Source organism: Kocuria sp. CPCC 205261 (assembly GCF_040981025.1).
GTDB classification, from domain to species: domain Bacteria; phylum Actinomycetota; class Actinomycetes; order Actinomycetales; family Micrococcaceae; genus Kocuria; species Kocuria marina.
Map to the genome: position 1 here is coordinate 1 of NZ_JAVKPU010000007.1, position 57,553 is coordinate 57,553.

General features: G+C 69.3%; 49 protein-coding genes, 2 tRNA genes and 1 riboswitch (1 of these 52 cut by a window edge). Of the genes, 31 read left to right on the top strand and 20 right to left on the bottom strand.

Going from position 1 to position 57,553, the window contains the following annotated elements; all coding sequences use genetic code 11:
* Positions 1-389: 389 nt before the first annotated feature.
* Entirely contained in the window at positions 390-2,405 is a 2,016-nt protein-coding gene (locus RF646_RS08095; protein WP_368835687.1) for an acetoacetate--CoA ligase, read from the top strand.
* A gap of 59 nt (positions 2,406-2,464) precedes the next feature.
* On the opposite strand, the gene RF646_RS08100 is transcribed toward RF646_RS08095, so the two are convergent.
* The 3 genes from RF646_RS08100 to RF646_RS08110 are packed head-to-tail and all read right to left on the bottom strand — an operon-like array spanning position 2,465 to position 5,820.
* Positions 2,465-4,141 (bottom strand): FAD-binding oxidoreductase, encoded by a 1,677-nt coding sequence (locus RF646_RS08100; RefSeq protein ID WP_368835688.1) that lies wholly within the window; start codon positions 4,139-4,141, stop codon positions 2,465-2,467.
* 28 nt (positions 4,142-4,169) lie between these two features.
* Positions 4,170-5,033, bottom strand: coding sequence for a 1-acyl-sn-glycerol-3-phosphate acyltransferase (locus RF646_RS08105; RefSeq protein WP_240505691.1), 864 nt, complete (start codon positions 5,031-5,033; stop codon positions 4,170-4,172).
* Positions 5,034-5,037: 4 nt separating this feature from the next.
* A complete protein-coding gene (locus RF646_RS08110) occupies positions 5,038-5,820 on the bottom strand; it encodes an SDR family NAD(P)-dependent oxidoreductase (protein ID WP_368835689.1) in 783 nt (260 codons plus the stop codon).
* A 97-nt stretch (positions 5,821-5,917) separates the two neighbouring features.
* Between RF646_RS08110 and RF646_RS08115 the strand changes: the two genes are divergently transcribed.
* The 4 genes from RF646_RS08115 to RF646_RS08130 are packed head-to-tail and all read left to right on the top strand — an operon-like array spanning position 5,918 to position 10,598.
* Positions 5,918-6,901: a hypothetical protein gene (locus RF646_RS08115; RefSeq protein WP_144931140.1), complete on the top strand. Its 984-nt coding sequence runs from the start codon at positions 5,918-5,920 to the stop codon at positions 6,899-6,901.
* Positions 6,898-9,156 carry an HAD-IB family hydrolase gene (locus tag RF646_RS08120; RefSeq protein WP_144931142.1) on the top strand — a complete coding sequence of 753 codons (2,259 nt, stop codon included), beginning with the start codon at positions 6,898-6,900 and terminating at the stop codon, positions 9,154-9,156. The genes RF646_RS08115 and RF646_RS08120 overlap by 4 nt, the downstream gene beginning before the upstream one ends.
* Positions 9,157-9,159: 3 nt before the next feature.
* Complete coding sequence (locus tag RF646_RS08125) at positions 9,160-9,975, top strand: hypothetical protein (RefSeq protein ID WP_064846613.1); 816 nt, start codon at positions 9,160-9,162, stop codon at positions 9,973-9,975.
* Positions 9,976-9,977: 2 nt separating this feature from the next.
* Positions 9,978-10,598 carry a TetR/AcrR family transcriptional regulator gene (locus tag RF646_RS08130; protein WP_064846614.1) on the top strand — a complete coding sequence of 207 codons (621 nt, stop codon included), beginning with the start codon at positions 9,978-9,980 and terminating at the stop codon, positions 10,596-10,598.
* On the opposite strand, the gene RF646_RS08135 is transcribed toward RF646_RS08130, so the two are convergent.
* Genes RF646_RS08135 through RF646_RS08145 form a run of 3 tightly spaced genes read right to left on the bottom strand, consistent with a single transcriptional unit; the run spans position 10,595 to position 14,211 of the window.
* Entirely contained in the window at positions 10,595-11,875 is a 1,281-nt protein-coding gene (locus tag RF646_RS08135; RefSeq protein WP_312797053.1) for a DUF4032 domain-containing protein, read from the bottom strand. The genes RF646_RS08130 and RF646_RS08135 overlap by 4 nt on opposite strands.
* Position 11,876: 1 nt before the next feature.
* Complete coding sequence (otsB, locus tag RF646_RS08140) at positions 11,877-12,674, bottom strand: trehalose-phosphatase (RefSeq protein WP_368835690.1); 798 nt, start codon at positions 12,672-12,674, stop codon at positions 11,877-11,879.
* The gene (locus RF646_RS08145; RefSeq protein WP_368835691.1) at positions 12,667-14,211 is read right to left on the bottom strand and encodes a trehalose-6-phosphate synthase; all 1,545 of its coding nucleotides are present in this window, start codon (positions 14,209-14,211) and stop codon (positions 12,667-12,669) included. The genes otsB and RF646_RS08145 overlap by 8 nt, the downstream gene beginning before the upstream one ends.
* Positions 14,212-14,457: 246 nt before the next feature.
* On the opposite strand from RF646_RS08145, the gene RF646_RS08150 reads away from it, so the two are divergent.
* A complete protein-coding gene (locus RF646_RS08150) occupies positions 14,458-15,333 on the top strand; it encodes a thioredoxin domain-containing protein (RefSeq protein WP_064846617.1) in 876 nt (291 codons plus the stop codon).
* Between the two features lie 98 nt (positions 15,334-15,431).
* On the opposite strand, the gene RF646_RS08155 is transcribed toward RF646_RS08150, so the two are convergent.
* Positions 15,432-15,505: transfer RNA gene (locus tag RF646_RS08155), tRNA-Thr, on the bottom strand.
* A 173-nt stretch (positions 15,506-15,678) separates the two neighbouring features.
* Between RF646_RS08155 and RF646_RS08160 the strand changes: the two genes are divergently transcribed.
* Entirely contained in the window at positions 15,679-16,164 is a 486-nt protein-coding gene (locus RF646_RS08160) for a ferritin (protein ID WP_167318787.1), read from the top strand.
* A gap of 105 nt (positions 16,165-16,269) precedes the next feature.
* Here RF646_RS08160 and RF646_RS08165 read toward each other — a convergent pair whose 3' ends face one another.
* The 3 genes from RF646_RS08165 to RF646_RS08175 form a co-directional block, all read right to left on the bottom strand.
* Positions 16,270-16,872 carry a TIGR03085 family metal-binding protein gene (locus tag RF646_RS08165; RefSeq protein WP_240918952.1) on the bottom strand — a complete coding sequence of 201 codons (603 nt, stop codon included), beginning with the start codon at positions 16,870-16,872 and terminating at the stop codon, positions 16,270-16,272.
* Positions 16,873-16,950: 78 nt separating this feature from the next.
* The gene (locus RF646_RS08170; protein WP_144998635.1) at positions 16,951-18,870 is read right to left on the bottom strand and encodes an ABC transporter ATP-binding protein; all 1,920 of its coding nucleotides are present in this window, start codon (positions 18,868-18,870) and stop codon (positions 16,951-16,953) included.
* Positions 18,867-20,612, bottom strand: a complete 1,746-nt coding sequence (locus RF646_RS08175; RefSeq protein ID WP_368835692.1) for an ABC transporter ATP-binding protein — start codon at positions 20,610-20,612, stop codon at positions 18,867-18,869. Before RF646_RS08175 ends, RF646_RS08170 begins: the two co-directional genes overlap by 4 nt.
* A 186-nt stretch (positions 20,613-20,798) precedes the next feature.
* On the opposite strand from RF646_RS08175, the gene RF646_RS08180 reads away from it, so the two are divergent.
* The 9 genes from RF646_RS08180 to RF646_RS08220 all read left to right on the top strand — a co-directional run bounded on the left by RF646_RS08180 (position 20,799) and on the right by RF646_RS08220 (position 33,808).
* Positions 20,799-22,073, top strand: a complete 1,275-nt coding sequence (locus tag RF646_RS08180; protein WP_368835693.1) for an Nramp family divalent metal transporter — start codon at positions 20,799-20,801, stop codon at positions 22,071-22,073.
* Positions 22,074-22,154: 81 nt separating this feature from the next.
* On the top strand, positions 22,155-22,946 hold the full coding sequence (locus tag RF646_RS08185; RefSeq protein ID WP_085107057.1) for a DeoR/GlpR family DNA-binding transcription regulator: 792 nt from the start codon (positions 22,155-22,157) through the stop codon (positions 22,944-22,946).
* Positions 22,943-23,989, top strand: coding sequence for a 1-phosphofructokinase family hexose kinase (locus RF646_RS08190; RefSeq protein WP_167318784.1), 1,047 nt, complete (start codon positions 22,943-22,945; stop codon positions 23,987-23,989). Before RF646_RS08185 ends, RF646_RS08190 begins: the two co-directional genes overlap by 4 nt.
* A 34-nt stretch (positions 23,990-24,023) precedes the next feature.
* The gene (locus RF646_RS08195) at positions 24,024-26,267 is read left to right on the top strand and encodes a fructose-specific PTS transporter subunit EIIC (protein WP_368835694.1); all 2,244 of its coding nucleotides are present in this window, start codon (positions 24,024-24,026) and stop codon (positions 26,265-26,267) included.
* Positions 26,268-26,273: 6 nt separating this feature from the next.
* Positions 26,274-28,007 carry a phosphoenolpyruvate--protein phosphotransferase gene (gene ptsP / locus RF646_RS08200; protein ID WP_064847220.1) on the top strand — a complete coding sequence of 578 codons (1,734 nt, stop codon included), beginning with the start codon at positions 26,274-26,276 and terminating at the stop codon, positions 28,005-28,007.
* 47 nt (positions 28,008-28,054) lie between these two features.
* Positions 28,055-28,336: an HPr family phosphocarrier protein gene (locus RF646_RS08205; RefSeq protein WP_035963817.1), complete on the top strand. Its 282-nt coding sequence runs from the start codon at positions 28,055-28,057 to the stop codon at positions 28,334-28,336.
* Between the two features lie 124 nt (positions 28,337-28,460).
* A complete protein-coding gene (locus RF646_RS08210) occupies positions 28,461-30,368 on the top strand; it encodes an FMN-binding glutamate synthase family protein (RefSeq protein WP_064847219.1) in 1,908 nt (635 codons plus the stop codon).
* Positions 30,369-30,456: 88 nt separating this feature from the next.
* A complete protein-coding gene (locus RF646_RS08215; protein WP_368835695.1) occupies positions 30,457-31,539 on the top strand; it encodes a lipid II:glycine glycyltransferase FemX in 1,083 nt (360 codons plus the stop codon).
* A 157-nt stretch (positions 31,540-31,696) separates the two neighbouring features.
* Positions 31,697-33,808, top strand: a complete 2,112-nt coding sequence (locus RF646_RS08220; protein ID WP_368835696.1) for a threonine/serine exporter family protein — start codon at positions 31,697-31,699, stop codon at positions 33,806-33,808.
* Positions 33,809-33,812: 4 nt separating this feature from the next.
* Here RF646_RS08220 and RF646_RS08225 read toward each other — a convergent pair whose 3' ends face one another.
* Positions 33,813-34,664: a siderophore-interacting protein gene (locus RF646_RS08225; RefSeq protein ID WP_368835697.1), complete on the bottom strand. Its 852-nt coding sequence runs from the start codon at positions 34,662-34,664 to the stop codon at positions 33,813-33,815.
* 19 nt (positions 34,665-34,683) lie between these two features.
* Positions 34,684-35,367: a uracil-DNA glycosylase gene (locus RF646_RS08230; protein ID WP_368835698.1), complete on the bottom strand. Its 684-nt coding sequence runs from the start codon at positions 35,365-35,367 to the stop codon at positions 34,684-34,686.
* A gap of 59 nt (positions 35,368-35,426) precedes the next feature.
* Between RF646_RS08230 and RF646_RS08235 the strand changes: the two genes are divergently transcribed.
* From RF646_RS08235 to RF646_RS08250, 4 genes are all read left to right on the top strand, one after another.
* Positions 35,427-35,651 carry a DUF3263 domain-containing protein gene (locus RF646_RS08235; RefSeq protein ID WP_035963809.1) on the top strand — a complete coding sequence of 75 codons (225 nt, stop codon included), beginning with the start codon at positions 35,427-35,429 and terminating at the stop codon, positions 35,649-35,651.
* A 151-nt stretch (positions 35,652-35,802) separates the two neighbouring features.
* A complete protein-coding gene (locus RF646_RS08240; RefSeq protein ID WP_240505689.1) occupies positions 35,803-36,129 on the top strand; it encodes a hypothetical protein in 327 nt (108 codons plus the stop codon).
* A 256-nt stretch (positions 36,130-36,385) separates the two neighbouring features.
* Positions 36,386-38,020 carry a chaperonin GroEL gene (gene groL, locus RF646_RS08245; protein ID WP_064847215.1) on the top strand — a complete coding sequence of 545 codons (1,635 nt, stop codon included), beginning with the start codon at positions 36,386-36,388 and terminating at the stop codon, positions 38,018-38,020.
* Between the two features lie 239 nt (positions 38,021-38,259).
* Complete coding sequence (locus RF646_RS08250) at positions 38,260-39,237, top strand: RNase H family protein (protein WP_368835699.1); 978 nt, start codon at positions 38,260-38,262, stop codon at positions 39,235-39,237.
* An 8-nt stretch (positions 39,238-39,245) separates the two neighbouring features.
* Here the strand turns inward: RF646_RS08250 and RF646_RS08255 are convergent, their stop codons facing one another.
* The 4 genes from RF646_RS08255 to RF646_RS08270 all read right to left on the bottom strand — a co-directional run bounded on the left by RF646_RS08255 (position 39,246) and on the right by RF646_RS08270 (position 42,178).
* Positions 39,246-39,536 carry a WXG100 family type VII secretion target gene (locus RF646_RS08255; protein ID WP_064847213.1) on the bottom strand — a complete coding sequence of 97 codons (291 nt, stop codon included), beginning with the start codon at positions 39,534-39,536 and terminating at the stop codon, positions 39,246-39,248.
* A gap of 106 nt (positions 39,537-39,642) precedes the next feature.
* Positions 39,643-41,115, bottom strand: coding sequence for a HAMP domain-containing sensor histidine kinase (locus RF646_RS08260; RefSeq protein ID WP_179861285.1), 1,473 nt, complete (start codon positions 41,113-41,115; stop codon positions 39,643-39,645).
* A 4-nt stretch (positions 41,116-41,119) separates the two neighbouring features.
* Positions 41,120-41,833, bottom strand: a complete 714-nt coding sequence (locus RF646_RS08265; RefSeq protein WP_035963961.1) for a response regulator transcription factor — start codon at positions 41,831-41,833, stop codon at positions 41,120-41,122.
* 87 nt (positions 41,834-41,920) lie between these two features.
* Positions 41,921-42,178 (bottom strand): hypothetical protein, encoded by a 258-nt coding sequence (locus tag RF646_RS08270; protein WP_368835700.1) that lies wholly within the window; start codon positions 42,176-42,178, stop codon positions 41,921-41,923.
* A gap of 149 nt (positions 42,179-42,327) precedes the next feature.
* On the opposite strand from RF646_RS08270, the gene RF646_RS08275 reads away from it, so the two are divergent.
* From RF646_RS08275 to RF646_RS08285, 3 genes are read left to right on the top strand one after another with little or no spacing between them, the layout of a single operon-like run.
* Positions 42,328-42,711, top strand: a complete 384-nt coding sequence (locus tag RF646_RS08275; RefSeq protein WP_368835701.1) for a cold-shock protein — start codon at positions 42,328-42,330, stop codon at positions 42,709-42,711.
* Positions 42,704-43,255: a DUF3027 domain-containing protein gene (locus RF646_RS08280; RefSeq protein ID WP_368835702.1), complete on the top strand. Its 552-nt coding sequence runs from the start codon at positions 42,704-42,706 to the stop codon at positions 43,253-43,255. The genes RF646_RS08275 and RF646_RS08280 overlap by 8 nt, the downstream gene beginning before the upstream one ends.
* Before the next feature lie 56 nt (positions 43,256-43,311).
* Complete coding sequence (locus RF646_RS08285; protein ID WP_085107044.1) at positions 43,312-44,559, top strand: MFS transporter; 1,248 nt, start codon at positions 43,312-43,314, stop codon at positions 44,557-44,559.
* Between the two features lie 6 nt (positions 44,560-44,565).
* Here the strand turns inward: RF646_RS08285 and serC are convergent, their stop codons facing one another.
* Positions 44,566-45,684, bottom strand: coding sequence for a phosphoserine transaminase (gene serC, locus RF646_RS08290; RefSeq protein ID WP_312917415.1), 1,119 nt, complete (start codon positions 45,682-45,684; stop codon positions 44,566-44,568).
* Between the two features lie 206 nt (positions 45,685-45,890).
* On the opposite strand from serC, the gene RF646_RS08295 reads away from it, so the two are divergent.
* The 4 genes from RF646_RS08295 (at position 45,891) to RF646_RS08310 (ending at position 49,662) form a co-directional block, all read left to right on the top strand.
* Entirely contained in the window at positions 45,891-46,601 is a 711-nt protein-coding gene (locus RF646_RS08295) for a metal-dependent transcriptional regulator (RefSeq protein WP_064847209.1), read from the top strand.
* 359 nt (positions 46,602-46,960) lie between these two features.
* Positions 46,961-47,159, top strand: a riboswitch (cyclic di-AMP (ydaO/yuaA leader).
* A gap of 3 nt (positions 47,160-47,162) precedes the next feature.
* Positions 47,163-47,774 (top strand): C40 family peptidase, encoded by a 612-nt coding sequence (locus tag RF646_RS08300; protein WP_144998660.1) that lies wholly within the window; start codon positions 47,163-47,165, stop codon positions 47,772-47,774.
* Between the two features lie 232 nt (positions 47,775-48,006).
* Positions 48,007-49,089 carry an NlpC/P60 family protein gene (locus RF646_RS08305; protein ID WP_368835703.1) on the top strand — a complete coding sequence of 361 codons (1,083 nt, stop codon included), beginning with the start codon at positions 48,007-48,009 and terminating at the stop codon, positions 49,087-49,089.
* Positions 49,090-49,374: 285 nt separating this feature from the next.
* Positions 49,375-49,662, top strand: coding sequence for a hypothetical protein (locus RF646_RS08310; protein WP_064847234.1), 288 nt, complete (start codon positions 49,375-49,377; stop codon positions 49,660-49,662).
* Between the two features lie 186 nt (positions 49,663-49,848).
* On the opposite strand, the gene RF646_RS08315 is transcribed toward RF646_RS08310, so the two are convergent.
* Positions 49,849-50,730, bottom strand: a complete 882-nt coding sequence (locus tag RF646_RS08315) for a DUF4031 domain-containing protein (protein WP_368835704.1) — start codon at positions 50,728-50,730, stop codon at positions 49,849-49,851.
* Between the two features lie 75 nt (positions 50,731-50,805).
* Between RF646_RS08315 and RF646_RS08320 the strand changes: the two genes are divergently transcribed.
* Positions 50,806-50,878: transfer RNA gene (locus RF646_RS08320), tRNA-Arg, on the top strand.
* Positions 50,879-51,101: 223 nt separating this feature from the next.
* Here RF646_RS08320 and RF646_RS08325 read toward each other — a convergent pair.
* Positions 51,102-51,803: a hypothetical protein gene (locus RF646_RS08325; protein WP_368835705.1), complete on the bottom strand. Its 702-nt coding sequence runs from the start codon at positions 51,801-51,803 to the stop codon at positions 51,102-51,104.
* A gap of 107 nt (positions 51,804-51,910) precedes the next feature.
* On the opposite strand from RF646_RS08325, the gene RF646_RS08330 reads away from it, so the two are divergent.
* Together RF646_RS08330 and pcrA are read left to right on the top strand one after the other, a co-directional pair.
* Positions 51,911-52,639, top strand: a complete 729-nt coding sequence (locus tag RF646_RS08330) for an integrase (RefSeq protein ID WP_231885634.1) — start codon at positions 51,911-51,913, stop codon at positions 52,637-52,639.
* 59 nt (positions 52,640-52,698) lie between these two features.
* A complete protein-coding gene (pcrA, locus tag RF646_RS08335) occupies positions 52,699-55,155 on the top strand; it encodes a DNA helicase PcrA (RefSeq protein ID WP_368835706.1) in 2,457 nt (818 codons plus the stop codon).
* A 219-nt stretch (positions 55,156-55,374) separates the two neighbouring features.
* Here the strand turns inward: pcrA and RF646_RS08340 are convergent, their stop codons facing one another.
* Complete coding sequence (locus RF646_RS08340) at positions 55,375-56,175, bottom strand: hypothetical protein (protein ID WP_144998671.1); 801 nt, start codon at positions 56,173-56,175, stop codon at positions 55,375-55,377.
* Positions 56,176-56,396: 221 nt separating this feature from the next.
* Here RF646_RS08340 and sucC point away from each other — a divergent pair, with 221 nt between their 5' ends.
* Positions 56,397-57,553: the 5' portion of an ADP-forming succinate--CoA ligase subunit beta gene (gene sucC / locus RF646_RS08345; RefSeq protein ID WP_085107038.1), read on the top strand. 13 nt of this gene lie beyond the right edge of the window; the window shows 1,157 of its 1,170 coding nt (coding positions 1-1,157); the start codon lies at positions 56,397-56,399; its stop codon lies off the right edge, out of view.

Genomic DNA, 57,553 nt, shown 5'->3' on the forward strand with positions numbered 1-57,553 from the left:
AGCGCTGATGGTACTGCACTCGGAAGGGTGTGGGAGAGTAAGACACCGCCGGGATTAACATGAAAGAAAGAAGTGGTCGAGGCCGCACCCCCTTAGGGGCGCGGCCTCCCACCATTTAACACACCTATTCCTGAGCACCGGCGCGAACACCAAACCCACCCACGAACACCCAGCCCACTCGCGAGCACCGTTGCGCGCACGATCACCAGCACACGCCCTCAGGCTCCCAGCCCGGGGGCTTTTTCCATGTGTCCCATGGGGAGCCTCTCTGAGTCCTTACTCCTTCCTTTCCGGGAATGGGCATTCAATGAATGATTCCCCTTGTCGCCACATCGCATCCCGGTGACGCCTTGCGTGACGCCGCTCACCGAGGATGCAACGATGGGGCCATGAACACCTCATCGAATGACGGCCTGAGAACGCCACTGTGGACTCCCTCGGAGGACTCCATTCGTGGCTCGCGGATGTTCGACTTCGCCCGGTGGGCAGAACGCCGGCACGGGATCGAGCTCCCGGACTATCCCTCGCTGCACGCGTGGTCGGTGGAGCAGATGAACGAGTTCTGGCAGGGTGTCTGGGACTACTTCGACGTCGTGGCTTCCCGGCCGGGGGAACAGGCACTGAGTATTTCCGAGAGCTCGGAGGCGCATACGGGGATGCCCGGCGCTCAGTGGTTCCCCGGTGCACGCCTCAACTACGCTGAGAACTCGCTACGGGCGGCCCGCACCCGGCCGGACGACGTCGCCATCATCGGGGAGCACGAATCACGTGCACCGGACACCTGGACCTGGGGTGAGTTGGAAGCCCGAGTGGCCTCCGTGGCGCAACAATTGCGTGATCTCGGGATCGTCCCGGGGGACCGGGTGGCCGCTGTACTTCCCAACCTTCCGGAAACTGCGATCGCCATGCTGGCCACGGCGTCCGTGGGTGCCGTGTGGTCGGTGGTGAACACCGACTTCGGGCCGTCCGGGGTCGCGGACCGCTTCGCGCAGATCGAACCGCGGGTGCTGTTCGTGGTGGACGGCTACGAGTTCGGCGGGTCGCTGCGGGATATGACGGGGAGCTACGCCGGTTTGCTCGAGGTCCTGCCCACTGTGGAGCAACTGGTCGTGGTTGACCAACAACCGCGGGACAAGGTGGGCGCCCTGCCGGAGGGGTCGCTGCGCTTTTCCGAGATCAGCGGGCGCGACGTGACGCCGCGGTACGAGCAGCTTCCTTTCGACCATCCCCTGTGGATCCTCTACTCCTCGGGAACCACGGGTAAACCGAAGGGGATTGTGCATTCCCACGGCGGGGTGATCCTGGAGTTCCTGAAGGCCTTGGGGCTGCACGCCAGTCTCGGACCGGAGGACATCGCGTACTACGCCGTGGCCACCACGTGGATGGTCTGGAACATGCTCGTGGGCATCCTGCTCACCGGCTCCCGCATCATCACCTACGACGGTTCACCCGTGTACGGGGGACCGGAGAAGTCCCTCGAGCTGGCGGCGCGCAACGGGGCCACGTTCTTCGGGACGGGAGCGGGCGTACTGGCCATGATGCAGCGCGCCGGCGTGGTCCCCAATGTGAGCATGGACCTCTCCGCACTGAAATCGATCCTCGTGACCGGATCACCGCTGCCCGATGCCACGTGGGACTGGGTGTACGAATCCGTGTCCGACACGGTGCGTCTCGGATCCGATTCGGGCGGCACGGACGTCACGAGCGCGTTCATCGGCACGAACCCATATCAACCCGTGTACAAGGGCGAGCTCATGGGCCCGTACCTGGGAGTGGACGCCCAGTCGTGGGACCGCGAGGGACGGCGGGTGTACGACCAGGTGGGGGAACTCGTGATCACCCGACCCATGCCGAGCATGCCCGTGTTCTTCTGGGACGATCCGGACGGCTCCCGGTATCACGCGGCCTACTTCGACATGTTCCCCGGCGTGTGGCGGCAAGGGGACTGGGTCACCCAGCTCTCGGAGGGCCCGTTCGTGGTGCACGGGCGATCCGACGCCACGATCAACCGCGGGGGGATCCGGATGGGCTCGGCCGATCTGACCCATGTGGTGGACCAGGTGGACGGCGTGGCGGCGTCCATGGTGATCGGGGCGGAGCTCGCGGACGGGGACTACTACATGCCCCTGTTCGTGGTCCCGCAACCGGGCACACGGCTCACGCAGGAGCTCGAGGAACGCATCGTGCGGGCCATCCGCGAGAAGATCTCCCCGCGGTACGTCCCGGACGAGATCATCGAGGCCCCGGCCGTTCCCCGCACCCGTACGGGCAAGCTGCTGGAGATCCCCGTCAAAAGGCTCTTCCAGGGCGCGGACCCGAGCAGCGTCAACCGCGCGACCGCGGAGGACGCCGAGGTCCTGGACTGGTACGCCGAAGCGGCCCGAAAGTACACCTCGGGGGCCTGACGGCGCAGGCCCCGTCCCCGGTGAACCGGGAGCGGGGCCTGCGGCATGGGTGGGTCGGATCAGGACACGATCTTGCCCGGGTTGAAGTTCGTTCCCGGATCCGCCGCGTGGAACAGCCCCTTCATGAGGGCCACACCCTCGGGGGAGACGTCCTGCTCCATCCACGGCTGGTGCTCCACGCCCACGCCGTGGTGGTGGGACAGGGTGGCCCCCGAGTCCACGAAGGACTGCTGGATCGCGGACTTGACGATCTCGTACTCCTCGTACGGTTTCTCGTCGTCGAACACGTAGGCGAACGTGAAGTACAGGCACGCCCCCGAGTGGTACGAGTGCGACATGTGGGACATGATCCAGCCGGTCTTGCCGATCCGCTCGTAGGCGCGCTGAGCGGCGTCGTACGCGGCCTTGTGGACCGTGGTCAGGCGCGACCACGGTGCGGCGGTTTCGGAGACGTCCCCCACCGTGTTCTGCTCGAGCAGGAAGTCGCGCAGGTGCGGGGTGTCGAACTTCTTCTGGTCGTAGAGCGCGCCCGGCCCCGACCCCAGGACGACGGCGCCCTGGGCCTTGGCGATCTTCGCGACGGTCTTCTTGCGCTCGGCGACGTCCTTGGGGGTGCCCTCGAAGCACACGTACGAAATGCACATGGCGTCCGTGTCCCACCCGCGCTTGCGCATCACGGCCCACAGGGCGTCCTGGCCCTTGGCGGCGAGCTTGCCCTTGACGGAGGTCGCGGCCTTCTGCGTGGCCAAGGAGAACGCGGTCTCGTGGGCGTCCGACACGCGGGCGAACGTGAGGGGGATCTCCGCCTCGGTATACTGGCGCACCGCGGTCAGGGCCTGCTGCCACGTGGGGAACATGTAGGCGATGACCTCGTGCTCCTGGGGCAACCGGTGCACCTGGACGGTGAGCTCGGTGATGATCCCGAGCCGGCCCTCAGAGCCGATGATCATCTCGCGCAGGCTGGGCCCGGTGGAGGTCGAGGGCAGGGAGCGCAGCACGACCGTGCCGGACGGGCGGACCATGCGCAGGCCGCGCACGATGTCCGCGATGTCCCCGTACTTGTCCGACTGCATGCCGGAGGAGCGGGTGGCTGCCCAGCCGCCGAGCGTAGAGTGGGCGAACGAGTCCGGGAAGTGGCCCAGGGTCCACCCGCGGGCGTTGAGCTGTTCCTCCATGTCCGGGCCCAGCACGCCGGCCTGGATGGTCGCGAGCCCGGAGGTCTCGTCGATCTCGAGCACCTTGTTCAACCGGCCCATGTCCACGGACACGATGCAGCGGGTCTCGTCCGCCTCGGCCTGGAGGCTGCGCGAGATGCTCGAGCCACCCCCGAAGGGGATCACCACGAGGTCGTGCTCCACGGCGGCGGTGAGGATCGCGGTGACCTCGTCCTCGGAGCCGGGGTAGACCACCGCGTCCGGGACACGCGCGAAATCATTGCGCAGTGTCTGCATCAGTTCCAGGACGGACTTGCCGGCCCAGTGCACGATGCGCAGTTCGTCGTCCACGGACACGTGCTCCGCGCCGCTGATCCCGCGCAGGACGGTCAGCACGTCCTCGGACACGGTGGACGCCGGGACCCGCGCCGTGGCGAAGTCCACGGTGTCCCGTTCGCGCGGCCGCAGGGACACCCCGATCGCGTTCTTGACGAACGGCGCGAAGGCCGGCTTGTTCTGGTAGTCGAAGAACACGCCTTCCTCGCCCCAGCCCCACCACTTCTGATGCTTCACGTGTGCCACTGAGGGACAACCTCTTTCCTGGGTCCGACTAGTCCTGGATTCTGTGCCGGTTCGCAGCGTACAGCGCACGCACCGCGGCCTCGATGCGCTCGTTGAAGCTGTAGGCGTTCTCGTTGCCCCGCGCTCGCAGGGGTGCACCCACGGCCACGACCACCGGCGGGCGGCCCCGGCGGGGCCAGCTCGTACCGCGCGGCATGGCCTCGTGCGCCCCGATCAGGGCCACGGGCACGACCGGCACCTGCACCGCCAGCGCCAATGACGCCGCTCCCACCTTGAACGGGGCCATCTTCCCGGTCTTCGAGCGGGTCCCCTCCGGGAAGATCAGTAGCGGGACACCCGCGGCCAGCAGCTTCTTGGACAGGCCCTTGTTCGCGCCCTCACCGCGACGATCCACGGGGAACGCGTTGAAGATCAGCTGCGTGAACAGTTTCTTGTGCCACGCGGTGAAGAAGTAGTCCGCGGCCACCCCGGTCGCGAGATCGCGGGAGATGTAGTGCGGCACGCCGCTCATCACGAGCGGGGCGTCCAGGTGGCTCGAGTGGTTCGCGACGACCACGCACGTGCCCTTGACCCCGTAGGCCGCGGGATCCACCACGTTGGTGCGGGTGATCGTGCGGTTGACGATCCCCCGGAAGAAGACGGTCTGGGTGATCCGGCGCAGTATCCGGCGCACGGGCTGGGTGTAGTGGGCCGCCGTGAGATCCGCCGACTCCGCCGGGGGAGCGGGCGGATCGGGTTCCTGCCGACCGGTGTGGCCCTCGAGGGAGTCCAACACGCGAGGGCGGGGCTCCGGGGTCGACCGAGGCGTGGATCCGGGGCGCTGGCGGGACGCGGCGCGCGGACGCCGGGCGGGAGTGCCGTCGTGCTGCGGGGAGGAATCCTGGGGTGCCATGGGATCAGGCCTGGAGCTCGCGGCGTCGGACGCTCGAGATCTGACGGGAGATCCACCGGACGGTGGGGCGCGGGAGGTGGCGCAGCGCGGTGACCACGACCTTGTAGCGCAGAGTGGGCACCGAGATCACCTTGCCGCGGGCCACGTCCGCGAGGGCCTCCTCCACGAGCCGGTCCGCGTCGAGCCACATGAAATCGGGGATCGAGGAGCCGGTGATGCCCGCGCGGCTGTGGAACTCGGTGCGGACCCACCCGGGCAGCAGGGCGGTCACGTGGACCCCCGTGCCGTGCAGCTCCACGGCGAGCGACTCGGTCATGGCGGTCGCATAGGCCTTGATCGCGGAGTAGTCGCCCATCGTCACGCAGCCCGAGGTGGAGGTGACGTTGACGATCCACCCCGAGTGGCGGGCGGTCATGGCGCGGGCCGCAGCCCCCGAGAGTCGTGCGACGGCCGCGCACATGACCTGGAAACCGGCCTCGTGCTGGGAGAAGTCCTGGGCGGTGTAGGGCACCTTGACTGAGAAGCCCGCGTTGTTCACGAGCATGTCCACGGGACGATCGGGGTCCTCGAGCCGCTCGGCCACGTGCAGCAGGTCCTCGGTCTCGGCCAGATCGGCGGTCAGCGTCTCCACGTGGATCCCGTGTGCGGCGCCGAGCTCCCGGGCGGTGCTCTCGAGCCGTTGCGTGTCCCTGGCCACCAGGACCAGGTTGAAGCCTCTGCGGGCGAGGGAACGTGCGAACGCGGCACCGATGCCTGACGTCCCACCGGTCACGAGAGCGGTAAGCATGCCACTAAGATACACTACGGTAGGCGTAGCGCAGCGTCCCCCGGCCCGGCGTGAGCGCCCCTCGGCGAGCCATGACGGAGTATCGAAGGAGCGTCCCGTGAGCCAGCAGTCCTACCTCGCCCGGCATCGCCAGGGCCGGCTCTACGGGCCCGTGGAACAACCGATCGTGCTGCGCTCGGGCTTCGACGTCAAGGACTTCACGTACCGCGCGCAGGGCAGCCTCCGACCCCAGCTGGACCTCGCCGCTTTCGACCGCGCACCCCTGGACCCGGCCGTGCTCGAGGACCTGCGCTACCTGCGGGACATGGAACGCTCCACCATGGGCCAGGTGCGTTCCGTGGTGGTCAGCTACACCAACAAGGAGTCGCGGGTCGCCGCGTTCCTGACCACGTGGGCGTACGAGCGGCACTGGATCGCGGACGCCTACCAAGCCGTCCTGGACGCCCACGGACCGCACGCCGGGGCTCCACAGCCGCCCGAGCACTCGTGGGTCGAGCGGGTCGAGACCGCCCTGGACAACCTCTCGCCCATGGTGGACTCCGTGTGGACCAACTTCTCCGGGGAGGCCGTGGTCGCAGGACAGACCGCGCGCGGCTGGTCCCAGGAAGCGAGCACCCGCGCGGTCCTGCGGATGCTCGAACGCCGCGCCGGGCACCCGGAACTGTCCTCGCTGCTGCGGCGCGTGGCCGAGGTGAAGGCCACCCACGAACGCTTCTTCGCCGAGGAGACCACCGCGCGGGTCCGTACCGACCCGCGCGCCCAGCGCTTCGCCCGCGCCTACCTGACCTTCGCATTCCACCCGCTGCGGCCCGTGGGCCTGTCCCACGCCCACGCGCGCCGGTTCCTGCGGGACCTGGCGCCCACGGTCGCGCAGCGACGCGAACTGTTCGCGCTCGCGGACGAGCCCTTGCAGGCCACGCCGGGCACCGCGGGCAGCGAACCCCTGCGCCGGGCCGTGGAACGCGAGTGGCGACTGAGCCGATACGCTCCCCACCAGACCCTTCCACCCGCGTCGCGGTCGGCGCGGGTGGCCACCGCGCCCACGGCGCACCCGTTCCCAAGCACCGGAGGATCCCGTTGACCCAGACCACCACGACTCGCGTCCTGCTCACGGGGGCCACGGGCTTCCTGGGCCAGGCCGTCCTTGAGCGCCTGCTCTCCGGCTCGGACGACATCCACGTGACGGCGGTGGTCCGACCCAAGGGCACGCAGTCCGGTGAGGCGCGCCTGAAGCAGTTGTTGCGCAAGCCGTCCTTCAAGACCTGGCGGGACGCCGTGGGCCGGGAACGCGCTCAGGAGATCTTCGACGCCCGCACGAGCGTGCTCGAGGGCGACCTCACGGGGCTGCGGGAGATCGCGGAACCCTTCGACGTGGTGGTGCACTCCGCGTCCACGGTCTCGTTCGACCCGCCCATCGACGAGGCGTTCCGCACGAACGTGGGTGGCGCCGTGGGGCTCTACGACGCGCTGCGCAGCACGGGTCAGGACCCCCACGTGATCCACGTGTCCACGTGCTACGTGGGCGGGATCGCCAAGGGGTTGCGCCCGGAGGCCTCGGTGGATCACGACGTGGACTGGCAGGTGGAGTACGACGCCGCCGTCCGCGCCGCGGACACCGCCCAGGTGGAGTCCCGCTCACCCGAGCGTCTCGAGTCGTTCATCCGGCGCGCCACGAGCACGCGCGGCAAGGAGGGGCCCAAGTCCGTGGCCCGCGCCGCCGAGGAAGCACGCCTGGAGTGGGTGCGCTCCCGGCTCGTGGACCACGGCCGCACGCGCGCGCAGTCCCTGGGGTGGACGGACATCTACACGTTCACCAAGGCCCTGGGCGAGCGTGTGGCGGAGCAGAAGTGGGCCGGAGCCGGGCACCCGTTGTCAATCGTGCGCCCGTCCATCATCGAGTCCGCCCTGCGTCACCCCTTCCCGGGGTGGATCGACGGCTACAAGGTCGCGGACCCGCTCATCATGGCGTACGCGAAGGGCGCGCTGCCCGAGTTCCCGGGCCTGCCGGACTCGGTGCTGGACGTGATCCCTGTGGACTTCGTGGTCAACGCGATCGTGGCCCTCGTGAGGGAGGGGCACCGGGAAGCCAATGGGGCACCCACGCTGCGGGACGCCCAGGATCCGGCAGCGCGGTACTACCAGGTGTGCTCGGGGGCCTCGAACCCCCTGCCGTTCCACCAGATGTACGAGAGCGTGCGCTCGTACTTCCGCGAGCGCCCGCTCGAGGACTCCCATGGCAATCCCATCGCGGTGCCCGAGTGGAAGTTCCCCGCGAACAACTCGATGGAACGCGGGCTCGCGGTCAAGGAGAAACTGGCCGCCGCGGGGAGCCGATTGAGCTCGGTGCTGCCGGCCACGGCGCGCACACGCGAGTGGACCAATTCCCTGCACCGGATGCAAACCGGGCTGGGCTCGCTGCGCACCTACGTGGACCTGTACCAGAACTACACGCGCACGGAGATGATCTTCGACGACACCCACACGCGGCAACTGGACCGCTCCCTGCCGCAGGGCACGCCCGAGGACCAGCACTTCGACGTGCGGGCCATCGACTGGCGGGACTACTGGCAGAGAGTGCACCTGCCCGCACTGACCGAGATGACCCGTGCGTACACCCGGGCCAAGGCGGCGTCGCACAAGCGCGCCGTGCGCAGTCGGGGACTGAACGAGGGCACGGACGTCGTGGCCGTGTTCGACCTCGAGGGCACCGTGGCTTCGGGCAACATCATCACCCAGTACGCGCAACTGCGCCGCCGGGAGCTGAGCCCGCTGCAGTGGCCCGCGGAACTCACCGAACTGTTCGGCAACGCCCCCACCTACATCAAGGCGGAACGGCGCGATCGGGGCGAGTTCATCCGGGCGTTCCTGCGCCGCTACGCGGGCGTGCCCGTGGCGCGGGTCGAGGAACTGATGAACGGGTCGCTCGGCCGGGTCGTGGAGAACAGCATCCGCCCGGGAGCACTCGAACGGATCGAGGAACACCGGCGTGCGGGGCACCGCACGGTGCTCGTGACCGGGTCCCTGGACCTGCTCGTGAGCCCCGTCGCTGAACTGTTCGACGACGTCGTGGCCGGGCGGATGGACCAGGTGGACGGCGTGCTGACCGGGTACCTGGCGGCCCCGCCGCTCGTGGATGAGGCCCGGGCGCAGTGGCTCAAGCGCTACGCGCAGGACCACGGCTTGGACCTAAGCCGCTCGTACGGGTACGGGGACTCCGTGGCGGACGTGAGCTGGTTGTCCCTCGTGGGCCACCCGTACGCGGTGAACCCCGACCTGCCCCTGTACCGGCGTGCCAAGAAGGCCCATTGGCCCGTAGAGGACTGGAGGAAGGTCTGAGTCATGGCGTTCAACATCGACAAGTTCGCGGAGACCTCGGCGCGGGTCAAGTGGTCGGACCTGGACATGGACGAGTTTCTGACCAACCCGCTGTCCGAGGACTCGCTGCGCTGCCTGCGCTACATGTGCGACGTCGAATACCACACCGTGTGCTACATGCGGGACATGCTCGTCACGCCGTCCCACCAGGACCAAGACGTCTCCACCTTCATGACCATGTGGAACCGCGAGGAGTACTGGCACGGTGAGGCACTCGCGGAGGTGCTCGGGATGCACGGGATCGTGGTGGACTACGACGAGATCAAGGCCAAGCGCATGAAGCTCGGTTGGTCCGAGTCGCTCAAGCCTCTCAAGCAGTCGCTGCTGTCCAACATGGTGGGCGTGGACTTCATCGCCACGCACATGGCGTGGGGCGCGGCCAACGAGTGGTCCGCCGTGGCGGCCTACCGGCGCATGGCGTCCCTTGAGAAGCACCCGGTGCTCGCGGTGCTGCTGCAGCGGATCGCCCACCAGGAGTCCCGCCACGTGGCCTTCTACGCGACCCAGGCACGACGCCGCCTGGAAGCGTCCCGCAAGGCCCAGCGCCTCACGCGCTTCGCCCTGCGCAAGTTCTGGGCCCCCGTGGGCTCCGGGGTCATGGACGACCGCGAGGTGGGCCACGTGATGCGCCACCTCTTCGGTGGCGGGGGCGGGGCCCACGAGATCGACCGGTTGGACGCGAACATCGCCAGACTGCCCGGTATGGCGGGACTGCAGATCTTCCGCAGGGCCACGGCGCCGGCCCGCGAGGCGCCCGTCCGGGACACCGTCCCCGCCTGATCATGAACGCGCACCCCGCTGGTTCGCGATCCGCGTCCGCGCCCGAACGCGCCGACGCCGCTTCCGTGGACCCCCGCACGGCCCGCACCGATCGCAAGATCGTGGCGGGGGCGTTGCGCCTGCTCCGGGAGGGCGGGCCCCGGCGGGTCACGATCGAGGCGGTGTCCGCCCGCACCGGCGTGGCCAAGACCTCGATCTACCGCCGCTACGCCAACAGCACGCAACTGTTGGAGGCCGCGCTCGAGCACACGGTCACCGCGACCGCACCGCTGGCGCCGGACGCCACGTGGGAGCAGGCGCTCACCGCGGCCGTGGACATTCTCCTGCGGGACATGGGACTCGGCGTGGCCATTACCCTGCTGCAGGAACCACATTCGGCCACTGCGCAGGTGCTGCGGGCCACCGTGGTGCGCCCACGCTTGGATGCGCTGCGCAAACTGTTGCAACGGGACAAGGACCGGGGACTGATCCGGGACACCGTGGACCTGGACATGGTCGTGGATTTCATCCTGGGGGCGGCGTACGCGCACGTGGCGCGCTACGGCTCGCTGGACGAGAACTGGACCGCGCGGGTGCACCGCGCCGTCACGGACCTGATCACCACGCGACCCGCGGCGGACTAGAACACGTCCTTCTCGTCCGGGCGCTCGGTCAGGTAGGACTGCACGTAGTCCTGGACGGCGTCCTGCGTGGGGACGTCCTTGCCGGCCTTCTCCGACATGAACCAGCGGTGCTCGAGCACCTCGTGGATCATCTGCGCCGGTTCCCGTTTGCGCCGCAACTCGGCGGGAACGGCCGCCATGATGGGCACGAAGATCTCGCGCATCCACAACTGGGCGGTGAGGTCCTCGGGCAGACCGGGGTAGAGCGCGTGCCCGAACTGGTCGATGTCCGTGAGGATGCGCCGGGCCTGGTTCTCCTGGGTGTTCAACCCCGTGAGGTGCAACAACCTGCGCGCGTGGTGGCCCGGTTCCACGACCCGCGGGCGCAGGTGGACCTGACCAGACTCATCCGCGTCCATGGAGGCCTCCTCCACGTCGAAGCCCAGGTCGTTGAGCCGTTGCACGCGCGCCTGGACCCGCCACCGGTCACCCACGGGGAAGATCTCGGTCGCGGTCAGCTCGTCCCACAGCCCGGTGTAGGTGTCCACGAGCCGTTCCGAGACCGCGAACGGGTCCACCGAGGCCGGATCCACCCCGGCCTGGGCCAGGCGCTGCTGCATGTGCTCCCCGGCCAGCAGGTCCATGACCTCACCGGCCACGTTGGTCCTGGCGAGCTCGATGTCGTACTCGCGCTGACCCCGCGTGAGCTGCGGGTGCAGTTCGCCGGTCTCGGCGTCCACGAGGTAGGCGGCGAACTCCCCGGCGTCGCGTCGGAACAGCGTGTTGGACAGGGACACGTCCCCCCAGTAGAAACCGGACAGGTGCAGTTGCACGATCAGGGACGCGAGGGCGTCCACCAACCGGTCGATGGTCCCCGGTGAGGGGACCTGCTCGAAGATCGTGCGGTAGGGCAACGAGAAACTCAGGTGTTCCGTGACGAGCGCGGCGGGCAGCAACTCGCCGTCGGGGGAGTAGCGGTCCGTGACCACCGAGTCCGGGACCACGGAGGGCGTGGTCATGCGTTGGAGCTTGCGCAGCAGCCCGTACTCGCGCCGGGCATAGTACTGAGTGGTCTCCTTGACCGCCACGACCTTCTCCCCGACCCGCGCGAAGCGCACCACGTGGCGCGAGATCCCGCGCGGGTACGCCGCGAGCACCTGCTCGGGCCAGTCCTCGAGGGGCGTGTCCCACGGCAGTTCCAGCAGGCCCGGCTCCGGGAAGGCCGTGTTGATGGAGACACCGCGGTGAGCGGGCGGGGGGCTCGGCGCCGCGGGCTCGGGGGGCGGGGAGGCGGTCATGTCAGTTCATGCTAGTCACCGCACGGGCCCGCTGCCGGGCGAATTCCGTGAGCAGCCGGGTCAGTTCGTCCGGATCCGCCACGCGCCACGGGGTCGCGGAGTCTTTGGTGCCCACCTTGATCCCCACGTCGTGGGGTCCCAGGATCGCCATGGCGTCCTCGTCGGTGTCGTCGTCACCGGCGAAGACCGTGACCTGCGGGTGCACGGCTCCGCGGATGGCCGTGAGACCGTCCCCCTTGGTCGCGCTGAGCACCGAGCACTCGATGACCTGCTGACCCGGGGTCAATCGCAGGCCGGGCATCGCGGCATAGGCCTCGGTCATCTCGTCCAGCGCTCGCCGGGCGGTGTCCGGGTCCTCCATGGGACGCGTGTGGAAGGCCACCCCCGCGGGTTTGAGTTCCGCCCGTGAGCCCGGGTAGCGCTGCACGAACCCGTACGTCGCATCGATCGCCCGGTCCAGCAATGCCAACTGGTCCTCGGTCAGTTCGATCTCGGTGTCCGCACCGAAGCCGGGCGCGGCGCCGAGGTCCAGCTCCGCGCCGTGCGAACCGGAGAGCACCATGCGGCGCCGCGGGTCCACCACGGTGCGCAGGAACTCGAGGGGCCGCCCCGAGATGATCGCGACCGTGGTGCGGGGCAGTCCGGCGAGCGCGTCGAGCGCGTCCCGCGCGGCGGGTAACGGCCGGGAATCCGCGGGGTCCTCGGTGAACGGTGCCAGGGTGCCGTCGAAGTCCAGGGCCAGCAACATGCTGTCGGCCGTGGCCGCGGTGGCGAGGGCGTCCGCGAGCGAGTCAGTCACGATCCGCTCCGGGCGTCGTGTCGGCCGCGGCGCCGTCGTCGTGCGCGGAATCCCGCCCGGGCGCGGCGCCCTGCTCGAGCTCCGGGGCGTGCGCGGCGAGGTCGTCGAGGAAACGGTGGGACCAGTCGACGACGTCGTGCGTGAGCACCTGCCGGCGCATCGAGGACATGCGCTTGCGGGCCTCGGCGTCGGACATGTCCCGCGCGTGCAGCATGGCGGACTTGAGCCCGTCGATGTCGTGCGGGTTGACGAGCACCGCTTGCTTGAGCTGCTCGGCGGCACCGGTGAACTCCGAGAGCACGAGTCGACCCGAGCGGTCCTGCCGGGCCGCGACGTACTCCTTGGCCACGAGGTTCATCCCGTCCCGCAGGGCCGTGACGAGCATGACGTCCGCGGCGAGGTACAGGGCCACCATCTCCTCGAACGGGTAGCCGTGGTGCAGGTAGCGGACGGCGGTGTGGGAAATGGTGTCGAACTGGCCGTTGATCCGCCCCACCATGCCCTCCACGAGTTCGCGCAGTTGCCGGTAGGAGTCCACGCGCTCGCGCGACGGGCTCGCGACCTGGACGAGCACCGAGTTCTCCACGGAGATCTCCCCGTCCTCGAGCAGCTCGCCGTAGGCCTTGATGCGGTGCCGGATGCCTTTGGTGTAGTCCAGGCGGTCCACTCCCAGGAACACGGTGTCCGGGTTGCCCAGCTCCTCGCGGATCTCCCGCGCCCGGGCCTGGACCTGCGGGTCCGACGCGAGTTCCTTGATGGATTCCACGTCGATCGAGATGGGGTACGAGCCCGCGTTGACGGCCCACTCGGTGCTCTCGCCGTCCGCCGTGTCCTCGGAGAACCGGGCGCTGCCCTTGGTGAACTGCACCCCCAGGTACTTGCGCACGCAGCGCTGGAAGTTCTGGGCGTCCCCGGGGCGCTGGAAGCCGATCAGGTCCGCACCCGTGAGACCCTCCAGCACGGCCTTGCGCCACGGCAACTGGGAGTAGATCTCGGTGGGCGGGAACGGGATGTGGTTGAAGAACCCGATGGTCACGTCCGGGCGCAACCGACGCAGCATGCGCGGCACCAACTGCAACTGGTAGTCCTGGACCCACACCGTCGCACCCTGGGAGGCCGTCTCCGCGGCCCGGCGCGCGAAGCGCTCGTTGACGCGACGGTACGCGTACCACCACGTGCGGTGGAACTCGGGCGGCGCGATGACATCGTGGTACAGCGGCCACAGCGTGGCGTTCGAGAAGCCCTCGTAGTAGCGCTTGACCTCGAGCTCGGACAGGCTCACCGGCACGAGATGGAAGACGTCGTGGTCGAACGGCTCCAGCGTCTCGTCCGGGGCGCCGTGCCACCCCACCCACGCGCCGTCGCGCTGGGCCATCACGGGTGCCAGGGCGCTCACCAACCCGCCGGGGGAGCGGCGCCACGTGCTGTTGCCGTCCTCGTCCACGTCCCGGTCCACGGGAAGGCGGTTGGACACCACCACGAAGTCGTAGCCGTCCTGCGGGACGGGCACCTTCTCAAGAGACTGGTCTGCGGACATGATCGCTTCCTTCCCCGGGGCGGCTGTTCACCCCCATCCTAAGTGTGCGTACCACCGGCACCGGGGGAGAAGTCGCCGCCGGGACGGGAGCACGACGCCGCGCCGGTGCGGGGCGGCCGCGACGGGGCCCGAGCGGCATCGTCCCCGGCAGCTGGGAACGGGCTGAATCGAGGCCCCGCCGGGCCCGGGTAATCTGGGGACGAAGACCGACACCCGTGTAGCACATCGGAAGGAAACCCGGGCCCCATGGCTTCCAAGAACAACACCGCCGGTTCCTCGTCCTCGGACCAGGCCCGGGAGCGGGCACGCCAGATCGCAGACCGGCAGTCCCGCCGCTCCAACGGTAAACCCGTGGGGCTGATCGCCGCCGTCATCGCGCTGCTCGTGATCATCGCGCTGATCATCGGGGTGGTCGTGTGGCAGAACAACAGGGCCAGGATCCCCGACGCCGGCCCCGTGCCCGCGAGCGCCAACCAGTACGGCGGCATCACGGTCACGAAGGACGGGATCGTGCAGAACAGCTCGGACGTCCAGGAACGGGACCTCTCCCAGGAGCCCGAGCCCGCTGCCACAGCGGACACCTCCAAGACGCCCCCGGGGGTCGTGGACCAGGACCAGGCCGCGAGCAACGGCAAGCCCGTGCAGGTCGTGATCTTCCAGGACTTCGAGTGCGTGCACTGCGCCGACTTCGAGAAGCAGAACGCGGACGCGATCAAGCGGGCCGTGGACGCCGGTGACGTGCAGGTGGAGTACCGCAACCTCAACTTCCTGGACCGGGCCACCCGCGATCAGTACTCGTCCCGCGCCGCCAACGCGGCCTACGTGGTCGCCGAGCAGGTCGACAGCGACCAGTACATGGAGTTCGCCCAGGAGCTGTTCAGCCACCAGGGCACCGGCGGCCTGAGCAACCAGCAGATCGCGGACATCGCCAACAAGCACGGCGCGAACGTGACGGCGGGCCAGCTCGGTGAGAACACCTACCGCCCCATGGTCAACGTGATGTCCCGCGAGTCCATCAACAACGGTGTGGCCGGGACGCCCACCATCTTCATCGACGGCAAGCGCTACGAGGAAGGCAACTTCCAGGACGCACTGAAGAAGGCGGTCGACGAGAAGAAGTGACGCGGGCGGTGCCCCCGACGCGACGAGAGCCCCGGTCATCCCGACCGGGGCTCTCGTCGTCTGTCACGCGGGGACGACGGCGCCGTGCCCGGGTTCGGAGCCCCCTGCCGGATTCGAACCGGCGACCCTCTGTTTACAAGACAGATGCTCTGGCCATCTGAGCTAAGGAGGCACTGCTGCCCAGTGCGATCACGGGACCGCTCCATGGTACTGGACGACGCGCCGAGGGCGGGCACCCGGCGCGCGGGAACCGGCCGGGGCGGCGGGACCCGTCATGCGGTGGCGTGCTACCTACCCATGCCGGAGAAAAACTGCTTCGATGGGGTCATGGACATCAAGGGAAGAATGGCAGAAGCGTTCAACGACCAGATCACCATGGAGCTGCAGGCGACCGTGGTCTACCGCCAGTTGTCCATTGAGATGGACGTGGCGAGTCTGCCCGGTTTCTCGCAGTGGTTCCGCGCCCAGGCGGCCGAGGAGATCACGCACGCCGAGAAGTTCATCGACCACATCGTGGACCGCGGCGGTGATCCGCAGATCGGGGATATGGCCGGTCCGAACATCGCCGACAAATCCGTCCTGGGGTGCTTCGAGGCCGCGCTCGCGCACGAGCGCAAGGTATCCGAATCGATCCGCAACCTGTACCGGCTGGCGCAGGAAGAAGGCGATATCGATGCCATGCCCCTGCTGCACTGGTTCATCAGCGAGCAGATCGAGGAGGAGGCCACCGTGGAGGAGATCTGCGACCAGGTGCGCCTGGTCCACAACGACGGGCCTGGCCTGTTGCGCCTGGACTCCGAACTGGGTTCCCGGCCAGTCCGGGCCGACTGAACGCACCTTGCCCGGTCCGGGCGACCCCGAAAACGCCCGAACACGGAAGAACACGGAAGAACCGGCCCCGCTTGAGCGGGGCCGGTTCTTCCTGCATGGCGGGTACTACTCCTGGGTGCTCTCCACGTCCGCCTGCTCCTCGCGGCCAAAGGCCCACAAGAGCAGCTCGGACGGTTCACCGCGCACGAGTTCCACGCGCCGGGCGGACTTCTTGCCGCCGCGCACCGCACCGAAACCGCCCGCGAGCAGCACCACGGACTCGGACTTCTTGCGCAGCAGTGCCGGGCCCATGAGCTTGAGCACGTTCCACAGGTCTTTCTGCTCGTCGTTGAGCAACTGCCGGGCGTGCCACTGAGGCTGCGCGCGGCGGACGTCCTCGTGGTGGATGAAGAACTCCCCGGTGTTCATCCGCTTGTCGATCGGGGACCAGCGACCCGGGGAGAAGAGCGGGGGGCGCTCCACGAGGTCCACGAGCTTCTCCCACGGCATCTCCCGGTAGTCGGCGTCCACCGACTTGGCGTGGCGCCCGAGCACGGGCAGCTTGGGGGAGAGCATCCCGGCGACCGCGTCCGGACGGGAATCACGGATGATCAGGTGGATCGCGAGGTCCCGGGCGTCCCAGTCTTCGCACAGGGTGGGGGCGTCCGGCCCCACCCTGCGCAGCAGCGCGGCAAGATGACGACGTTCGACATTGGCGAAGTTGGTCACGTGAACATCCATTCTGTGGGGTGGACCGTCACGTCCACGGTAGACGGGCGCCGCGGTGATTGCCACCGCCGCGCGCGCTCACGAGGCGGGGTCCGCCGCGTTGAACTGCGCCCTGTAGAGGTTGGCGTAGGCCCCGTCCGCCTCGATCAGCTCGTCGTGGGAACCCTGCTCCACGATCCGCCCCGACTCCATGACGATGATCGTGTCCGCGTCCCGGATGGTGGAGAGCCGGTGGGCGATCACGAAGGACGTGCGGCGCTCCCGCAGCGCGGCCATGGCCTTCTGCACGAGCAGCTCCGTGCGGGTGTCCACCGCGGAAGTCGCCTCGTCCAGGATGAGCAGGGACGGTTGCGCCAGGAACGCCCGGGCGATCGTGATCAGCTGCTTCTCACCGGCCGAGACCGAGGAGCCGTCCTCGGAGATCACGGTGTCGTACCCGTCCGGCAGGGCGCGCGCGAAACGGTCCACGTACGTGGCGCGCGCAGCGGCCAGTACCTCCTCGTCCGTGGCGTCCTGACGGCCGTAGCGGATGTTCTCCCGGATGGTGCCGCTGAACAACCACGCGTCCTGGAGCACCATGCCCACCTGTGAACGCAGTTCGTGGCGGGAGAGGTCCCGGATGTCGATCCCGTCCAAGCTGATCCGGCCCGCGTCGATCTCGTAGAAGCGCAGGATGAGGTTCACGAGCGTGGTCTTCCCGGCGCCCGTGGGTCCCACGATCGCCACGGTGCGCCCCGGAGCCACGTGCAGGCACATGTCCTCGATCAGGGGCTCGGCACCCCGGGCCAGGGCGGCCTTGTCGTAGGAGAAGTTCACGTGGTCGAAGCGCACCTCACCGCGCAGCGTGCCCGGCAGGTGGGCGGTGGGCGTCTCCGGTTCCTGTTCGGGGGCGTCGAGCAGTTCGAAGGTGCGTTCCGCGGAGGCGATGCCGGACTGCAACTGGGTGGCCATGCCCGCGACCTGGGACAGCGGCTGGGTGAATTCCCGGGAGTACTGGATGAACGCGGTGGCGTCCCCCAGGGTCAGCTGGCCCGTGGCCACGCGCAGCCCGCCCAGCACGGCGATGCCCACGTAGGACAGGTACGAGATGAACTGCATGACCGGCATGATCGTCCCGGACATGAACTGCGCCCCGAACGCCGCCCGGTACAGTTCCTCGTTGCGCTCGTCGAACTGCTGCTGCATCTGACGCTGTCGGCCGTACGCGTGCACGAGCTCGTGGCCCGAGAAGGATTCCTCGATGTGCCCGTTGAGCTGACCCGTGGCGTGCCATTGCTGTTTGAACAACCGCTGGGAGCGGGTGCCGATGACCCCCGCCGCCACGGCGGACAACGGCAGAGCCACGAGCGCGACGAGCGCCAACTGCCACGAGACGATGAACATCATGACCATGATGCCGAGCACGGTCAGCACGTTCTGCACGAGCTGCGCGAAGGTCTGTTGCAGCGCCGTCTGGATGTTGTCCACGTCGTTGGTCACGCGGGACATCACGTCCCCGCGCTGGCGCGCGTCGAAGTAGCTCAGGGGCAGGGCGTTGACCTTGCGCTCGATCTCCTCGCGCAGGTCGTACACGACCCGCATGACCACGCGGTTGAGCACGTAGCCCTGCAACCACATGAGCACCGAGGCCACGGTGTACATGCCGAGCACCACGAGGATGAGGGTGCCTAGTCGGGTGAAGTCCACGCCCTGTCCCGGGACGAGCGTCATGGCGGACATCATGTCCGCGAGCGTGTCCTGGCCCTGCGCACGCAGCCCGGCCTCGACCTGTTGCTGGCTCGCGCCCGCTGGCAGGGATCTGCCGACGACGCCGGCGAAGATCACGTCCATGGCGCGTCCCAGCACGCGCGGGGCCCACACCGTGAGCACCACGGACAGCACGACGGCCGCGACGACGACGGCGAGCGCCGCCTTGTGCGGGGCCATGAGCTTTACGAGTCGCCCGGCTGAGGCCCAGAAGCGCTGCGGCTTCCGGGCCGGTTCCTGTGTCTCGCTCACCGTTCGCCTCCCGTGGTCTGTTCGGCCGAGAGCTGTGACGTGACGATCTCCCGGTAGGTCTCACTCGCGGCCACGAGCTCCTCGTGGGTGCCGCGCGCGATGATCCGGCCGTGCTCGAGGACCAGGATGAGGTCCGCGTCCGTGATGGTGGAGACGCGCTGGGCCACCGTGATTACGGTGGCGTGCCGGGTCACGGGGCGCAGGGCGGCGCGCAACCGGGCGTCCGTGGCGACGTCGAGTGCCGAGAACGAGTCGTCGAAGACGTAGACCCGGGGGCGGGCCACGAGGGCGCGGGCGATGCTGAGCCGCTGGCGCTGACCCCCGGACACGTTGGTCCCACCCTGGGACACGGGGGCGTCCAGACCCTCGGGCATCTCGCGGACGAAGTCGTCCGCCTGGGCCACGCGCAGGGCCTCCCACAACTCGTCGTCGGTGGCGTCCGCGCGGCCGAAGCGCAGGTTGGACGCCACGGTCCCGGAGAACAGGAACGGCCGCTGCGGGACCAGGCCCACCCGGCCCGCGAGGTCGTCCGGGGCGTAGTCGCGCAGATCCACCCCGTCCAGCAGCACACGGCCGGTCACGGGATCGAGCAAGCGGGGGATCAGGCTAATAAGTGTGCTCTTCCCGGAACCCGTGGCCCCGACCACGGCCACGGTGCGTCCCGGTTCCGCCGCGAAGTCGATCCCGGACAGCACGGGGTCCTCCGCGCCGGGGTACTGGAACGTGACGTCCTCGAACCGGACGTGGCCCACCGGGCGCGGTGCTACGGCCGGTCGCTGCGGCGGGTGCATGGTGGGGCGGGTGTCGAGCACCTCCCCGATCCGCTCGGCGCACACGACCGCGCGCGGGACCATCATGAACATGAACGTGGCCAGCATCACGGCCATGAGGATCTGTAGCATGTACTGCAGGAAGGCGGTCAGCGCCCCGACCTGGATCTGGCCCTGGTCCACGCGGTGGCCGCCGAACCACAGCACGGCCGCGGTGGCCAGGTGCATAACCATGTTGATCACGGGGAACATCAGCACGAACAGCGCCCCGATGCGCAGGGAGATGTCCGTGAGGTCCTGGTTCGCGCTGCGAAAACGCGCGGTCTCGAACGGCTCCTTGACGAAGGCGCGGATCACCCGGATCCCGGTGATCTGTTCGCGCAGCACCCCGTTGATCCCGTCGATGCGTTCCTGCATGATCCGGAACCACGGCATCAATCGGGAGACCACGAGGCCCAGCAGCACCCCCATTACAGGGATGGACACCCACACGAGCCACGACAGCCCCGGGTCCTCCCGCAGGGCCATGACGATCCCGCCCACGCACATGATGGGCGCCATGACCATGAAGTTCAGGCCCATGAGGGTGAGCATCTGGATCTGCTGGACGTCGTTGGTGGTGCGCGTGATCAGCGACGGCGCCCCGAACGTCCCGACCTCGCGCGCGCTGAACTGCCCGACCCGGCGGTAGACGTCCCGGCGCAGGTCCCGGCCCACACCGATCGCCGTGCGGGCACCGCACCACACGGCCACGACGGCAGCGATCACCTGGGCGGACGCCACGGCCAGCATCACGGCGCCGGCGCGCCAGATGTAGTCGGTGTCCCCGCGGGCCACACCGTTGTCGATGATCCGGGCGTTGAGGCTCGGGAGGTAGAGCGTGGCGATCGTGGCCGCCAGTTGGAACACGAGAACGCCCACGACCCATGGGACGTAGGGGCGCGTGAAAGTGCGTAACAAACTCAGCAGCATGACGGTCGATCCTGACGTCGAGCACGGAGGGAGCCGAATACGCGCCCAATATACGCGCGGGCCGGGACACGCTGAACGGACCGGGGCACCCCGGGCTATCCGGGCGTCACGCGCTAAAGTTTCGGTGCACCGAAACTTGCCGTTCCACGCGGTGCGCGGGACGGTGGACATGAGCAGGAGGCCACCATGACGTCGGGCAATCCAGCGCCGCAGGACGCGACCGGTGCGGGGGCTACGACGGCGCGGGCGTCGTCGCACGGGACCATCGCCGCACTCGGGCCGGCGTTCGTGGCCGCGATCGCGTACGTGGACCCCGGCAACGTGGCCGCGAACGTGAGCGCGGGTGCGGGGCATGGCTACCTGCTCGTATGGGTGCTCGTGCTCGCCAACCTCATGGCCATGGTCATCCAGTACCTCTCCGCCAAGCTCGGGATCGTGACGGGGCTGTCCCTGCCGCAGGTCCTAGGCGGTTCGCTGCCGCCCGGTACCCGGGTGCTCTACTGGGCCCAGGCCCAGCTCATGGCGATCGCCACGGACGTCGCCGAGGTGATCGGCGGGGCGCTCGCATTGTGGTTGCTGTTCGGCATCCCGTTGCCCCTGGGCGGGGTGATCGTGGCCGCGCTGTCCATGCTCGTGCTCGCGCTCCAGAACCACCGCGGTCAGCGCGTGTTCGAGACCGTGATCCTGGGGATGCTCGGGATCATCACGGTGGGGTTTCTCGGGGGACTCGTGGTGGGCCCGCCCGATCCGCGGGGTGTGCTCGACGGCCTGGTACCGCGGCTGGAGGGCTTCGAGTCCTTGGTGATCGCGGCGGGGATGCTGGGTGCCACCGTGATGCCCCACGCGATCTACATCCACTCCGCACTGAGTCGGGACCGTCACGGCATGGGCCACGCCCCCGAGCGCGTCTCCCAACTCCTGCGCGCGACCCGCGTGGACGTGGTGCTGGCACTCGTGGTGGCCGGTGCGGTGAACATAGGGATGCTCCTGCTCGCGGCCAGGAACCTCTACGGCGTGGAGGGCACGGACACGATCGAGGGTGCGCAGCACGCGATCTCCGACGCGCTCGGGCCCACCGTGGGGGTCGTCTTCTCCCTGGGGTTGCTGGCCTCCGGGCTCGCCTCCACCGCAGTGGGTGCCTACGCGGGGGACGTGGTCACGGCGGGTCTGTTGCGGTGGCGCATCCCGCTGCTCGCGCGGCGGCTGATCACGGTGATCCCCGCCGTCGTGATCCTGGCGCTCGGCGCGGAACCCACTGCAGCCTTGGTCGGGAGTCAAGTGGTGCTGAGCTTCGGGATCGCGTTCGCGCTCATCCCCCTGGTGCGCGCCACGGGCAGGGCCTCCCTCATGGGTCGCTTCCGCAACGGCCCGGTGCTCGCGGCCATCGGGTGGGTGAGCGCCGCGATCGTGGTGGTGCTGAACGTGGTCCTGCTCGTCATGGGCGTGGGAAATGTGGGTTAGGGCTAGCAAAACCACATAAACAGACATAAGCTCACATCACACAGGGGTTTCACCGCCGACACCCCGGTCCGTGAGGTGAAGATGTTCGCTGCAGAACGCCACGAGGAGATCACACGCACCGTGAGCCACGAGCGCCGTGTCAACGGTGCGGAACTGGCGAAACGGTTCGGTGTGACCATGGAGACGATCCGCCGGGATCTCGCCGTGCTCGAGTCCCAGGGGAACCTGCGCCGTGTGCACGGCGGTGCCGTGTCCGTGGACCAGTCGACGAGCGGGGAACAGGGGATGGACTCCCGATCGCGCCTCGCGGCCGATGAGAAACGGGCCATCGCCCGCAAAGCCCTCGAGGTACTCGAACATGCCGAGGCCGGTGCCGTGGTCCTGGATGCCGGCACCACGGTCGAGGCGCTCGCGGACCTGTTGCTGGCCCGGGACAACCACCTGCCCGGCGGGCAGGAACAGCTGATCATCACCCACGCCCTGCACATCGCGGCGAAACTCGCGGACGCCGAGGGTGTGGGGCTCGAGCTCGTGGGTGGGCGGATCCGCAAACTCACGTGGGCGGCCACCGGCTCGCGGGCCGCCCAGCACTACGACCAGTTGCGCCCGGACCTCGCGTTCGTGGGCTGCAACGGCGCCCACGCCTCCTTCGGGCTGTCCACCCCGGACCCCATCGAGGCCGTGGTCAAGGCGACGATCGTGCGGGCCGCGCGCCGCGTCGTCGTCCTGTGCGACGCGAGCAAGCAGGACCAGGAGACCCTCACGCGCTTCTGCTCGCTCGAACAGATCGACACCTTCATCACCGACCGCGCTCCCGTGGGGGAGCTGGCCCAAGCCCTCGAAGACGCCGACGTGGAAGTGGTTCTCGCATGATCATCACCGTGACCCTCAACCCCTCCGTGGACCGCACCGTGGACCTGCCCGGCCCGCTGGCCCGCGGTCGCGTGCAGCGCGCGAGCGACACCCGCCAGGACCCCGGGGGTAAGGGTGTGAACATCTCGCGCGCGCTGGCCGCGAGCGGTGTGGACACTGTGGCCGTGGTCCCGGGGGACGGCACCGATCCGCTGTTCACCGCGCTCGACGCCGCGGGGGTGCGCTACGACAGCGTGTCCATCGGTGCGCCCGTGCGATCCAACATCACCGTGACCGAACCGGACGGGACCACGACCAAGATCAACGAGCCCGGCCCCCCGCTGGACGAGCACACCGTGGACCGGATCGTGGAACGGATCGTCTCCCGCGGCGCGGGTGCGCAGTGGCTCGTGTTCGCGGGGTCCGTGCCGCCCGGGCCCGCCCCGGACATCTACGCCGTGCTGGCCGCCCGCGTGAGCGGCGCGCTCGGTGCGGCCGCGCCGTCGTTCGCGCTGGACACCTCCGGGGACGTGCTGCGCGCGGCTCTCGCCCCGGGTGTCACCGTCCTGCCGGACGTGATCAAACCCAACGGCCACGAACTCGCGGAGCTGCTGGGCCGCACCGACGGCGATGCGCTCGAGGCCGATCCGCGCGCCGCAGCGGATGCCGGGCGGGAGCTCGTGGCCCGCGGCGTGGGGGCCGTGCTGTGCACTCTGGGCGGCAACGGTGCCGTGCTCGTGACGCCCGAGGGCGCGTGGCACGCCGTGCACGAACCCGTCACGGTGCGCTCGACCGTGGGCGCTGGCGACAGCGCCCTGACCGGGTACCTCGTGGCCGCCCAGCGCGGGGAGGCGCCGGCCGAACGCCTGCGCCGGGCCGTGGCCCACGGCTCCGCCGCCGCCGCCCTGCCCGGGACGCAGATGCCCACGGTCGCGCAGACCACGCCCGACGCCGTGCGGGTCACGCAGCTGACGTCCGCACGGCAAGGCGCCGCGACACCGGACGTCCCGACGCCGAACCCACCGACCCCGGCCGCGCCCCGCGAGACGCAGCCCCGGACCTGATCCACCCACCGCCCCGTAGCCAAGGAGCACCGACATGTCAGATCTGATCAATCCCGGCCTGGTCCTGTTGGACCGGGACCTGGGCGAGTCCACGGAGAGTGTGATCCGTGCACTCGCGGCCACCGTCCACCGGGAGGGCCGCGCGAGCACCGCGGCTTCCCTCGCCGCGGACGCCCTGGCCCGGGAGGCCAAGAACGCCACCGGGATCCCGGGCGGGATCGGCATCCCGCACTGCCGGTCCGAGGCCGTCACGCAGGCCACGCTGGTCATGGCGCGGCTCGCCCCCGCCGTGGACTTCGGGGCCAAGGACGGACCGGCGGACATCGTCTTCTTCATCGCCGCACCGGCCGGCGCGGACCAGGAGCACCTCAAGCTGCTGTCCAAGCTCGCACGTTCCCTCATGAAGAAGCCCTTCGTGGCGTCCCTGCGCGCAGCGCAGTCGCCGGAGGAGGTCGTGGACATCGTGGACACGGCCCTCGGTCTCGCTCCGCAGCCGGACGACGCCGCTGCGGCACCCACCGCGGCGACCGGAACCGCGGCCGCGGGATCCTCCGCCGCGACCGGTCCCGCCGCGACCGGTCCCGCCGCGACCGGTGCCGACGGGTCCGCTGCCACGGGAACCGGCGGTGCCGCTGCCGGCGCAGCCGTAGCTGGTGCGAGCGGTGCGACCGCGGCGTCGAATGCCGGGACGCAGGCACCCACCGGAACGCACGCGCCGCTGACCGAATCCGCGACGTCGACGGCGCCCGATGACGCGGGCGCCCGGGGTCCGCGCAGGCTCGTGGCCGTCACGGCGTGCCCCACCGGCATCGCCCATACCTACATGGCCGCGGACGCCCTGGCCAACACCGCCCAGGAAATGGGGGTGGACCTGCAGGTCGAGACCCAGGGCTCCTCGGGCGCCACGCGTCTGGACCCGGCCGTGATCGGTCAGGCGGAGGCCGTGATCTTCGCGACCGACGTGGACGTGCGGGAGCGCTCGCGGTTCGCGGGTCTGCCGTACATCGCGTCCGCGGTCAAGCGCGGGATCGACGAACCCCGCGAGATGATCCAGGAGGCCCTCGAGGCCGCGGACGATCCCCAGGCGCCCAAGGTCACGGGCGACGGCGGTGAGATCTCCGCCGCCGTGACCGGCAGCGAGGGGTGGGGCACGCGGATCCGCAAGGCCGTGATGACGGGTGTCAGCTACATGATCCCGTTCGTGGCCGCGGGCGGTCTGCTCATGGCGATCGCGTTCATGATCGCGGACCCGGTGCTCGTGGCCCAGCAGGCCGACGACATCCTGGCCACCACCACCCTGGGCAACCTGGGGGACGTGTCCCTGGCCATGTACCTGGGTGCCGTGCTGTTCAAGACCGGCAACCTGGCGATCAGCCTGTTGGTCCCCGCGCTCGCGGGCTACATCGCCTACGGGCTCGCGGACCGTCCGGGCATCGCCCCCGGCTTCGCGGCCGGTCTCGTGGCCAACTTCATGGGCGCCGGGTTCATCGGCGGCATCGTGGGCGGTCTGCTGGCTGGCATCTGCGCGTACTGGCTGACGCTGCCCCGACTGCCCCGCTGGCTCGGATCACTCATGCCCGTGGTCATCATCCCGCTGCTCGCCACGCTGTTCGCCGGCGGGTTGCTGTTCCTGCTGATCGGCGGGCCCATCGCCGCGTTCATGACGTGGCTCACGAGCCTGCTCGCCGGGATGAGCGGTGCCTCGGCCGTGACCCTGGGTGCCGTGCTTGGTCTGATGATGTGCTCGGACCTGGGCGGTCCTATCAACAAGGTGGCCTATTCCTTCGCCGTGGCCGGACTGGGTGCCGCGACCGTGACCAACACGGCGCCGCAGGAGATCATGGCCACCGTGATCGCCGCGGGCATGGTGCCCCCGCTCGGGATGGCGCTCGCCTCCACCGTGCTGGGCCGCAAGTACTTCAGCGCCGCGGAGCGTGAGAACGGCAAGACCTCGTGGCTGCTCGGCGCGTCCTTCATCTCCGAGGGTGCCATCCCGTTCGCCGCGGCCGATCCGCTGCGCGTGATCCCCGCCTCCATGGCCGGTGGCGTGATCACCGGTGCCCTGACGATGGCGTGGGGCGTGACCTCGGCTGCCCCGCACGGTGGGATCTGGATCCTGCCGGTCGTGGACGGACGCTGGGGCTTCGTGGCCGCCATCCTGGCGGGCACCGTGGTCACCGCCGTGCTGGTCACCCTCTTCAAGCGCATTGGCAACGTGAAGAAGCACGTGGGCGAGGTCCCCGGGGTTCCGCAGACACAACAAACCGTGGAAGTGTGAGACATCATGACTGACAACGACGTGACCGGTGCCGCACAGCAGCGCGTGGAACTGCGCGGTGTGGGGGTCAGCCCCGGGCGTGTGATCGCCCCCGTGGTGCACATGGCACCCGCCGTGAGCGAGCCGCCCGAGGGTGAGCCGCTCACCGGGGACGCCGAGGCCGCGATCGACCGCCTCAAGGCAGCGGCGCTCGAGGTCAAGGCCGAGCTCAAGGAAAGGGCCGCTCGGGCGCGCTCGGAATCCGCGGCGGAGGTACTCAAGGCCACGTCCCTCATGGCGGGGGACAAGGCCCTGATCAAGAACGCGGGCAAGCTCGTGACCGATCAGCAGCTCAGCCCCGAGCGGGCGCTGTGGCAGGCTGCCACGGCGTACGCGGACCAGATGCGGGCCATGGGCGGCTACATGGCCGAACGTGCCGCGGACATCGAGGACGTCCGCGCGCGCATCGTCGCCCGACTGCGCGGGGAAGACGCCCCGGGTGTGCCCCAGCGCAAGGAGCCGTTCGTGCTCGCGGCCGAGGACCTCGCACCGGCGGACACCGCGGTGCTGGATCCGGACGTCGTCGTGGCGCTGGTGACAGCCTCCGGCGGACCCCAGTCCCACACGGCGATCCTCGCGCGCAACCTCGGGCTGCCGGCCGCCGTGGCCGTCGAGGGGATCCTCGAGGTCCCCGCGGGGACGCCCGTGTTCGTGGACGGTGCCGAGGGCGCCGTCGTCGCGGCACCGGCAGAGCACGAACGCGAGGCAGTGACCGCGTGGCAGCGCGCGGCCGCGCAACTCGCGTCCTTCGACGGCCGGGGCGCGCTCGCGGACGGCACCGAGGTCCCGCTGCTCGCCAACGTGGGCACCGGCGACGACGCCCGCGCGGCTGCCGAGGCCGGCGCCGAGGGCGTGGGGTTGTTGCGCACCGAGTTCTGCTTCCTGGGCCGGGACAGCGAACCCACCGTGGCCGAACAGACCCAGGCGTACGCCGAGATCTTCGCGGCGTTCGAGGGCAAGAAGGTGGTCGTGCGTACGCTCGACGCCGGGGCGGACAAGCCCCTGCCCTTCCTCACGGACACCACCGAGCCCAATCCCGCGCTCGGTGTGCGCGGCTACCGCACCGACTGGACCACCCCGGGCGTGCTGCAGCGCCAGCTCGAGGCGATCGCGGCGGCGGCCCGGGAGACCGGTGCGCACGTGTGGGTCATGGCACCCATGATCGCCACCGCGGAGGAGGCCGCCCGGTTCCACGAACTCGCGAGCGCCGAGGGGCTGCAGGTCACCGGCGTCATGGTCGAGACACCCGCCGCGGCCATCACCGCCGAGCAGATCCTCGAGCGCGTGGACTTCGTGTCGCTCGGGACCAACGACCTCACCCAGTACACGATGGCCGCGGACCGCATGCTGGGTGCACTCGCCGAGTTGAACTCCCCGTGGCAACCGGCCGTGCTGCGCATGATCGAGCGCACCGCGGCGGGTGCGCGAGCGGCGTCTGACGCGTCCGGTGAACACAAGAACGTGGGCGTGTGCGGCGAGGCCGCCGCGGACCCCGCGCTCGCCGTGGTGCTCGTGGGGCTCGGGGTGGACACCCTGTCCATGAGCGCGCGCTCGCTCGCCGCCGTCGCCGCCGTGCTCGCCCGCGTGGACACCGCCCAGGCCGAGCGGCTGGCCGCACTCGCCGTGTCCGCCACGAGCGCGCGCGAGGCCAAGGAAGCCGTGCGGGCACAGTTGCCCGTGCTGCACGAACTGGGGCTGTGACCCCGCCCGAACCAGCGTCACCCGAACCGACCCAGCAAGGAGCTGACATGTCAGAACGCATTGCCACCGTGGCCTCCCGTGTGGGGCTGCACGCCCGGCCCGCCGCGATCTTCGCGGAGGCCGCCGGCGAGTACGAGAACCTGGAGATCACCATCCGCGCCGAGGGCGAGGACGCCGAGGAGGGCATGGACGCGTCCTCTGTGCTGTCCCTGATGTCCCTGGGCGCGGCCCACGGGGACAAGGTGGTCCTCGCGGCCGACGGCGACGGCGCCGAGGAAGCCCTCGAGCACCTCGCCTCGATCATCGAGACGGACCTCGACGCCGAGTGATCCTCACCACCGCCGACGCCGGGCGCCCCTGTGTGGGCACCCGGCGTCGGCGCTTTCCCGGGGGGTGATCGTCTCATTCCGGTGACCGGGGTCGGGGCCCAGGGCGAGGAGTACGGTGAATCGCATGGTGCGGTTTCTCATTCTGACCGGTCTGGTCGTGGCCACGATTGCCACGGTTCTCGCAGCGGTCTTCGGTCCCTGGGGATGGTGGATCCTCGCAGTCATCTTCTTCCTGCTGTTGCTCGTGGGCATCCGCGATGCGACGCAGCGCAGGCATTCGATCCTGCGCAACTTCCCCGTGCTCGGGCACGCGCGGTTCTTCATGGAGAAGATCCGCCCCGAGATCCAGCAGTACTTCATCGAGCGCAACTACGACGGCAAGCCGTTCAACCGTGACCAGCGCTCGCTCGTGTACTCGCGGGCCAAGGGCTTCAAGGGCGACAAGGCGTTCGGCACCGAGCTCAACGTGAACGAACCGGGCTACGAGTATTTCGTCCAGTCCGTGGCGCCCAAGGCGGCTCCGGAGAGCGAGCACCGCGTGCGCCTGGGCGGGCCGGACTGCAAGCAGCCGTACGACGCCTCGCTGCTGAACATCTCCTCCATGAGCTTCGGCTCCCTGTCCAAGAACGCCGTGCTCGCCATGAACAAGGGCGCGGCCATGGGCGGGTTCGCGCAGGAGACCGGTGAGGGCGGGCTGACCAAGTACCACCTCGCCCACGACGCCGACATTATTTGGGAGTTCGGTTCCGGGTACTTCGGCACGCGTGACGAGAACGGCAACTTCGACCCGGAGGCCTTTCGCAAGAAGTCCAACCTGCCGCAGGTCAAGGCCATCAACATCAAGCTCTCCCAGGGCGCCAAGCCGGGCCTGGGCGGCGTGCTGCCGGGCTCCAAGGTGACCGAGGAGATCGCGGAGGCGCGCATGGTCCCCGTGGGCCAGACCTGCATCTCCCCGGCCAGCCACTCGGCGTTCACCACGCCGCGCGGTCTGATCCAGTTCGTGGCCCATCTGCGGGAACTGTCCAACGGCAAGCCGATCGGCTTCAAGCTGTGCGTGGGCTCGCGCGTGGAGTTCCTGGCCATCTGCAAGGCCATGATCGAGGAGAAGGTCACCCCGGACTTCATCATCGTGGACGGTTCCGAGGGCGGCACCGGCGCCGCACCGCTCGAGTACCAGGACCACGTGGGCACCCCGCTCGTGGAGGGTCTGATCCTGGTGCACAACGCGCTCGTGGGTGCGGGACTGCGGGACCGGATCAAGATCGGCGCCGCCGGGAAGATCACCTCGGGCCACGACATCGTGCGCCACATCATCCAGGGTGCTGACTTCTGCATGAGCGCGCGCGCCATGATGATGGCCGTGGGCTGCATCCAGGCTCAGGCGTGCCACACCAACAAGTGCCCCGTGGGCGTGACCACGCAGAACCCCAAGCTCTACAAGGCCCTCGACATCGAGGACAAGGGTGACCGCGTGGAGCGTTACCACCGCCTGACCGTGGAGGAAGCGGGCCAGATCATCTCCACCATGGGCTGCGAGCACCCCGAGGAGCTCACGCGTCAGATGCTGCGCCGCAAGGTCACGGCCACCCAGAGCATCTCGTACGAGACCCTTTACCGCTGGCTCACGCCGGGCGAGCTGTTCGAGGGCGTCGAAGGCGGTTGGGGTGAGGACTGGGATTACGCCGATCCGGACAAGTTCACCCCGGGTCACCCGGGCAAGTACGTGTTCAAGGGCCGCAGCCCGCTGGAACCCGGCGACGTCATGCCGGCGGACGATCGCGAGCCGGCGCTGTCCGGTGCCCGCGGCGGCGAGCGCGGTACCGAGTCCGCCACGCCGCGCACGAGCGGGCCGTCCGCGGGGCAGGCCTCCGAGGCGAACCCCGGGCAGTCCACCGCGGGCACGAGCCGGCGTCCCGAGGGGCAGCCTGGCAACGCGGCCGGTGCCCAGCACACGACGAGCGACCCGTCCCCGGACTCCGATCACGTGGACCCCTCCGACGACTCACGCACCCGCAACCCCGGGCTCGCCTGAGCCCGAGGGATACCATGTGAGGCGGTGCCGCGACAGCGCGGCACCGCCTCACGTCGTCAGTGCCCCCCTGTACAGGATTGAGAGAGCCTTGCGAGAATTCACGGCACGTTTTGCCACCGATCAGGAAATCGCCGAGTGGGACTCCCACGTCACGGCCAACCCCTCGGGCGGCAACCTGTTGCAGTCGGAGGCGTTCGCGCTGGTCAAGAAGGACCACGGGTGGAAGCCGCAGTACGTGGTGTACGAACCCACGGACGGTTCGCAGCCCAGTTACAACCTGGTGCTCGAGAAGTCCGTGCCCGCCCTGGGCAGGCTGTGGTACATGATCAAGGGCCCGGACGTGGCGAGCGTGGACGACATCCCCGGCATCGTGGCGGCCAACGAGCGCTTCGTGGCGGGTCCCGCGCGCGGCGTGTTCGCGATCAAGTACGAACCCGAGATCGTGGCCTCCGACTACGCCGCGGGCGTGATGGCGCGCAGTGGACTCGTGAAGTCCTTCGAGATTCAGCCCAATGACTCCACCGCCGTGCTGGACACGCACATGGACGAGAAGGCCCTGCTCAAGTCCCTGCACTCGCGGGGTCGCAACGCGGTGCGCCGTGCGACCCGCGAGGGCTGCGAGGTGGACCAGGTCCCGCTCACGGAGGAGAACATGCGCGCGATGTACGCGCTCATGGATTCCGTGGGTCAGGGTCACGCCAAGGTGACCCTGCGTTCCTACGAGTACTACCGGGCGTTCTGGAACAATTTCGCCGATCGCGGTCAGGGCCGGCTCTACTTCACGTACGAGGACGGCAAGCCCTCGGTGGGTGCCTACGTGATCTCCTACGGGCGCAAGGGCACCTACAAGGACGGCGGTTCCAAGCCGCGGCGCAAGCAGTACGGGGACTCGCACCTCGTGCAGTGGAGCGCCATTACGGACCTGAAGCAGGACCACGAGATCACCCAGTACGACTTCTGCGGGACCCCGCCCTCCGACCAGCTCAAGAACAAGGAGCACCCCTACTACGGTCTGGGGTTGTTCAAGACGAGCTTCACCAAGACTGTCGTGGATTACGTGGGCGTTTGGGATCAGCCACTCAGCCGCGCGAAATATGCTGTGTGGAACAACGTGGCGGAGAAGGTACAGCGCCAGTTGTGGGTGCGCCGCACGGGTCAGCCCTTCTACTGATCGGCGGCCGCGGCCCCTCCACCCGGCCCCCGCTCGCCCGCAGGCGCGAGGACGTGGGCGAGCACGGGCGCGCGAGCGGATGCGTGTGGGCCGGCACCCCAGCACACAGGAGTCGAACAGTGCCTGCGGCGGCAGGGAAGGGTGATCCCACGTGAGCGTGAGCGAGCAATTGACGCGTCTGGCGCGCCAGGGCTACCCGTCCTCGGGTGAGAGCACGGGCCCGTACGCGGTGGACGGTGAACCGTTCGGTCCCGCCGGGGACACCGCGCTGCGCGACGCCGTGCAGCACACGAGTCCGCGGCGTCGTACGCGTTACGCACCGCGCCCCACCGAGGAACAGGCCGCCCGGGCGGAACTGCGTAGCGCGCCCGTGCACACCGACACCCGGACGACGTCGCAGCTGCGGGTCCCCGGCGTCCGTCCCCGCAGCGCCGGGCACGGTCCCGCGAACGGCACCGGAACGCCGCAGGTCTCCTCCCTGCCCGTCCTCACACCGGGCCAGATCGCCGCCGACCGCGCGGGCCAGGGGCACCGGGCGGCGGTTCCCGCGGCATTGACCGAACCCATCGGCAGCCCGTCCCGGCGTGGCACCGCCCCCGCGAGCTCACCCGTGGAGCGCCCGGAAACCGTGGCGCACGAGCCGGCGCCCGCGACCACCGCGATCTCGCGGGGCGTGTACCCGGCCACCCGGGTCAAACCGTCGCGGGCACCCAAGGCACTGTTGCGCTCCCTCGTGCAGGGGGACGCCGCGCCCACCGCGCCCATGCGTGTGGTGGACCGGCTCACCGCCACACCGTTCCAGCACCTGCGCAAGTTCGGGGACAGCACGGACCGCCAGGCCCGGCGCACCCTGAACTTCGCGCTGCGCCTGGCCGAGACCATGTTCCACTACGGCGCGGACGCGCTGGACGTGGAGAACGCGATCATCGCGGTGTGCGCCACGTACGGGGTGGAGAACCTGGACGTGGACATCACCAACCAGTCGGTGACCATCAACTACGTCGCGGAGACCACGGCCACGGGCAAACTCACCGCCGCCGGCGAGGCCCTGCGGCGGGTCACCGAGGACACCGGTTCCTCCGCCCACCCCGCGACCGCCCTGGCGGGCACACCCGGGACCACGGGGGAGCAGCGCGGGAGCTCCGCGCCGCGCACCGGCCAGGACCCGTGGGGCGATTCTTCGACCTCGAGCCACACCGTGATGCGCGTGGTGCGTTCGTGGACCGACAACTACTCGGGTCTCGCGGACTCCCATCAGCTCGTGACCCGGATCATCGAGGGCAACACGCCCCTGCGGGACGCCGAACGGGAGCTCGCCCGGATCAACGCCCGGCCCAAGCCCTACCCCAAGTGGGTCGTGTGGCTCGCCACGGTGATCGCGGCGGGGACCATCACGCTGGCGATCGGCGGCAGCCCGGCCGGTGCGCTCGTGGCCGTGGTCTCCTCCGTGGTGGTGCAGTCCGTCACGGCGAAACTGGGGGCGTGGCGGATCCCGGAGTTCTTCTCCCTCGCGGCCAACGCCCTGGTGGTCACGCTCGGTGCCCTGTTGATCTCGGCGGTGGGGGTCGAGGTGTCCCCGCCCAGGGTCATCGCCGGTGGGATCATCATGTTGTTGCCCACCACCCGCATGGTCTCCACGATGCAGGACGCGATCAACGGTTTTCCCGTGACCGCGGCCGGACGACTACTGTCCACCGCCATGGCGTTCCTGGGGATCGTGGCCGGGATCGCCCTGGGGATCACCTTGTCGGCGCACCTGGGGGTCCCACGGATTGACGTTTCCCAGTCCGGGTTCACACCCGCGGCAGCCATGACCAACACGGTGTTCATGCTGATCTCCACCGCTCTGATCGCGATCACCATGCAGGCGAAGCCGCGTCACCTGCTGCCCGCCGTAGCCGCGGCCCTCGTGGGCCTCGGTTTTTACCACGGCATCGGTAGCTTCGATCCCAGCACACGATTGGCCACGGGCATGGGGGCTGTGGCGAGCGGTTGCGTGGCCGCGCTGCTCGCGGCGAGGGCCAAGATCCCGCAGGCGATCCTCGCGATCCCCGCGATGACCTACCTGCTGCCCGGGTTGAGCCTGTTCCGCGGAATGTACGCGATCACCGTGGAGAACGAGACCACGGGGGACGGCATCACGGGACTCGTCAACGCCATGGTGTCCATCGTGCTGCTCGCGGCGGGCGTGGTGCTCGCCAAGTACCTCATGCGCCCGTTCATCGAGCGGATGCAGTACCTCTCCCAGCGGCGCAACCGCCGCCGCTGACCGGTCAGAGGATCTTGCCCACGGGCAGCTTCTTCTCCGCCTGGAACGTCTCCTCGGCCCGCCCGGCCGCCCAGTACCCGGACAGGGATACCTGCGAACGCTCGAGCCCGCGGACGTCGAGCAGTTCCTTCCGGGCAGCCTTCATGGCCTCGCGCTCGCCGTGCACGAACGCCTGCACCCCCGCGGTGTCCTCGGGCCACGCGGCGTTCGCGAGTCCCGTCACGAGGGCGCGCTCACCGTCCCGCTGAGCGGCGCGGTGCACCCAGCGCACCCGGACGCCCTCGGGGATCGCGAGGTCGGTGAGGTCGAGTTCGTGGGAGGCGTCCTCGACCTCCAGGAAGGCTTCTCCGCGCGCCGAGGCGGGCAGCGCCTCGAGGTTCGCGAGCACGGCGGGGACGGCGGCGTCGTCGCCAGCGAAGACGCTCCACGCGGCGGCCGGATCCGGGAGCCACTTGCCGCCCGGGCCGAGCGCCACGATCCGGTCGCCGGGGGACGCGGCATCCGCCCACGGCCCCGCATAGCCTTCGGTGCCGTGCAGGGCGACGTCGATCCATACGGTCTCGGCGTCGGGTTCCGTGTGGCGCAGGGTCATGTGCCGCGTGACGGGCTGGTCCTGGGGTGCGGCGTTTTCGCGCGCGGCCCAGTAGTCGGGGAACGCGCCGGGCGCGGTCGCCGCGAGCGTGGCTGCGGAGAAGAAGACGAGCTTGACGTACTTCTCCGGCGCCTCCATGTCCTGGAACTGCTCGGCGTTCTCGATCCTGCACACCACGCGCACCATGCCCGGGGAGAGCTGAATCCGGTCCGTAACCGTGAGGTTGAGCTGGGGTTTGCGGGGTCGCGCCGGAGTTTGTGCCATGCGTCCAGCGTAGGTGCTGCTACGCGGGCAGTTCCCACGAGACGGGCTGGGCGCCCTGTTGTTGCAGCAGCTCGTTGGCGCGGGAGAACGGGCGGGAACCGAAGAACCCCCGGGACGCGGACAACGGGGACGGGTGCACCGATTCCACGGTGGGCGCCCCACCCAGCCAGTTCTTGGTGCCGCGGGCGTCGCGACCCCACAGGATGCCGACGAGGGGTTGCTCGCGCGCCCCGAGCGCGCGGATCGCGCACTCCGTGACCGCTTCCCAGCCCTTGCCCCGGTGGGACGCGGGGGAGCCCGCGCGCACCGTGAGGACCCTGTTGAGCAGCATGACGCCCTGCTCGGCCCACGAGGACAGGTCCCCGTGCGCGGGCGGCGTGATCCCCAGATCGGAGTGCAGTTCCTTGTAGATGTTCTGCAGGGACCGCGGGATCGGGCGCACGTCCGGGGCCACCGAGAACGAGAGGCCCATCGCGTGGCCCGGGGTGGGGTAGGGGTCCTGGCCCACGATCAACACCTTGACCGCGGACATCGGCTCGCGAAGCGCGCGGAAGATGTGGTCCCCAGCGGGCAGGGTGTGGTGGCCCTCGGCGTGTTCGGCGCGCAGGAACTCGCCCACGGCCCGGATCTGCGGCTCCACGGGCTGCAAGGCACGGGCCCACTCCTCGTTCATGATCTCGTGCAACGGGGGCGGGGTGTTCACGGTGCGACCTCCAGGGCGTGCGGCCTCCGGGTGCCGCCCGGAGCGTTAGGGTTGAGCCCATGTCTACCACGGGCGACGGCCTCGACGAGCTCGACCGGGCCATCCTGGACCTGGAGTCCGAGCACTGGAAGTACCGCGGCGCCAAGGAGTCCGCGATCCGCTCCCGCCTGGGGTTGAGCCCCGTGCACTACTACCAACGGCTCAACGCCCTGATCTCCTCAGAGGCCGCCGCGCGCCACGCCCCCATGCTGATCTCCCGGTTGCGCCGCGCGCGCAATCGCTGAGTGGGTCCCCGGGTGCGCGTGGGATAGTGGGCAGCGCACCGCGGACCCCTGACCGCCGCGGGTCCGGCAGGCGGGGCGCACGCCGTCCCACGGTCCCGGCACCCGCGGGTCGGCGCCCCCGATCCCGCCGTTCGTTGAGGAGAGCCACAGCATGAGCGAGTACCCCCGTGACGAGTTCGACGACGTCCCCGAGGACGGCGCCCGGCAGGGTGCCCACCGGGGCCATAACCCGAACGCCCGAGCGGGGTCCCGGGGCAAGTTCCTGGCGATCCTCGTGACCGGTGTGCTCGCCCTCGTCCTGGGGGCGGTGGCCTTCGTGAACGCCCCGCGCACGGCCCAGGAAGCGCTCGCCCTCCCCGCCGCAGCCGTTGCGGTGTCCGCGGACGACGACGCCGCGGCCGGTGCCTCCGCGGTGGGTGCCGTGGCGCTCGGGACGGCCGCGAGCGACGTCGTGCCCGGAGCCCCCGCGGCCGCCTGAGCCGCCCGTTCAGCCGGGGACGAAACCTGAGTCCACTGGACGCAGGGCGTTTGCGGTTCCGGCATGACGAGTGCCACTATGGGATTAGCACTCAGTCGCGTGGACTGCTAACCGGGTCCGGTGGTGGTCGCGCGGCGGACGAGTGACATCACGGTGAGGTGGTTGCGGCGCGGTGAGGATCGCGGCGCGGCACCGTCCGTCGCGGGCATCGTGATGACAAGTCTTGTTTGTCAACCGTCCAGGAGGGACGAAACACATGGCAAAGATGATCGCATTCGACGAAGAAGCCCGCCGCGGCCTCGAGCGGGGCCTGAACACCCTCGCGGACGCCGTCAAGGTCACCCTCGGCCCGCGCGGACGCAACGTGGTCCTCGAGAAGTCCTGGGGCGCCCCCACGATCACCAACGACGGCGTGTCCATCGCCAAGGAGATCGAGCTCGAGGAGCCGTACGAGAAGATCGGCGCCGAGCTCGTCAAGGAGGTCGCCAAGAAGACCGACGACGTCGCCGGTGACGGCACCACCACAGCCACGGTGTTGGCCCAGGCCCTCGTGAAGGAGGGCCTGCGCAACGTGGCCGCCGGTGCGGACCCGCTGTCCCTCAAGCGTGGCATCGAGAAGGCCGTGGCCGCCGTGACCGAGCAGCTGCTGTCCTCCGCCAAGGAGATCGAGACCGAGGAGGAGATCGCCGCGACCGCGTCCATCTCCGCCGCGGACCCGGAGATCGGCAAGCTCATCGCCGAGGCCATGGAGAAGGTCGGCAAGGAAGGTGTCATCACCGTCGAGGAGTCCAACACCTTCGGGCTGGACCTCGAGCTGACCGAGGGTATGCGCTTCGACAAGGGCTACCTCTCCGGTTACTTCGTGACCGACGCCGACCGTCAGGAAGCCGTCCTCGAGGACCCCTACATCCTGATCGTCAACTCCAAGATCTCCGCCGTGAAGGACCTGGTCCCCGTACTCGAGAAGATCATGCAGGCCGGCAAGCCGCTGCTGATCATCGCCGAGGACGTGGACGGCGAAGCGCTCGCCATGCTCGTGCTGAACAAGATGCGCGGTGCCGTGAAGTCCGTGGCCGTCAAGGCTCCCGGTTTCGGTGACCGCCGCAAGGCGCAGCTTGCGGACATCGCGATCCTCACCGGCGGCCAGGTCATCACCGAAGAGGTGGGCCTGTCGCTCGAGTCCGCCACGATCGACCTGCTGGGCCAGGCCCGCAAGGTCGTGGTGACCAAGGACGAGACCACCATCGTGGACGGCGCCGGTACGCAGGAGGAGATCGAGGGTCGCGTGGCCCAGATCCGCGCGGAGATCAACAACTCCGACTCCGACTACGACCGCGAGAAGCTGCAAGAGCGCCTGGCCAAGCTGGCCGGCGGAGTGGCCGTCCTCAAGGCGGGTGCCGCCACCGAGGTCGAGCTCAAGGAGCGCAAGCACCGCATCGAGGATGCCGTGCGCAACGCCAAGGCCGCCGTGGAGGAGGGCATCGTCGCCGGTGGTGGCGTGGCCCTGATCCAGGCCGGTGCCAAGGTCTTCGAGTCCCTCGGGCTGTCCGGGGACGAGGCGACCGGTGCCAACATCGTCAAGGTCGCGATCGACGCGCCGCTCAAGCAGATCGCGCTGAACGCCGGTCTCGAGCCGGGCGTGGTTGTGGACAAGGTGCGCGGGCTCGAGACCGGTTGGGGCCTCAACGCCGCCACCGGCGAGTACGAGGACCTCATGGCCGCGGGCATCAACGACCCCGTTAAGGTGACCCGTTCCGCCCTGCAGAACGCGGCGTCCATCGCCGGGCTGTTCCTGACTACCGAAGCCGTGGTCGCGGACAAGCCCGAGCCCGAGGCCGCCGGTGCGGGCGCGGGTGCCGATCCCATGGGTGGCATGGGCGGCATGATGTGATCTCGCTCTTCTGAGTGAGTTCCGCCCGCTACACGGGCGGACATTGCGAGAACCCCGGGGACACGTGCTGTCCCCGGGGTTCTCGCATCTCCGGGAGTGCTCGCGCACCCGGGTGCTCTTCGCGCGCCCGGGTGGTGGCCCCGGGGCGGTCCGCTGAACCGCGGGCCAATGCGGGACCGGGCGATCGCCTGCCAGCGGCGGTGGTTCAACGTGTCGGGAGGTTTTGCGAGGATGAGCGCATGACGATCATCGCTTCCGCGGACGGCTCCGCACTCGGCAACCCCGGACCCGCGGGGTGGGCCTGGTACATCGATCCCACCTCGTGGCGCGCGGGGGGTTGGGCCCACGGGACCAACAACATGGGCGAGCTCACCGCGGTGCTCGATCTGCTCCGCTCCACCCGGCACCGCGCGGACGAACCGCTGCGGGTGCTGTGCGACAGCCAGTACGTGATCAACTCGGTCACCAAGTGGATGCCGGGCTGGAAGAAGAAGGGCTGGAAGAAGCGCGACGGCAAACCCGTGCTCAACGTGGAGATCATGAAGGCGCTGGACCGCGAGCTCTCCGGTCGGGACGTCAGCTTCGAGTGGGTCAAGGGGCACGCGGGTCACGAGCTCAACGAGGCCGCGGACGAGCGCGCCCGCGCCATGGCCACGGCCTACCAGTCCGGCACCGCGCCGGAGGACATGCCCGCGGGGCCGGGCTTCCGGGACGACGCGGGCCGCGGAATCGAGGCGGGAGACGTGGAACCGGATCTTTTCTCCGCGTGGGCCTCCTCGGAGGACCTCTCGGCGGGTCACGCTGGGTCCACGGACTCCACGGACTCCACGGACTCCACGGACTCCACGGACTCCCCGGATTCCGGCGGCACCCCCGAGCATCTCATCTCGGACGCGGTCTCGCGTGAGGCCACGGTCCTCGGCCGCGGGAATGCTCCCGGTGGACCGGGGGAGTCCCTGCACCCCGACCTGGTGTGCGTGGACCGGCGAGGTGCCACGGCAGCCCCCGAGTCCGTGCTGAGCATCGTCGAAGCGGCAGGGTGCGAGCCCCGGGAGCTGCGGGTCACGGCCCTGGGCGCGCATGCCTACCACGTGAGCTACCGGCTCGAGGAGACATCCGTCGTGACCCGGCGCAGTTCCGTGTGGGTCCGCGAGGACCAGCACCACGACATGGGCCCATGGCTACTGCGGTACCACCAGGTCACGGCGGAGGTCTGAGCCCGGGCTCACCCGGCGAACATCCGCGCGTTCGCGGCCTCGGTCTCGGCGTACTGGGTGCCCGCGGTCGCGAGCGCCTGGTTGATCTGGGCCACGGCCTGTTCCATCTGGGCCTGCGCGGAGCGCCAGGAGTGGAAGGCCTCCTGGAAGCTGGCCGAGGCGGTGCCGGTCCACGAGGCCTGGAGATCGGCGAGCGTGGCGCTCATGCCGTTGACCTCGGAGCTGAGCCGTTCGATGTGCCCGTGGGCCTGCTGAGACTTGGCGGCAATGGTGTCACTGTCCACGACGAAGTGGGCCATGGTGTTTCCTCCCTGGAGCGGATGCGGTGGCCGGTGGGTTGCCGGGCCCGATCCACGCTAGGCAGCTCGTGCCGCGCAACGCCTCGGAGAGGGAGGGGATGGGGACTCAGGCGTCCTCGGAGTCCTCGTCCACAGGTTTCGTGTGGGGGATCCGCACGGTGAAGGTCGCCCCGCCGCCGTCGGTCTCCTCGAGTTTCACCGCGCCGTCGTGCTGGGCGATGATCGCGGCCACGATGGACAGGCCCAGCCCCGTGCCGCCGGTCTCGCGGGTGCGGGAGGAATCCGCGCGGTAGAAGCGTTCGAAGACGCGCTCGGCGTCCTCCCGGTCGATACCGGGCCCGTGGTCGCGCACCTGCAGTACGGAGGTGAACCCGCCGTCCACGGCACTCTCCAGACCCACCGCAAGTTCGAGCGGCGATCCCGCGGGGGTGTAGCGCAGGGCGTTGGTGATCAGATTGGCCACGACCTGGCGCAGCTTGGACTCGTCCCCGTGCACCCACGCGGCCTCGGGCTGGGAGTCGTGCAGCCCCACGACCCGCACCGTGCGGTCCGGTGCCGTGGCGTGGGCGTCGGACGCGGCGTCGTACGCCAGGTGCAAGAGGTCCACTGGTCGAGTGGTGGCGACCCGGCGTTCGTCCAACCGGGCCAGGGTCAGCAGGTCCTCCACGAGCTGGGTCATCCGCTTGGACTCGGACTCGATGCGTTCCATGGCCTTGCCCACGTCCTCGGGCGTCTGCAGCGCGCCGTGGCGGTACAACTCCGAGTACCCGCGGATCGACACCAGGGGGGTGCGCAGCTCGTGGGAGGCGTCCGCGACGAACCGCCGCAGTTTGATCTCGGAGCGGGTGCGGGCGTCGAACGCGTCCTCGATGTGGCCGAGCATCGCGTTGAGCGAGCCCGAGAGCTGTCCGATCTCGGTCTGGGGGTTGTAACCCTCCATGCGCTGGGAGAGGTCCCCCTCCGCGATCCGGGCGGCCGTGGCCTCGACCTGCCGCAACGGTTGGAACGCCCGGGTGACCATGACCCAGCCCACGGTCATGGCCGCGAGCAGGGTGGCCAGGCCGAAGCTGAACGTCAGCAACCCCACGCCGGAGATGATCGCGTTGGTGCGGTCCAGGGGTTCGGCCACGACCACGGACATGTCGAACGCCGTGAGCTTGGTGGGCACCACCCGCCACTTGCGCTCGGGGACGCCCACGGATCCCACGGTCTCCGCCTGGCCGTCGTGGGCCATGACGTAGTCCAGGGTCATCCCGCTGAGATCTGGACTCGAGCTGTCCGGGGACGTGCCGGTACCGCTGCGAGCGCTCGCCACCACGTTGCCGTTCTGATCCAGCAGGTACCCCGAATTGGGCACCGGTGTGGTCACGTCACCCTGCAGCGCTCCCGTGAGCACCGGGGCCACGGTGTTCACGGATCCGCGCAGTTCCTGGTCCATGCTGGTCACGAGCGAGTCGCGCAGCACGGACACGGCCACGAGCGTGGTCACCGAGATGCTGATGGCCAGCAACAGCCCCGTGAGGGCCATCAGCTGGGAACGCAGGGATGCGGAGCGGAACCGGCGGGTGAGGACGTTCAACGGTTCAGTGGCGCTTGTCCGCCGAGCGCAAGAGGTAACCCACGCCGCGCTTGGTGTGGATCAGGGACGGCTGCTCGGGGTCGTTGTCGATCTTGCGGCGCAGGTAGGAGATGTAGGACTCCACGATGGAGGCGTCCCCGTTGAAGTCGTACTCCCACACGTGGTCCAGGATCTGGGCCTTGGACAGCACCCGGTTGGGGTTGAGCATGAGGTAGCGCAGCAGCTTGAACTCGGTGGGGGACAGGTCGATCTCGCGCCCGCCGCGGAAGACCTCGTGGGCGTCGTCGTCCAGGACCAGGTCGTCCACGCGCAGCCGGGAGTCCTCCTCCTCGAGCGGCTGGGTGCGGCGCAACACGGCGCGGATGCGGGCGACGACCTCGTCCAGGCTGAACGGCTTTGTCACGTAGTCGTCACCGCCCACGGTCAGGCCGGCGACCTTGTCGTCGGTGTCGTCCTTGGCGGTGAGGAACAGGATGGGGAAGTGGCGTCCGGCGGCGCGCAGCTTGCGGGTCACGGAGAATCCGTCGATGTCCGGGAGCATGACGTCCAGCACGGCGAGGTCCGGGTCCTCGGCCTCGGCCTTGAGCAGGGCGTCCCGGCCGTTCGCCGCGGTGACCACTTCGAAGCCCGCGAATCGCAGGGAGGTGGCCAGCAGTTCCAGGATGTTGGGTTCGTCGTCGACGACGAGCAGTTTCGCTTCGGGTGTTTTCGTGTTCACGCCCGTCAGTATCTCCGAGTTTCCTGAATGGATTCTGTTCTCGGGCCGTCCGTTATCTGGAAGGACGGCGACGCCGCTGCGCGCGCCTCAGCGGGCTGAGCGCCGTCGCGCGCCCCGCAACAGTTCCACGCACATCAGCAGGAAGGCCACGGGGAGGAAGATCGCGGGGAAGACCGTGAACCCGCCCCAGATCACGTGCCCGCCGGCGGCCGCCACGAGCACCGCCACCAGCGACAGCACGCACACGAACGCGAGGACCAGTGTGACGACGAGCAGGGGGGACATGCCCCGGTGAGGGCTCGGAGAGGTGCGGCCGGATGCGGTGGGAACGGTGGGTTCGGACATGGTCCTCACGGTAGCAAGGACCGGTTACGCGGTGGGTTGAATCCGGGCCCGGGGCGATCGTGAGGGGGCTAAACTATTGACTTCGCGAGCCGCCCGCGTTCCCGTCGGTGGCCGCGCAGACACGGCGACGAGAGACTGAGGTGATCCGCGTGCCCACGGGCAAGGTCAAGTGGTTCGACGCAGACAAGGGTTTCGGCTTCCTGGCCACCGACGACGGCCAGGAAGTGTTCCTGCATTCGTCCGCCCTGCCCAAGGGGGTCACCACGGTCAAGCCCGGGACCCGCATGGATTTCGGGATCGCGGACGGCAAGCGCGGTGCGCAGGCCCTGTCCGCGACCTTACTGAGCAAGCCGCAGTCCGTGGCTCGCAACACGCGCAAGCCCCCCGAGGAGATGGCCGTGCTCACCGAGGACCTCATCCGGTTGTTGGACGGGATGTCCAACGGACTGCGCCGGGGGCGCTACCCGGACCGCGTGCACGGCAAGAAGATCGCGACCATCCTGCGCACCGTGGCGGATGAGCTCGATGTCTGAGACCACCGCGGAGACCGCTCCGCAGCGACCCACGGGGCGTACACGCACACCCAAGCAGGACCCGGTGCTTACGGGCGCGGTGGATCTCGCGCGGGAGGCCGTGCTGGCCCCCGTGGCGGACGCGTCCTCGGTGGGGGAACACCTCGGTGTCACCGTGCACGAGGACCGGCTGCTGACCCACCTCTTCGACTGTCGCCTGGCTGGCTACCCCGGCTGGGCGTGGTACGCGACCGTGGCCCGGGCCCCGCGCAGCAAGCACGTGACCGTGTGCGAGACCGGCCTCGTGGCGGGTCCTGATTCCCTCCTGGCCCCGGACTGGGTGCCGTGGGAGGAGCGGATGCAGGAGCAGGAGGCGCAGGACGAGCACGACTCCCCGGCGGAGGGGGACGAGCACCCGGGCGACGGGCGGGACTCCGCCGACGCCGAGCACGCCGGTGACGGTGACACCGCACCCGCCGAGGAGACCTCCACCGATGGGGAGACCTCCCGCACCGAGGACGAGTCCGCTGCATCGGAAGACGCCGAGGACGGCTCAGCATCGTAGGCAGCGGACCGGGCGCCGCCCCCGGGACCCCGCCGCCGGCGGTCCCGGAGTCGGGGATGTTCCGGTCCCTGCGCATCCGTAACTACCGTCTGTGGTTCACGGGTGCGCTCGTGTCCAACGTGGGTACGTGGATGCAGCGCACCGCCCAGTCATGGCTCGTGTTCGATGAACTGACCGATCACGACGCCACGGCCATGGGCGTGGTGATGGCCCTGCAGTTCGTTCCGCAATTGCTGCTCGCCCCCTACGCGGGGGTGCTCGCGGACCGCTACGACCGGCGCCGGATCCTTGTGATCACGCAGGGTGTCATGGCGCTGCTGGCCCTGGGGTTGGGCATCCTGTTGCTCCTGGACGTCGCGCAGTTGCCCACCGTGTACGCGTTCGCGCTAGGCCTGGGGATCGTCGCGACGTTCGACGCCCCCGTCCGGCAGACGTTCGTCTCGGAGATGGTCCCGGACACCCACGTGTCCAACGCAGTGGCCCTGAATTCCACATCGTTCAACTCGGCGCGGTTGATCGGTCCCGCGGTCGCCGGTGTGCTGGTCGCCGCCGTGGGTACGGGGTGGGTCTTCATGATCAACACCCTCACGTTCGCCGCGATGATCTGCGCGATCGTGCTGATCGACGCCGCCAAGTTGCGTCCCGCTCCACGCGCGCGGCGGGCACGCGGGCAGATCCGGGAGGGCATCGGCTATGTGCTCCACCGCCCGGACCTCGTGGCGGTCATGAGCACGATCTTCATGATCGGCACGTTCGGGATGAACTTCGCCGTGTTCCTCGCGGCCATGGGCGGTTCCGTGTTCGGGCGCGGCTCCGAGGAGTTCGGCGTCCTCAACTCGATCCTGGCAGTAGGCACCCTGACCGGGGCGTTGCTCTCCGCCCGCCGCGCGCGGGCGCGGTTGCGCTACATCTTCTTAGGCTGCGTGGCCTTCGCGATCACGTGCCTGGGTGCGGCCACCGCCCCCACGCTGTGGGTTTTCGCGCTGTGGCTGATCCCGTGCGGCATCGCGTCGCTCACGATCATGACCACCGCCAACGCCTATGTCCAGACGACCACCGCACCCGCGATGCGCGGGCGCGTGATGAGTCTCTACATGGCCATCTTTATGGGCGGTACGCCGATCGGCGCACCCACCGTGGGGTGGCTGACCGACACGCTCGGGGCGCGGTGGGGCATGGGTGCGGCGGTGCTCGCCGGGGTCGTGGGCGCGCTGATCGGCGCGTGCTTCGCGTGGCGACTGCGCCGGGAACGGCAGCTCGCGACGTCGTCCACGGCGGCGCCGGGGACGACGTCGCGCGGCTGAGTCCGCTCAGTCCAGGCCGTTCGCCACGGTCCAGTCGATGCACTCCAACAGGGCGCGGACGTCCTCCGACGGTACGGAGACGAACGTGGCGATCCGCAACTGGTTGCGCCCGAGCTTGCGGTACGGCTCAACGTCCACCACGCCGTTCGCGCGCAGGACGGCCGCGATCCGGGCGGCGTCCACCGCGTCGTCGAAGTCCACCGTGCACACCACGGGGGAGCGGTGCTCGGCCAGCGTGACGAACGGGGCGGCGACGTCGCTGCGTTGCGCCCAGTCGTAGACGAGCCCCGAGGTCTCGGCCGTGCGGCGGGATGCCCAGTCCAGACCGCCCTGGGCGTTGAGCCAGCCCGCCTGCTCGTTGAGCATCACGAGCCCCGCGAGTGCGGGGGTGTTGTAGGTCTGGTGCTTGCGGGAGTTCTCCACGGCCGTGGCAAGGGACAGCACGTCCGGGATCCAGCGACCGGACGCGGCGATGCGCTCGACCCGCTCGAGCGCGGCGGGGGAGAAGGCGGCGAACCAGATCCCACCGTCACTGCCGAAGTTCTTCTGCGGGGAGAAGTAGTAGACATCGGTCTCAGAGAGGTCGACCGCCATCCCACCCGCGGCGGACGTCGCGTCGATGACCGTCAGAGCGCCGTCGTCCGCGTGAACGCGCTGTACGGGCATGGCGACGCCGGTGGAGGTCTCGTTCTGGGGCCACGCGTAGACGTCCACCCCGGGCGCCACGCGAGGCCCCTCGGGGCGCGAACCGGCCGGGGCCTCGATGACCACGGAGGATTCGAGGAACGGTGCGCGATCCGTCACGTGCGCGAACTTGGCGCCGAACTCCCCGAAGCTGAGGTGCTCGGCGCGCCGGGACACGAGGCTGAAGGCCGCGCTGTCCCAGAAGGTGCTGGACCCACCGAGACCCAGCACGATCTCGTACCCCTCGGGCAGTGCGAAGAACTCGGCGAGGCGCTCCTGCACCTGCGCTACCAGGTTCTTGACCGGGGCCTGGCGGTGGGACGTACCCAGCAGTGTGCTGCCACCGCGTTCGAGCGCGGCCACCTGCTCGGCCCGCACCCGGGACGGGCCCGCGCCGAAACGGCCATCCGCGGGCAACAGGGACGGGGGGATCACGGGCATGCTGGTCACGAAGGCTCCTCTGGCGGGCGGTCGGGTGTGTCCCCCATTGTGCCCGCCCGGGGAGTCGATGGCGCGTTCGAGACGCCTGCCGCCAGGACACCCACTGGCTATAATTATCCTGAATCATTCAGACTAGGCTGAACGGCAGCCCCCACCGGGGGTCGTTGACCCGCGCGCTGTGGTGCGCAGAAATCTGAGGACGAACCATGAGCGGCGATCTGATCGACACCACCGAAATGTACTTGCGCACGGTGCTGGAGCTGGAGGAAGAGGGGATCACCCCCATGCGAGCCCGCATTGTGGAACGCCTGCACCACTCCGGCCCCACCGTGTCTCAGACCGTCTCCCGCATGGAGCGCGACGGCCTGCTCTCGGTCGCGCCGGACCGCTCCCTGCAACTCACCGAGGCCGGGCGCACCACTGCTGTGTCCGTGATGCGCAAGCACCGGCTCGCCGAACGACTCCTCGCGGACGTGGTGGGCCTGGACATGGCGCACGTCCACGAGGAGGCCTGCCGATGGGAACACGTGATGAGTGAGCGCGTGGAACAGCGGCTCGTGAACCTCCTGGGGGATCCCGAGAACTCCCCGTACGGCACGCCCATCCCGGGGCGGGGCGAGCACCACGGCACCGGTGCCGCGGCCGAGGTCTTCGACGGCCTCACCCTGCTCGAGGTCGCCGGAGCCCAAGACTCCACGGAATACGTGGTCCGGCTGCTGCCGGAAGTGGTGCAGGCGGATCAGGAACTCATCGAGATGCTCAGCTCCGCGGGCATCCTCACGGGCTCCAGGGTCACGGCCGAGATCAACCCCGGGGACGAGAACCGGGTTGTGGTGACCCGGGTCGATTCGGGAGTGTCCCTGGACCTGGACTCCGCCACCGCACGCGCCATTCGGGTGGCCGCCGCCGAGGCCTGATCGCCGCTGCGTCTCTCCGCGGTTGCTTCCGGTGACGTCGGAACGCGACGCGCCGTGATCTTCGAGAAGTTGACCGTGATCTTCCGACTGTGTGGACAATCACGGGTGATCGGCGCGGTTTCGACCTTCGCTCACTGGGTGAGCCCTGTATTACCGCAGGTCAGGAGGCTTTTCCGTGGCGTGGACTTTCGAGCGGGCGGGCGTGCTGAGGCGACCGATTGATATCGACGGTCGTGGTAATCCGCGGTGATTCATAGCGACCGATGCCCGATGCGTGACCGGCTGTAATCAAAACGTGACATTTTCGTTATCCATCCTGTACAGTCATGCCCGTGCCGATCACTGGTCGGATCGCCACTCCCGAGCGTTCGCCGAGTTCTGCCATGCGCTCCGGGACCCGTACACAGAACATCCGCATGGCAGAAGCGGGGGAACCACTTCCGGACTCGTTGCATCAGACGGGTCCTTGGGGTCAAGCCAGCACGGCACCTAGGTGCGTGCGGCCGGATGTCTCCCATCCGAACCCGACAGCTCACCTCGTAGGCGCAGGGAGGAACACACATGTCTTTCATGAAGCAGAACTCTGCCCGGCACCGCGCAGAGACGCAGTCGCACCTCGTGCGTAACACCACAATCGGTACGGTCGTCGCTGGTGCCGCCGTGGTCGGCCTCGCGGCCCCCGCGCAGGCCTCGAGCGGTCCCATCGATCTGGGCTCCACGGCTTCCTACGGCTACCAGGCGTCCACCTCCTCGGTGCAGGCCTACAACGCGTCGTACACCATGCAGACCACCAACACCGTGGGCTCCGCCGCCAGCGTGAGCACCCAGTCGAACCACTCCACGGGTGGTCTGGTGGGCACCGCCTACCAGGGCATCGGCGGCGCGTACGTCTGGGGCGGCGTCGGCTTCAAGGCCTGGGACTGCTCCGGCTTCACCCAGTGGGCCTACGCCCAGAACGGCATCAACCTGCCCCGCACCACCTGGGCCCAGTTCGCCGCTGGCACCCCCACCTCCAACCCGCAGCCCGGCGATCTGGTCTCCCAGAACGGCGGCTCCCACGTGGGGATCTACATCGGCAACGGCCAGATGATCTCCGCTCTCAATCCCTCGCAGGGCACTCAGGTTCACTCCGTGAATGCCATGCAGCTGGATGGTTACTACACCTTCCGGTGACCCGGTGACACCGCGCCCGAGCATGATGCGCGGTCTACACCGAGCCACATTGCGGCCGGGTGTGCTGGCTGGGTCCCCGGACCTCGGCCGGCACACCGCGCCGGAACCACCTGAAAACCGAACGTAATCTCCCGCCCAAATCCGTGCACCGCTGCTGCGTCCTGACGGATGTGCCGGTCACCGCACACCTCCGTGCCCTGGGTGGACACGAACGTGTTAGGAAACCACACGAATGTCGAACGAAACCGCTCCTCACGCCGCCAAGGGCCTCTTCGCGGGTAAGGCCCGCACCGTCGCCGCCGTCGCGGCCTTCTCAGGTCTGGCCCTCGCGACCACCGTGTCCGTGCAGGCCACGCAGAATGCCTCCGAGCAGGCCCCCGCCGCCGCTGTGTCCGAGGCTCCCGCCTCCGATAACACCGTCTCCGCGGAGCCCGCAGCCAAGGCCGACAAGGCCCAGGAGAACGCTGCCAAGGAGCAGAAGGCCGCGAAGACCGAGAAGGCGCAGCCCGCCGCTCAGGCTCCCGCTCAGCCCTCCGTGGTCCAGGCCGCTCCCGTGGCCGACGTGACCCCGCTGCAGGCTCCCGCCGTTCCGGCTGCAGCCCCCACCGTCGTGACCGCTTCCGAGAACGTCACCTCGGTCGCCGAGCAGGCTCCGGTGGCCCAGGGCCGCCACGCCGCTCCCGCCACCGCTCAGACCGTTGCCAAGGAGGCCGCCGCCGAGCAGCGCGCCGCTGTGGCTTCCCCGGTGATCCCGAACTACGCCCCCGCCCAGGGTGCCGCTGCCGCCCAGCCCGCGTCCTACAAGGCTCCGCAGGCCCCGGCCGCTCCGAAGGCGCAGGCTGCCCCCCAGGCTCAGGCCGCCACCCAGGTGACCACGCAGTCCAACACCCAGGCGAAGGCCGAGGCTGCTCCCGCCGCCACCCAGGTGACCACCCAGGCCAAGGCTCAGGCTGCTCCCGCCGCCAAGGCCTCCTCCGTGTCCGGCTCCGCGAAGGGCCAGGCCATCCTGGGTGCCGCCGAGGCTCAGGTCGGTGTGTCCCAGGACTGCACCATGCTGGTGACCAACTCCCTCAAGGCCGTGGGCATCAACCACCACGGCTGGCCGGCCAGCTACAAGTCGCTGGGCACCCAGGTCTCCGCGGACCAGGCCCGCGCCGGTGACATCGCCTACTACGCCAACGGCGGTTCCGGCATGGCTCACGTGGCCATCTACGCCGGTAACGGCCAGGCCATCCACGGCGGTTGGAACGGTAACCAGACCGTGAAGACCAGCGCCTACGTGGGCTCCGGCCCCGAGTTCATCCGCGTCGGCTGAACCGGATCGAGTTCGGCACAGCGCTGATCCGCGCGGCGCCACACCTCGTGTCGAGTCGGGACCGGTTGTGTACCCGATCCCGATGAGAGCGATAGAGAACGTACGGACCCTGTTGACCGCAGGGTCCGTGCGTTTTTTCGTGCCCGGAACCCGGAACTTGGAACCCGGACGTGGACCGGCAGCGGTGATCACTCGGCCCACCTAGCACCCGACCCCCCTTCGTGCAGGCGTCGATCGCGGATCGGCCCCAGCGATCGCGCAGCCCCGGCCCGTAGAATGGACGCCATGCCCTCCGATCTCTCCACCGCCGCACGCACCCCGCAGGACCAGGAATTCACCTACTACGCCGTGGGCATGGTTGCCGGTGCCATCCCGGGGATCGTCGTGGGGTTCATAGTGGCCGCGTTCGTGGGTCACGCCGCCATGTGGTTGTCGGTTTTCGGTGGCGTGGGGATCATCATCGGCCTCGTGGTCGCCACGGTCGTCTTCCGGCGACGCCGCGCGGCCGCCCGGGCAGCCCAGCCCACCTCGCCCGCAGCGCCGGGCGACGACGTCGCCGATCGCCGCAGCTGAGCCCGTCCCACCGGGGACCCGGCACGCCGCTGTCGGCGCTCGTCGCAGACCCACCCACCGGAGAGCCGGGTCGACGTCGCTGGGTATTCGTACGGGTCCGCGTGGCCGTCCAGCCCGGCCCCGAGCTCCACGCGGCGGTGAGTTCTCTCCGTCCCCCGTTACTTCCAATCGACCTCGAAGGCCGGCTCAGGCCGCGATCAGCTGCGTGATCTCCCGTTCCAGGTTCTCCCGGGCGCGGGCCTCCCACAACGTCACCGCACGAGGATCGTGGAACAACGTGTCTTTTTCCAAGAGTCCGCGCAGGATCTCGGCGCGGCCCGCCCTGAACTGCTCGTCCGGGACGTGGGCGTACTCGCGGCGCACCGTGGTCCGATACCGCTCGTACTCGTTCTCGCTGCCGCCCAGCACGGACAGGTCCGCGTCCACGAGTCGACAGGCGTCCACGTCGCTCGGATCCGGGCGGTGGTCCACGGTCACGAGCACGAGCTCCGCCACGCGGCGCCCGATGGCCGCGGGCCACTCCGGGCCTGACAGTCGTTGCCGGGCCAGCTCGGCGGAGTCCCGTTCGTCCTGACCTGCTTGCCCGTCATACACGGCATCGTGGAACCACGCGGCGAGCACGAGCTCCGCGCTCGGGGCGCCGTGGGTGAGCCGGTCGATGCCTTCCAGCACGTTCAGCAGATGCGAAGGCCCGTGGTAGACGCGGTGCGGTTCGCTCCAGCGGCTCAGCAGCTTGGCACCCAGGTCGGGATGCTCGGGGAAGTGGTGCGCCCAGCGGCGCGTGAGGGTCACCGCGAGCTTGGCCGGGCGGCGTCGTGCGGGGACCCGCAGGCCACTGTGGATCAGGACACGGACGAGTTTCTTGCCGTCGACAGCGAGGGCACCCGCGGCCACAGCGTCAGCGTGGCGGTGCGCGGGGACGTCGTAGTGGTCGCGGTCGAAGGCACGTTCCGAGACCCCCAGGCCGCGGGCGAACTCGTGCAGCTCGGCCAGGGAGGTGTCGGAGATCAGGTGCGAGAACACCGTGCCGTGCGCGGGCCATCGGGGTGGATCGATGTAGACGGTCATGGCTCCATTGTGCGCTGTTCCGATGTGCTCTCAACTCGCGGGGGGAACGCGCCGCCGATACAGTGGTGCAGTGTTGCCCCCGTAGCTCAGGGGATAGAGCACGGCTCTCCTAAAGCCGGTGTCGTTGGTTCGAATCCAATCGGGGGCACCGAGGACGTCCCGCCCGATAACGGGCGGGACGTCGTCATTCCCGCAGTGCATTCCCACAACCGGCCGACCCGCCCAGCGAAACCCGCCCGCCCGGTGAGGATGGCCGACCCCGCACGTCAACGGGGATGTATGAGTGGAGTAAAAGCAGCCCGCGGCCCTGAGACCTGCGTCAGCTCAGTGGAATCGCGGCGTGGGGAAGCGCGAGGGGTGTATCCCCGAGCTCAGGCGCGCGGGCGCTGGCCCGGCAGCTTGCCCTCGGAGAAGTCGTCGAGTTTGCGGCGCGTCACGGATACCGCCACGATCACGGCGATCAGCACGAGCAGAGCGAACAACACCCACCGCGCGATCACGAGCCCCGAGGCGAGTGCCACGGCGGACGCGTCCGCGGGGTCGGCCACGGCGGCGTCGAGCACGGTGTTGCCCACCAGGAAGACCACCGCGTAGACCAGGATGACCGCCCAGTACACCCATTTGCGGGCGCGCTGCGGGGTGTTGAGCCCGGTGAACAGCAGCCAGCCCAGGCACATGAGAAGGGGAGTGAAGAGCCCCGTGGTCGCGTGCACGCCCTCGTACTCGGTGCGGCCGTCCGCGCCCAGGCCGCGGGCGAAGTCCGCGAGGTGGCCATGGGAGAAACCGCCGGCCATGAGTTCGGGCGCGGTGACGCCGCCGGCAAGGTTTCCGGAGACACCCTGCAGCACGAGCAGGTGGTAGTAGAGCCATAGCGCGGCACCCACGAAGAACGCGACGCCCACCAGGATCCCGGCCGACGACGCCTTGGTGGGTTCCGCGGCGAGCTCACCGGGGCGCATCTCGTGGACGCTCGCGGGGCGCACTCGGGGTGCACGAGCGGGCGAGGACCCCGCCTTCGCGGAGCCCGCGTTCTCCCCGTACTTCCTGGCCTTCTGCGCTCTGGTCATACCCATGGCCCCATTATCCCTCGGGTTGTACTGTGAATGACTACGGGTACCACGCTCGATGACGAGGTGGTGAACAGGTGCCCCGCGGGCACTGCGGAAGGGTGGTGACGGTCATGGAACTCTCCATCGGCCTGCCGGACGGACTGCTCATGAGCGCGGGTGACGGCACGGAACTCACCCTGTACGAGGCCGATCACACCACGGTCCGGCGCAGGATCAACTGCTCCGTCCTGGAGGGCGCGCGGATCGCGGACATCGTGTGGTCCCACAAGCTCTCCGCCGTGATCGCCGCCGTTCCGGACAAGAACCAGTTGTTCCGCTGGGACCCGTACACCGACGCCCTCCAGGAGTACGGCGGCACGGGTGAGCCCGGCCGCCGGGACGGGAAGATCGCCCAGGCCAAGTTCGCGGCCACGGTCTCGATCACCGAGGCCGGTGACGGCAAGTTGTGGCTCGTGGACAAGGATTCCTCCGCGCTGCGCTACATTGCGATCGATACGGACCGGCCCGACGGCGATCCCCACGTGGTCACGGTCATCGGCCGCCACGGTGCCGGGTACCAGGACGGCCCTGCGGCGGACGCCAAGCTCGCCCGCCCCGAGGACCTGCAGATCCTCTACGACGGTTCCGTGGTGGTCGCGGACACCGGCAACGACGCCATCCGCCATTTGGACCCCTCCGCGGGGGAGGTCTTCACCATTTACGGCGGGCCCGACCAGGACGGGGACGACCTCGACGAAGACGTCGTGCTGCAGGCCCCGGCGCGGGTCACCGTCGCGGATTCGCACCTGTGGGTCGAGGACGCCAACGGGCGCCACCTGTTGGAACCGCGCTACGTGTGATCCGGGGTTGTCCACGGGCCGGTGAGGGCGTCCCCACCGCTGGCTAAACTGGTGCCACCATGGACTTCCTCTCTGACCATCCCCTCCTGTCCGCGGCCTCGGTGCGCTCGGCGAACGCGCCCGACTCGGACGAGTTCTCCCAGCCCACCCCGGCATCCGGGGCTCAACTCGTGGAGGGACTGAACGACCCCCAACGCGCCGCCGTGGAGCACGCGGGTTCCCCGCTGCTCATCGTGGCCGGTGCCGGTTCCGGCAAGACCAGGGTCCTCACGCACCGGATCGCCTACTTGCTGGCCACGGGCCGCGCCCGCCGGGGGGAGATCCTCGCGATCACGTTCACGAACAAGGCCGCCGCGGAGATGCGGGAGCGGATCGTGGATCTCGTGGGGGAGTCCGCGCGCTCCATGTGGATCTCCACGTTCCACTCGCTGTGCGTGCGGATCCTACGCCGCGAGGCCAAGACCCTGGGGCTGTCCACCAACTTCTCCATCTACGACTCCGCGGACTCCCTGCGGTTGATCACCCAGGTGGCCAAGCAGCATGAGTTGGACCCCAAGCGGTTCGCGCCCAAGGCCATCCAGCACAAGATCTCCGCCCTCAAGAACGAGCTCGTGGACGACGAGACCTACCTGGCCCGCGCGAGTTCCTCGGACCCGTTCGAGTCCGCCGTGGCCCGGGTCTACCGGGGCTACACCCAGCGGTTGCGCGCGGCCAACGCCATGGACTTCGACGACCTCATCGGCGAGACCGTGCACATGTTCCGCGCGTTCCCTCAGGTGCTCGAGTACTACCGACGCCGCTTCCGACACGTGCTCGTGGACGAGTACCAGGACACCAACCACGCCCAGTACGCGCTCGTGCGGGAACTCGTGGGAGGCGGTTCCGAGAACCACCCGGATGACTCCGGGATCCCGCTGGCCGAACTCACGGTGGTGGGGGACTCGGACCAGTCCATCTACGCGTTCCGCGGCGCGGACATCCGCAACATCACGGACTTCGAGCGGGACTTTCCCTCCGCACGCACCATCCTGCTGGAACAGAACTACCGCTCCACGCAGAACATCCTCTCCGCGGCCAACTCCGTGATCTCTCAGAACGCGGACCGCCGGGACAAGAAACTGTGGACCGCGGAAGGCGATGGCGCCCCCATCATCGGGTACGCCGCTGAGAACGAACACGAAGAGGCTCGCTTCATCGCGGAGGAGATCGACACGCTACAGGACGAGCACGGGATCCGCCCCGGCGACGTCGCCGTGTTCTACCGCACCAACGCACAATCGCGCTCCCTCGAGGAGATCCTGATGCGCGTGGGATTGCCCTACAAGGTGGTGGGCGGGACCCGCTTCTACGAGCGCAAGGAGATCAAGGACGCCATATCCTACCTGCGCGCGATCGCGAACCCCGCGGACGACATCACCGTGCGGCGCATCATCAACGAGCCCAAGCGAGGGATCGGGGACCGCGCCCAGGGCTCGATCGCGGCGCTCGCCGACCGCGAGGGCATCTCCTTCTCCGAGGCCATGCACCGCTTGGACGAGGCACCCGCCCTGGCCACTCGCTCGGCGAACGCCATCAAGAAGTTCTCCCAGCTCATGGACGATCTCGCGGAACTCGCTCAGGGCGCCTCGGTGACCGCGGTTCTCGAGGCCGTACTCGAACAGTCCGGGTACCTCGAGGCCCTGCGTACGTCCACCGACCCGCAGGACGAGTCCCGTGTGGAGAACCTCGCGGAGCTCGTGGCCGTGGTGCGCGAGTTCGAGAAGGACCACCCGGACGCGGGCCTCGGGGAGTTCCTGGAACACGTGGCCCTCGTGGCGGACGCGGACCAGATCCCCACCCAGCCCGAACCCGAGGGCGGCGCGAGTGCCCAGCAGATCGCGGAGCAGGTCGCGCAAGCGCGTTCCCAGGGGGTCGTGACGCTCATGACCCTGCACACCGCCAAGGGACTCGAGTTCCCGGTCGTGTTCCTCACGGGCATGGAGCACGGGATCTTCCCGCACCAGCGCAGCTTCGCCGACGCCTCGAGCATGGAGGAGGAACGCCGCCTCGCGTACGTGGGGATCACCCGGGCGCGCAAACGGCTGTACCTCACGCGCGCCGAGTCCCGCTCCATGTGGGGGCAGTCCCAATTCAATCCCGCAAGCCCGTTCCTGGACGAGATCCCTTCGCGGTTGATCGAGTGGAAGCGTGAGGGCGCCAGCGCCGCGGGCGGATGGGGTTCGCCCGTGCACGCCGGATTCCAGGCCCGCGATCCGTTGCGCGGTTCCTCGTGGGGTGCGGGCGCCGGATCCGGGGCAAGTTTCCGCAGGCTCTCACCGGCCTCCGCCGGGCGCGTGCAGCCCCAGCGGGAGATTCCTTCCCTCAGCGTGGGGGACACGGTGGAGCACAAGGCGTTCGGCCGCGGTTCCGTGGTCGCCATGGAGGGCTCTGGGGACAAGACGGTCGCCAAGGTGCGCTTCGGTGCGGAGGAGAAGCGGCTCCTATTGCGTTACGCGCCCATGACCAAGGTCTCGTAAGGGGTACGACGCCGCGGCCCCGTCGCGCGCGGTGTCGTGCGGTGCGCCGAAACGCACCGGGTGGCTCGAACCTGCCTGGCGAACCCATCTGGCGGCCCGGCGCAGCCCGGTGTGCTGAGACTCACCCGGATGCTCGAACCGTTCGGGTGGCCCGGCGGGATCGGAGCGCAACCGATCAGGGTTGCTCCCAGGCATGGAGACAGTAGAGGCGGTGATCGCTCAGACGAAGATCAACACGAGCACGGTGAACAGCGTGGTCACGCGCAGGGATTCGCCGGAGCGGACGTGGATCACGCCCAGCAGCACGCAGCTCAACAGGGTGGTCACGGCGGCCGCCTGGCCGCCGGCGAGGAAAGCCACGGCCCCCATCGTGAGGCCCGCCACGAGACCGCCCCACGGGACCCACCGGGACCCCCGGAACGTGAGGACCTCCCGGATGGCACGGTGCGAGTACGCCAGCAGGCCCGCGACCAGGAAACTGCGGCCCACCAGGTAGCAGACCCACGCGACCATCGCGAGCCACCCGAGGGGCCCGTACACGTCGAACAGTTGCAGGTAGCGGTCCAGCGGGGCCAGACCCCACGGCGCCCCGATCAATGCGGGCAGCACGATCGCGAGCACCACGGCCAGGACGAAGCACAACAGGATCTCCCGCCAGCGGCGGTGGTCCACCCCGCCGTCGACGCCGACTCGGCCCGCGGCGGCGTCGTCCCGGCCGTCGACCGCGTCGTCGCGCCCCGCGCCCGTTTCCTCGCTCGGTAACGGATCGACCCCGCGGCGCCGGGACCAGGCCACCAGGGCGCGCGCGAGCAGCACCCACAGTGCCCCGAGACCCACCCATTCCACGACCTGCCAGCCCAGGGGATAGAAGGTGGATACCGAACCCGTGAGGGTCAGGATCGTCCCGCTGACCACCAACTCCAGCCCGAGTGCCACGAACGAGAAGGTGGCCAACGAGGCCATGAACCCCGGGTCCGCCTCGCGGGCGTCCCAGATCTCCGGCAGTCCGATGCGTCGCATGCCCCCAGTCAACCAGCCGCTGCCGTGCGGGCGGGAATCCCGGGCCCGGTCCCGCGGTGTCCGCGGGGGCCGGGTGTGACGCGAATCAAGGGCCCATGGCCTAAAATGCTCGTGAGGGCTCTGTGAGCGCAGTGCTGCGCTTCATCCCCCCACATCAGGTCGCTCCAACCGGGGGTTCCCGGTGCGGAACGACACACCTCGACGCAGAAGGACACTTATCCGTGGACCTGTTTGAGTACCAGGCACGCGACCTGTTCGAGAAGCACGGCGTTCCCGTGCTGGCCGGCATCGTCGCCACTACCCCAGAAGAAGCCAAGGCAGCAGCAGAGAAGATCGGCGGGGTCACCGTCGTCAAGGCACAGGTCAAGGTGGGCGGCCGCGGCAAGGCCGGCGGTGTGAAGGTCGCGAAGTCCGCCGACGAGGCCTACGAGTACGCCCAGCAGATTCTGGGAATGGACATCAAGGGCCACACCGTGCACCGCGTGATGATCGCGCAGGGCGCGGACATCGCCGAGGAATACTACTTCTCCGTCCTGTTGGACCGCGCCAACCGCTCCTACCTGGCCATGTGCTCGGTCGAGGGGGGCATGGAGATCGAGCAGCTCGCCGTGGAGCGCCCGGACGCCCTGGCCCGCGTGGACGTCAACCCCGCGGAGGGCATCACCGAGGCCAAGGCCCGCGAGATCGTGGAGCAGGCCAAGTTCGACGCCGAGACCGCCGAGAAGGTCGTCCCCGTGCTCGTCAAGCTCGGTGAGGTCTACACCAAGGAGGACGCCACCCTGGTGGAGGTCAACCCGCTGGTCAAGACCGGCGACGGCGAGATCCTCGCCCTGGACGGCAAGGTCTCCCTGGACGACAACGCCGAGTTCCGCCACGAGGACCACGCGGCGCTCGCGGACAAGTCCTCCGCGGACCCCCTCGAGGAGAAGGCCAAGGAGAACGACCTCAACTACGTCAAACTCGACGGCGAGGTGGGCATCATCGGCAACGGTGCCGGTCTCGTGATGTCCACCCTGGACGTCGTGGCCTACGCCGGTGAGAAGCACGGCAACGTGAAGCCCGCCAACTTCCTGGACATCGGAGGCGGCGCGTCCGCCGAGGTCATGGCCGCCGGTCTGGACGTGATTCTCAATGACCCGCAGGTCGAGTCCGTGTTCGTCAACGTCTTCGGTGGCATCACCGCGTGCGACGCCGTTGCCAACGGCATCGTGAAGGCGCTGGACATCCTCGGTGACTCCGCCACCAAGCCCATCGTGGTGCGTCTGGACGGCAACAACGTGGAGGAGGGCCGCCAGATCCTGCGCGAGGCCAACCACCCGCTGGTCACCTCCGCGGACACCATGGACTCCGGCGCCGACAAGGCGGCCGAGCTGGCCCA

Coding starts and splice junctions, on each gene's coding strand:
- RF646_RS08225 (WP_368835697.1), bottom strand. CDS start 34,664: ATGGCACAAACTCCGGCGCGACCCCGCAAACCCCAGCTCAACCTCACG.
- RF646_RS08295 (WP_064847209.1), top strand. CDS start 45,891: ATGAGCGGCGATCTGATCGACACCACCGAAATGTACTTGCGCACGGTG.
- RF646_RS08125 (WP_064846613.1), top strand. CDS start 9,160: ATGGCGTTCAACATCGACAAGTTCGCGGAGACCTCGGCGCGGGTCAAG.
- RF646_RS08130 (WP_064846614.1), top strand. CDS start 9,978: ATGAACGCGCACCCCGCTGGTTCGCGATCCGCGTCCGCGCCCGAACGC.
- groL (WP_064847215.1), top strand. CDS start 36,386: ATGGCAAAGATGATCGCATTCGACGAAGAAGCCCGCCGCGGCCTCGAG.
- RF646_RS08095 (WP_368835687.1), top strand. CDS start 390: ATGAACACCTCATCGAATGACGGCCTGAGAACGCCACTGTGGACTCCC.
- RF646_RS08235 (WP_035963809.1), top strand. CDS start 35,427: ATGTCTACCACGGGCGACGGCCTCGACGAGCTCGACCGGGCCATCCTG.
- RF646_RS08270 (WP_368835700.1), bottom strand. CDS start 42,178: ATGTCCGAACCCACCGTTCCCACCGCATCCGGCCGCACCTCTCCGAGC.
- RF646_RS08185 (WP_085107057.1), top strand. CDS start 22,155: ATGTTCGCTGCAGAACGCCACGAGGAGATCACACGCACCGTGAGCCAC.
- RF646_RS08250 (WP_368835699.1), top strand. CDS start 38,260: ATGACGATCATCGCTTCCGCGGACGGCTCCGCACTCGGCAACCCCGGA.
- RF646_RS08255 (WP_064847213.1), bottom strand. CDS start 39,536: ATGGCCCACTTCGTCGTGGACAGTGACACCATTGCCGCCAAGTCTCAG.
- RF646_RS08160 (WP_167318787.1), top strand. CDS start 15,679: ATGGCAGAAGCGTTCAACGACCAGATCACCATGGAGCTGCAGGCGACC.
- RF646_RS08300 (WP_144998660.1), top strand. CDS start 47,163: ATGTCTTTCATGAAGCAGAACTCTGCCCGGCACCGCGCAGAGACGCAG.
- RF646_RS08150 (WP_064846617.1), top strand. CDS start 14,458: ATGGCTTCCAAGAACAACACCGCCGGTTCCTCGTCCTCGGACCAGGCC.
- RF646_RS08135 (WP_312797053.1), bottom strand. CDS start 11,875: ATGACCGCCTCCCCGCCCCCCGAGCCCGCGGCGCCGAGCCCCCCGCCC.
- RF646_RS08105 (WP_240505691.1), bottom strand. CDS start 5,033: ATGGCACCCCAGGATTCCTCCCCGCAGCACGACGGCACTCCCGCCCGG.
- RF646_RS08240 (WP_240505689.1), top strand. CDS start 35,803: ATGAGCGAGTACCCCCGTGACGAGTTCGACGACGTCCCCGAGGACGGC.
- RF646_RS08285 (WP_085107044.1), top strand. CDS start 43,312: ATGTTCCGGTCCCTGCGCATCCGTAACTACCGTCTGTGGTTCACGGGT.
- RF646_RS08280 (WP_368835702.1), top strand. CDS start 42,704: ATGTCTGAGACCACCGCGGAGACCGCTCCGCAGCGACCCACGGGGCGT.
- RF646_RS08180 (WP_368835693.1), top strand. CDS start 20,799: ATGACGTCGGGCAATCCAGCGCCGCAGGACGCGACCGGTGCGGGGGCT.
- pcrA (WP_368835706.1), top strand. CDS start 52,699: ATGGACTTCCTCTCTGACCATCCCCTCCTGTCCGCGGCCTCGGTGCGC.
- RF646_RS08110 (WP_368835689.1), bottom strand. CDS start 5,820: ATGCTTACCGCTCTCGTGACCGGTGGGACGTCAGGCATCGGTGCCGCG.
- RF646_RS08340 (WP_144998671.1), bottom strand. CDS start 56,175: ATGCGACGCATCGGACTGCCGGAGATCTGGGACGCCCGCGAGGCGGAC.
- ptsP (WP_064847220.1), top strand. CDS start 26,274: ATGACTGACAACGACGTGACCGGTGCCGCACAGCAGCGCGTGGAACTG.
- RF646_RS08330 (WP_231885634.1), top strand. CDS start 51,911: ATGGAACTCTCCATCGGCCTGCCGGACGGACTGCTCATGAGCGCGGGT.
- RF646_RS08305 (WP_368835703.1), top strand. CDS start 48,007: ATGTCGAACGAAACCGCTCCTCACGCCGCCAAGGGCCTCTTCGCGGGT.
- RF646_RS08310 (WP_064847234.1), top strand. CDS start 49,375: ATGCCCTCCGATCTCTCCACCGCCGCACGCACCCCGCAGGACCAGGAA.
- serC (WP_312917415.1), bottom strand. CDS start 45,684: ATGCCCGTGATCCCCCCGTCCCTGTTGCCCGCGGATGGCCGTTTCGGC.
- RF646_RS08195 (WP_368835694.1), top strand. CDS start 24,024: ATGTCAGATCTGATCAATCCCGGCCTGGTCCTGTTGGACCGGGACCTG.
- RF646_RS08210 (WP_064847219.1), top strand. CDS start 28,461: ATGGTGCGGTTTCTCATTCTGACCGGTCTGGTCGTGGCCACGATTGCC.
- RF646_RS08190 (WP_167318784.1), top strand. CDS start 22,943: ATGATCATCACCGTGACCCTCAACCCCTCCGTGGACCGCACCGTGGAC.
- RF646_RS08175 (WP_368835692.1), bottom strand. CDS start 20,612: ATGCTGCTGAGTTTGTTACGCACTTTCACGCGCCCCTACGTCCCATGG.
- RF646_RS08205 (WP_035963817.1), top strand. CDS start 28,055: ATGTCAGAACGCATTGCCACCGTGGCCTCCCGTGTGGGGCTGCACGCC.
- RF646_RS08145 (WP_368835691.1), bottom strand. CDS start 14,211: ATGTCCGCAGACCAGTCTCTTGAGAAGGTGCCCGTCCCGCAGGACGGC.
- RF646_RS08315 (WP_368835704.1), bottom strand. CDS start 50,730: ATGACCGTCTACATCGATCCACCCCGATGGCCCGCGCACGGCACGGTG.
- RF646_RS08325 (WP_368835705.1), bottom strand. CDS start 51,803: ATGGGTATGACCAGAGCGCAGAAGGCCAGGAAGTACGGGGAGAACGCG.